The organism is Bradyrhizobium septentrionale, from assembly GCF_011516645.4.
GTDB classification, from domain to species: domain Bacteria; phylum Pseudomonadota; class Alphaproteobacteria; order Rhizobiales; family Xanthobacteraceae; genus Bradyrhizobium; species Bradyrhizobium septentrionale.
Genome location: NZ_CP088285.1, coordinates 9,620,300 through 9,675,721, shown reverse-complemented (window position 1 = coordinate 9,675,721; position 55,422 = coordinate 9,620,300). Strand labels below are relative to the sequence as shown.

Genomic DNA, 55,422 nt, shown 5'->3' with positions numbered 1-55,422 from the left:
AATTCCCGGACTTTGGGAATGGCGCCGCGCACGGTCAGCATCAACCAATAAGCGGCGGTGTGGAGAACGAGACGGACCTGGTTGGCGAGCGCCGAACGGCAACTGGTGCGATCGGAGGCGAGCTGCGTCTTATGCAGCTTGATCAGATTCTCGGCTTGGCCGCGCGCGCAATACAGGCTGTCGTAGATCCACTCGGCCGAGCCGACATCGAGGCTGGTGACGACGAAGCGGATGTCGAGGCCGAGCATCGTCGCCTCAATACGGGCGACGGTGCGCCGTTCGCGATCCCAGGACTTTGCCTTGTGGCGCGTCTCGGTATAGCCGCGCAGAACAGCTAGGTTCTCGATGGCGCGTCGGGTGCGGATATCGTCGGCGACCTCGTCGACGTTTCTGGCGAGCGGCTTGGTGCCGGACAGACCGAAGATGTAGTCGATGCCGTTGGTCTCGCACCACGCCATTGCCTCCGGCCGGGCATAGTGCCCGTCGCCACGGAACGTAATTCGCGTGTTGTGCCACCGCGTCCGGATATGCCGTATCAGGCGGCGCAGATGGGCACGCACCTCGACCCCGCCCGGCGTCTTGCCGGGCCGCAGCACGACCGCCACGGGCCGGCTCTTCTCCGTGTCGTAGACGTGGATCGGCAGGAAGCAGCGTTCGTCATAATGAGCGTTGAACAGCGAGAGCTGCTGATGGCCGTGGACGACATCGCAGGTATCATCGATGTCGAGCGTGACGGATGCCGGCTCGCGCGGGTAGCTATCCATCCATGCGTCGACCAAAGTGTAGGTCAGTCGGATCACGTCGCGCAGGCGCGGAGCATTCTCCAGCCGCGACAGCGTCGGTTGGGAACACAGATCGCGACCCGTGTCCGGCAGCCGTCCGCAGGCCAGCTTGAATGCGGGATCGGACCGCAGATGATCGAGGTCGTCGGCGTCCTCGTAGCCGCAGCAGATCGCGAACATGCGCGCGCGGAACATATCGACAAGGCTGTGCACGACCCGCGTCGGATCGCGCCGATCCGGGAACACCCGGGCCAAATTGTCGGCCAAGCCGAGACGCCGCTCGGCCATCGCCAGAAGCATCACGCCCCCGTTCGAGGTCAGCCGACCGCCATCGAAGGCAGCTGTGACTTTCTTGGCGTGAACGGCTGGAAACGAGAAGGGCAGAATCGTATCATCGGTCATGGCGGGCCTGGCGTTCGCGGTTGAGGTGATGGGGTTGGCTTTGCAACCGAATCCTACGCCGCATCAGCGCTTTACACCACGCTCGCCAGCCTCTCAGGCGCCCTCTCGCGAATAAGACGGGTTAGCAACGCGCAAATAACGGTGAGGATTCCACCGCCGACGAGCGCAGCGACGATTTGACTGACGGTGGCACCCAGTGAGACGCTGCTGTCGGAACCTGCAAGGTTGGCAAGCGTCGTATGAAGCGAGTAGCTTACCACGACGCCGCCAAGGAGACCGACAATTGTGTCTGCCGCCTTGCCGAGACTTATGCTCTTCAACATTCCACTGGTTATCCATCCGCCGATGGCACCAGCTATCGCTCCGATTAAGAGAACAAATGACGTGTCCATGGTGCATCCTCCTTAACGCGTTTAACGCGGAAAAGTGGGCGTCGCCGCGCGGCCTTGTCCGCGCGCTTACGACGGGCCGGAGCTTGGCAGGCTCAAGACAGTCCTTCTTGCTCATTGTTGTGCTGGGCCAGTTCACCCAGCCGCCCTAATTGTACCATGTTTTCACTTGGGCGGCGCCGGCTGCATCTCGCACCTCTACCGCAGCATTGCTGCGCGTGGTCCCGGCACGATCTCGAAGGTCGGGCTACGCACCTTTGTCGATCCGCGGCTCGAAGGCGGCAAGCTCAACGAGAAGACCACCGAGGACCTGGTCGAGCTGATGACCATCGATGGCGAGGAATGGCTGCGCTACAAGGCGTTCCCGATCAACGTCGCAATCCTGCGGGGGACCACCGCCGATCCCGCCGGCAACATCACGATGGAGCGTGAGGCGCTGACGCTCGACAATCTCGCAATGGCGATGGCGGCCAAGAATTCGCGTGGGTTTGTCATCGTGCAGGTCGAACGCATCGCCGCCGGCAATTCACTCAATCCGCGCGAGGTCCAGATTCCAGGAATTCTGGTCGACTGCGTCGTGGTCGCCGATCCGGAGAACCATCCGCAGACCTACGGAACCACCTACAGCCACGCCTTCTCTGGCCGCCAGCGGGTGCCGATGGATCGCGTGCGGCCGCTCGAGCTCGACGAGCGCAAGATCATCGCGCGCCGCTGTGCGTTCGAGCTGCCGCCGGGCGGCGTTGTCAATCTCGGCATCGGCATGCCGGAAGGCGTTGCGGCGGTCGCCGCTGAGGAGCACGTGCTGAAGTACCTGACGCTGACGGCGGAGCCCGGCGTCATCGGCGGCATGCCGCAGGGCGGCCTCAATTTTGGCACCGCGCTCAACCCGGACGCCGTCATCCACCAGAATCAGCAGTTCGATTTCTATGACGGTGGCGGGCTCGATCTCGCCTGCCTCGGCATGGCGCAGGTCGATAGCGCTGGCAACGTCAATGTCAGCCGGTTCTCGTCGCGGCTGGCCGGTGCGGGTGGCTTCATCAACATATCCCAGAGCGCCAAGAAGATCGTCTTTGCCGGCACCTTCACCAGCGGCGGGCTCAAGCTCGCGGTCGAGGACGAAGCGCTCCACATCCTGCGCGAAGGCACGATGCGGAAATTCATTGCCGAGGTCGAGCAGATCACCTTCAGTGGCGACTACGCGGCTGAAACCGGCCAGTCGGTGTTTTACGTGACCGAGCGTTGCGTTCTGCAGCGGACACCTGCAGGGCTCGAACTGATCGAGGTGGCGCCGGGCATCGATATCGAACGCGACATCCTCGGCCAGATGGATTTCAAGCCGCTGATCCGCAACGTGCGTCCGATGGACGCGCGGATCTTCCGCAACCAGCCGATGGGGCTGGACCACATGCTGCTCGGCCGCAACCTCGCCGATCGCATCAGCTACGATGCGGAACGCAATGCGCTGTTTGTCAATTTCGAGGGTTTCGAGGTCCGCACCGTCGAGGACGTCGATCTGGTCCGGCGCGAGGTCGAGAACGCCTGTCGTACGGTCGGCAAGCCGGTCGCGCTGATTGCCAACTACGATGGCTTCCATCTCGAGCCGCAGGTCAGCGACACCTATTTCTCGATGATCGCCTATCTCGAGAAGCGCTACTACAGTTCGGCGTCCCGTTACACCACGAGTGCGTTCATGCGGATGAAGCTCGGGGAGGGGCTCGCCGAGCGGCATGTTGCGCCGCATATTTTCGAGACGCAGGCGGAAGCCCAGCGCTTCGCGCATTTTCAGGCAGGCGGCGATGCATCGGGCAGATAGATCGTGATGATGGGTCGTCATTGAGGGGGCTCGCGGATGGGCGACCGCCGTCGCTTGTCGGGAGAGACGGGATGTTTGACGGAGAATACCAGGTGACAGGGAGGGCTTCGGGCGGGACATCCGAAGGCCCGCAGCCGGATCGCGCGGGTCGGCTGCTTGGCCTTTCGCCGTCGGGCTTTCACGAGATTGCGTACGTCGATTGGGGGCCAGTCGACGATATCAGGCCGGTGATCTGTGTCCACGGCGTGACGCGGCAGGCACGGGATTTTGACCATCTCGCCGCTGATCTCGCGGCGAGCGGCCGGCGGGTGATCTGTCCCGATTTGCCGGGTCGCGGCCGAAGCGGGCGGATCAGCAATCCCGACGACTATTCGCTGCCGCAATATTGCTCCGATATGAATGCGCTGGTCGCACGCCTCGGCGTGAAGGAGGTCGATTGGGTTGGAACATCGCTCGGTGGCTTGATCGGGATCGTGATGGCCGGCTTTTCCGGAAGCATTGTCCGCAAGCTCGTGATCAATGATATCGGCCCGTTCGTGTCCGCGACCGGGTTGCGGCGGATCGGCGGTTACATCGCGGACATGCCGACGGCGTTCGCGACCATCGAGGACGGCGAGAAATACTTCCGCACAGTGCTCGCGCCCTATGGCTATCTCGCCGACGAGCATTGGCGGCATCTTGCGATCCACAGTCTGCGCTGGGAAGAAGCCAACGGGCATTACGCGGCGCTTTGCGATCCGGCGATCGCCAAGGCGTTCAAAACGCCCTGGTTCTACGCACCACTCGATCTCTGGAAGTACTGGGAAGCAATCAAGGTGCCGATGCTGGTGCTGCACGGCGCCAAATCGGACCTGCTGTCGATCGATCTGACGAATGAGATGAGACGCCGGAATCGGCGCGCCGATATTTTCCGGTTCGATGATCGTGGCCATGTGCCACCGCTGGTGACGCCGGACCAGATCAAGGTCGTAACGGATTTCCTGAAGGCCCCGCCACGTGATTTCTCGGAGGTTGGTTGATGACGACGAGCTTGGACAAGTCCGCAGAGCAGGTTTATCCGGTGTCGGCCGATTGGGCCAAGCGCGCCTATGTCAACGACGCCAAGTATCGCGAGATGTACGCGCACTCGGTCAAGGACCCCAACGGCTTCTGGGCCGAGCACGGCAAGCGGATCGACTGGATCAAGCCCTTCAGCAAGGTCGAGAACGTCTCCTTTGCGCCCGGCAACATCTCGATCAAATGGTTCGAGGACGGCGTGTTGAACGTCGCCTGGAATTGCATCGACCGGCATCTGGAGAAGCGCGGCGACCAGACCGCGATCATCTGGGAGGGCGACGATCCCTCCGAATCCAAGCACATCACCTACCGCCAGCTGCACGACGAAGTCTGCAAGATGGCCAACATCCTGCGCACCCGCAACGTCAGGAAGGGCGATCGCGTCACGATCTATCAGCCGATGATTCCTGAAGCCGCCTACGCCATGCTGGCCTGCGCGCGGATCGGCGCCATCCACTCGGTGGTGTTCGGCGGCTTCTCGCCTGACAGCCTCGCCCAGCGCATCAAGGACTGCGACTCGAAGGTCGTCATCACCGCGGACGAAGGCCTGCGCGGCGGCAAGAAGGTGCCGCTGAAGGCCAATGTCGATGCCGCCATCGCCAAAACCGGCGGCGTCGACTGGGTCGTGGTGGTGAAGCGCACCGGTGGCAAGATCGACATGAACCCGACCCGCGACCTCTGGTATCACGAGGCCGCCGAGATGGTGACGACGGAATGCCCGGCCGAGCACATGCACGCCGAGGACCCGCTGTTCATCCTCTACACCTCAGGCTCGACCGGCACGCCGAAGGGCGTGCTGCACACTTCCGGCGGCTATCTCGTGTTCGCCTCGATGACGCATCAATATGTGTTCGACTATCACGACGGCGACATCTACTGGTGCACCGCCGACGTCGGCTGGGTCACTGGTCACAGCTACATCCTCTATGGACCGCTCTGTAACGGCGCGACCACGCTGATGTTCGAGGGCGTGCCGAACTACCCGGACAATTCGCGCTTCTGGAACGTGGTCGACAAGCACAAGGTCAACATCTTCTACACCGCGCCGACCGCGATCCGCGCGCTGATGCAGGGCGGCGACGAGCCGGTGAAGAAGACCTCGCGCCAATCGCTGCGCCTGCTCGGCTCGGTCGGCGAGCCGATCAATCCGGAAGCCTGGGAATGGTATTACCGCGTGGTCGGCGACGAGCGCTGCCCGATCGTCGACACCTGGTGGCAGACCGAGACCGGCGGCATCTTGATCACGCCGCTGCCGGGCGCCACCAAGCTGAAGCCGGGATCGGCGACGCGGCCGTTCTTCGGCGTGGTGCCGGAGATCGTCGACGCCGACGGCAAGACCTTGGAGGGAGAGACCTCGGGCAATCTCTGCCTGACCAAGTCATGGCCCGGCCAGATGCGCACGGTCTATGGCGATCATGCCCGGTTCGAGCAGACCTATTTCTCGACCTACAAGAACAAGTATTTCACCGGCGACGGCTGCCGGCGCGATGCCGACGGCTATTACTGGATCACCGGCCGTGTCGACGACGTCATCAACGTCTCCGGCCACCGCATGGGCACCGCCGAGGTCGAGAGCTCGCTGGTCGCGCATGAGGCGGTGTCGGAAGCCGCGGTGGTCGGCTATCCGCACGACATCAAGGGCCAGGGCATCTACGCCTATGTCACGCTGATGAAGGGCACCGAGCCGACGGAAGCGCTGCGCAAGGAGCTGGTCGCCTGGGTCCGCAAGGATATCGGCCCGATCGCCTCGCCGGATCTGATCCAGTTCGCGCCCGGCCTGCCGAAGACGCGCTCCGGCAAGATCATGCGCCGCATCCTGCGCAAGATCGCCGAGGACGAGCCGTCGAGCCTCGGCGACACCTCGACCTTGGCCGATCCCGCCGTGGTCGACGACCTCGTCGAGAACCGGCAGAATAAGCGATAGGCGTGAGCATCCCATGAACATCGATGCGATTGCAATCGGCCACACGCCACCCGACGACGTCAATGTCGTCGTCGAGGTGCCGCTCGGCGGCGAACCGATCAAATACGAGATGGACAAGGCGTCCGGCACGCTCTTTGTCGATCGCTTCCTGTACACGCCGATGCGCTATCCCGGAAATTACGGCTTCGTGCCGCGGACGCTCTCCGACGACGGCGATCCGATCGATGTGCTGGTCGCCAATACACGCCCGATCATTGCGGGCGCCGTCATCAACGTGCGGCCGATCGGCGTTCTGAAGATGGAGGATGACGGTGGCGGCGATGAGAAGATCATCGCGGTGCCATCGTCACGGCTGACGCAGCGCTATCAGCACGTGCAGACCTACACAGACCTGCCCGAGATCACCTGGAAGCAGATCGAGCACTTTTTCCTTCATTACAAGGATCTCGAACCCGGCAAGTGGGTGCGGCTTGCAGGATGGGGACATGCCGACGAGGCGCGCACGCTGATTGAAACCGCGATAGGCCGCGCCGCCGTGCGCAAGCCTGGCTGACGGAGAAGCGATATGAGACTTGTGCTTTTGGGACCGCCGGGCGCCGGGAAGGGTACGCAGGCATTCAGATTGTCCCAGATTCTCGCGATTCCGCAGCTGTCGACCGGCGACATGCTTCGGTCGGCCGCGTCGGCGGGAACGACGGTCGGGATGAAAGCAGCCGATATCATGAAGCGGGGCGAACTCGTTCCCGACGACCTGGTGGCGAGGGTGATCATCGAGCGGATCGCGCAGCCCGATGCGGCGAGAGGCTTCATCCTCGACGGGTTTCCGCGCACCGTGTCGCAGGCCGAAATTCTTGACGGGCTTCTGGTCGCCGACGGGCACGAGCTCAATTGCGTCCTCGAACTCAAGGTCAATGAAGCGAAGTTGCTCGACCGGATCTTAGGACGTGCCATCCAGGCTCGCGCCAGCGGTGAAGCCGTGCGGGCGGACGACAACGAGGAAGCGCTCAGCGTACGTCTAACGGCTTATACAAACCAAACGAGCCCACTTACTCACTACTATTCCGCCAAGGGACTACTCAGGAGCGTTGACGCATCACAGCCGATCGACTGCGTAACAGCGGCTCTGATCGAAGCGATCGAGTGAAAGGGTCGAGCAACATCAAGCGACCAATTGGAGGAGATATCGCCGGTCTGCCTTTCGCTCGTCCGAGACGCTGGACCGGGTTGCTTTTGCAGATTGCGGGTTGCTTTTCGCATATAGGTCATTCCGCCGGTTGCGGAAACGACGAAAGTCATTCTCCGAGGGACCGTCGATCCGCAGCGAGTTATCGGCCTAGGTTGCTAAGCCTTCCATCGACTTGAGCCTCCGACATTCCTGCGATCAGGCGCGAGCGGGACGTTGGCACGCGCAAATGTCGACGTTTCCTAAGGTTTCCTACGACCTCCGTTGTTTGGCGGGAGGCTAGACCAAATTTGAGCAATGGGTCGGACCTGAACCCCGCTTCCGATCGGGAATGATGCTCTGGGTCGCACGCCGGTACGCACCTTTCCCAGCTCTGCAGCGCCGCCTCATTCCGCGATCGTTTTTGCATCATGCGTCGGAGCATGCCCGCGATTGCGGGCAGACTTTCGTCGACGCTTTGCTCCATCACTGTTCAGCGTCGGCTTCAGTCTGAAGAAAGTCGCGCCGGGCTCGCCATCACTGCGCTGACAGCCCGCCTTGATCGGTTGGAGCGACGTGTAAGGCGCTGGGCGAGGGGCAGGCGCGCGCCGAAGGACGGTTGACAGGGCGGCCGGCCCATCTTAATCACTCCGCCAACTAATTAATCAATTAATTAAGACAGAAACCCTAGGGAAAGAATCCGCCTGATGCTGGCCGGCCATAGATATCCGAAGCTGCTTGCCCCGTTCGGTGGCGGCTTCGCTCGGCTGGAACACCACGCGCTCACGGATTCCGTGCAGGCCGGCCTCGAACAGGCCGGGACGGTGTTGTCTGGCAGGTCGCATTCCTTGCCGAGCCTGCGCGGCACCGCGTCGGCACGATCGACACGGGCGCCATTCCGCCGAATGCCACCGGCGACCACGTCAAACCGTCGATCCCGGAACAAGCCGACCGGCATCGCTGGGACACCGATGCGGCGTCCGCCGATCCTTGCCGTCAGATCCTGCATGCTTGTCCGCTCGCGCGTGGGCCGCGCCACGTTGCGCGCCCGGCAGGGACATCTCGGATCGGCGCCCTCTGCCCGAATCAGCGTGGCTTTGTTCACCCGTACGAAAATGAGGATTGAGGCGTAAACGATGGGACGTCGATCTGAAGTACTGATGGCGCAAGAGACGGCCGGCACGGACAACCGACGCGTGATACAGGTGGTATCACGCGCATTCGACATCGTGCGTTGCTTCGAGGGTCGAAGCATGCGGCTCGGCAATCGCGAAATCGCCGATCGCTGCGGGCTTCCGCGATCGACGGTCTCTCGTCTCACATTGACCCTCACCCAGATCGGCCAATTGATCTACCTGCCGCACGAGCAGAAATATGCTCTGGCTCCCGACGCCAATGCGGCCGGCGCTCCGTTGCTCGCGGCGAGTTGCAACGTGCCGGTCTGTGCCGAAGAGCAGGAACTCGATGAGGCACAAGCGTCCATGCGGCGAGGGACGAGCTCGCGCTTCGAGTACTTCGAAGACCAGCGCAACGCGGTTGCCGAGCCGCTTGCGGTGACACCACCTTACCGCTGACGCCTCGGCCTGTTCCGAGGCAGAATGATCGCGACCATCGCCACGAGCTCACAGTCACGAAACATCTGAAACGAAGGGGAAACGCATGTCTGAAGCATACATCATCGACGCCGTTCGCACGCCGCGGGGCATCGGCAAGCCAGGCAAGGGTGCGCTGTCGCACCTGCACCCGCAGCAACTGGCGGCAACAGTGCTCGGCGCGCTCAAGGAGCGCAACAAGCTCGATACGTCGACCGTCGACGACATCATCTGGTCGACATCGACCCAGGAAGGCAAGCAGGGCGGCGATCTCGGACGCATGTCGGCGCTCGCGGCCGGATACGACATCAACGCCAGCGGCACGACGCTGGATCGCTTCTGCGGCGGCGGCATCACGTCGGTGAACCTCGCGGCAGCTTCGGTGATGTCGGGAATGGAGGATTGCGTCATCGCGGGTGGCACCGAGATGATGAGCTATCAGCAGACCCTCGCAGCCGAGCGCTCCAAGGCCGGACAGCCGGCGCGGATGATGGGTTCGGGCAATCCGGCGCTTGACGACATTCACCCGCAGTCTCACCAGGGCGTGTGCGGCGACGCCATTGCGACCCGCGAGAGGATCAGCCGCGAGGCCTGCGATGCGCTGGCCCTGGTCAGCCAGCAACGCGCCAAGCGGGCGATCGATGAAGGCCGCTTCGCCAAGTCGGTGATCCCCGTGCTCAACGACGACGGCAGCGTCGCGCTCAATCGTGAAGAATTCCCGCGCCCCGAGACCACGGCCGAAGGACTTGCGTCGCTGAAGCCGAGCTTCGAGCAGCTCGCCGATTTCGATCTCGGCAACGGGGTGACATTCAAGAAGCAGATTCAGCGCCGGTATCCGGACCTCGACTGGAAGGGCGTGCATCATGCCGGCAACAGCTCGGGCGTGGTGGACGGCGCCGCCGCGGTGCTGATCACCTCGAAGGAATATGCCGAGAAGCACGGCCTCAAGCCGCGCGGCCGCATCGTGGCCTATGCCAATCAGGGTGACGACCCGACGCTGATGCTCAACGCGCCCGTTCCGGCGGCCAAGAAGGTTCTCGCCAAGGCCGGCCTGACCAAGGACGACATCGACGTCTGGGAGATCAACGAGGCCTTCGCGGTCGTCGCTGAAAAATTCATCCGCGACCTCAAGCTGGATCGCGAGAAGGTCAACATCAATGGCGGCTCGATCGCGCTCGGTCACCCGATTGGCGCGACCGGATCGATCCTGATCGGCACGGCGCTCGATGAGCTCGAGCGGAGCGGCGGACGTTACGGTCTCGTCACCATGTGTGCCGCCGGCGGAATGGCGCCGGCCATCATCATCGAACGCATCTGAGCTCGAAAGGAACCTGCAATGAAACTCGATTCATCGGTCGCCGCCGTCGTCACCGGCGGCGCCTCCGGCCTCGGCGCAGCCACCTCGCGGGCGCTGGCTGCGCAAGGCGTGAAAGTCGCGATCTTCGACTTCAACGAAGAGAACGGTGAAGCCATCGCCAGGGAAATCGGCGGCGTGTTCTGCAAGGTCGATGTCACCTCCGACGAGCAGGTCGATGCGGGCTTCGCCAAGGCCCGCGCGGCACACGGCCAGGAGCGCATCCTGGTGAACTGCGCGGGCACCGGCAACGCGGTGAAGACCGCCGGCCGGGACAAGAAGACCGGCGAACCCACTCACTTTCCGATCGACGCCTTCAACCGCATCATCCAGATCAACCTCGTCGGCACCTTCCGCTGCATCGCCAAGTCGGCGCAGGGCATGCTGTCGCTGACGCCGCTGGAGCACGGCGAGCGCGGTGCGGTCGTCAACACCGCTTCGGTTGCGGCCGAGGACGGCCAGATGGGGCAGGCCGCCTATTCGGCCTCGAAGGCCGGCGTCGTCGGCATGACGCTGCCGATCGCGCGCGACCTGATGGCCGAGGGCATCCGCGTCAACACCATTCTGCCGGGCATCTTCAATACGCCCCTGCTGCAGGGCGCCCCGGAGAACGTCAAGGCCGCGCTCAGCGCGTCGGTGCCGTTCCCGAAGCGTCTCGGCATGCCGGAGGAGTATGCGCAGCTGGCGCTGACCATGATCACCAACGGCTACTTCAACGGTGAAGACGTCCGCCTCGATGGCGCCATCCGCATGGCCCCGCGTTAAGCAACTGCGCACGGCAACAGGAGACGAAAGCGATGTCCGAAGAAGCGCCGGTCCTCACTGAAGTCCGCGGACCGATACTGATCATCACCCTGAACCGGCCGGAGGCCAAGAACGCGGCTAATCTCGCACTCTCCAAGGGCGTGGCTGCGGCGATCGACCGGCTCGACGCCGACGATGCCCTTGGCGTCGGCATCATCACCGGCGCCGGTGGCACGTTCTGCTCGGGCATGGACCTCAAGGGGTTCCTCAAAGGCGAGCGGCCGTCGATCCCCGGCCGCGGCTTCGCCGGCCTCACCGAGGCGCCGCCGAAGAAGCCGCTGATTGCGGCCGTCGACGGCTACGCACTCGCCGGCGGGATGGAGATCGCGCTGTCGTGCGACATGATCGTCGCCAACCGCAACGCCAAGTTCGGGATCCCCGAGGTTAAGCGCGGGCTGGCCGCCGCGGCGGGCGGGTTGATCCGCATGCCGCGCCAGATGCCCATTCGCGTGGCGATGGAGTTTGCGCTGACCGGCGAGTTCTTCGGCGCGGCGCGCGCCTACGAACTCGGCATCATCAACCGCCTGACCGATGGCCCCGCGCTCGATGCCGCGCTTGAGCTTGCGGCAGCGATCGGCGCCAATGGCCCGCTCGCGGTGAAGGCATCCAAGCAGGTGATCGTCGAATCCCGGCTCTGGCCGGAAGACCAGATGTGGAAGAAGCAGCAGGAGATCGTCGGTCCTGTCTTCGTCTCCGAGGATGCCCGTGAGGGCGCGGCGGCCTTTGCAGAAAAGCGCGCGCCGAACTGGAAGGGCAAGTAAGGCGTCGACTGTTTCGACAATGGAGCGCCGGTTTTGATTGGATCAGTACCGGCGCTCCTAATTTTTTTGCGGGCCAGTATTCCACGTCGCTTGAAACGCTAGCTTCTTATTTTGACGCGTTTTCTTCACGCGAACCGGTGCCCACTTCGCTCAAAAACGCTCTATTGGGGGAATGATGCGCAACTTTACCGAAGATCAGGTCATTTTCCGCGACTCCTACCGCAAGTTCCTCGCCAGCGAGATCGCGCCCCATATGGAGGAGTGGCGGGAGGCCGGCATCGTCGACCGCAACGCGTTCAAGAAGGCCGGCGACCTCGGCTTCCTGATGATCTGGCCCGAGGAAAAATACGGCGGCATGGGCGACATGGACTTCCGCTATGAGCAGATCATCATCGAGGAGACTGCGCGCTCCGGCTGCAAGGGCTGGTACAACACGCTGCACAGCCGCCTGGTCGGCTCTTATTTCAAGCGCTTCGGCACCGAGGAGCAGCGCGACCGTTTCCTGCCCAAATGCGTCAGCGGCGAGACGATCCTGGCCATCGCGATGACCGAGCCCGGCGCGGGCTCAGACCTCGCGGGCATGCGGACGACGGCGGAGGACAAGGGCGATCATTTCCTGCTCAACGGCTCGAAGACCTACATCTCCAACGGCATCAATTCCGACGTGGTGATCGTGGCCGCCAGGCTCGCAGGTGCCGAGAAGAAGCATGCCATGGTGCTGCTGATCGTCGAGCGAGGCATGGAAGGCTTCGAGCGCGGCCGCAATCTCAAGAAGATGGGCATGCCGGCGCAGGACACCGCCGAACTCTTCTTCCACAATGTGAAGGTGCCCAAGGCCAACGTGCTGGGAGAACCCGGCAGGGGCTTCTACTACCTCATGGAAGGCCTTGCCGAGGAGCGGCTGATCTCCGCGGTCGGATCGATCGCCAATGGCCGCAAGGCGTTCGACATCACGCGCGCTTACGTGATGGAGCGCAAGCTGTTCGGCAAGCCTCTCGCCGAGCAGCAGAATACCCAGTTCCGCATGGCGGAGATGGATGCCGAAATCGATCTCGTGCAGGTCTATGTCGATCACTGCGTGGCCGAGCACAATGCGGGACGCCTGACCAGCAATATGGGCGCCAAGGCCAAGATGATGTCCTCGGAAGTCGAGTGGAAGATGCTTGACCTCGGCGTACAGCTGCACGGCGGTGCAGGCTACATGGATGAATATCCGATCAGCCGCATGTTCACCGACGCGCGCGTCAATCGGATCCTGGCGGGAAGCTCCGAAGTGATGCGGCTGATCATCGGCCGCGATGTCTTCTCGGAGAATTACAAGAGCATTCTGGATTAACCGGCCATCGCGGCCGGCCTTCTAACTCGCGCCGCGTCAGCCGCGCGCCTGGCGCAGCGGCTCGCGCACGTGTTCCTTCGAGCGCAGCAGCGCATCGACGAAGATCGGCTCCCAGGAGCGGATGTGGTTGCGCAGCAGGGTCGGCAGCGCCTCGGTCTCGCCGGCGAGCGCGAGTTCGATCAGCCGGTAATGCTCGGGCACCGACGCCAGCTGCCGCTCGTGGCCCGCGCGGGAGCTGATGCCGTAGAGCCGCATCTTGTCGCGCAGGCCCATCACCATGTCGGTCAAGAGCTCGTTGCCGGCTGCTGCGATGAACTCACGATGATAGTTGCGGTCGGCTTCCAGATAGAGCTGGACGTTGTCGGTCTCGACGGCCTTGGCGATCTGGTCGGCCCAGCCGCGCACCGCCGGAAGATCCCGCGGCGGATTGGCGGCGACCAGCACCGCGGCGTGCAGCTCCAGCACCTCGCGCATGTCGAACAGATTGCGCAGCTCGGTCAGCGTCGGCTCCACGACCTTGAAGCCGCGGTTGCGCATCGGCTCGACCAGGCCGCCGCGGCTGAGCTCGAGCAGCGCCTCCCGCACCGGCGTCGAGGAGACGCCGAGGCTCGCCGCCAAACTCGGCACCGAATACATCGTGCCCGGGAGGCTCTGGCCGGAAATGATCTCGGCGCGCACCCGCTGCAGTACCTGTTCGCGCAAATTCTGGTCCATGGGTGGTCGTGGTCGCCTCTCGCTCCGAACTCCGATTCGTCCCTGATTATTACTTAGCCTTGACGGGGGCGGTAGCGTATGACGTAAATGTGTAACGCGTTACTAAGATGCGCCACTATGGGTGACTGATCGTGAGATGGCGGTGAAACAGCGGCTACCCGGCTATTGCACGCTCTGTCGCTCGCGCTGCGGTGCCGTCACCGTGGTCGAGGACGGACGTCTCGTCGGTGTAGAGGTATTAAACAACCACCCGACCGGCGGCGCCCTCTGCGCCAAGGGCCGCGCAGCTCCCGAAATCGTCGCCAGCCCTCGTCGCCTGACCGTGCCGCTGAAGAGGACCCGGCCGCGCGATGCCGCCGATCCGGGCTGGGTCGAGGTGTCTTGGGACGAGGCGCTAACCGAAATCGCCGACCGGCTGGGCACGATCCGCGCCGAGAGCGGTGCCGAGGCGGTGGCGTTCGGCGTCACCACGCCGAGCGGCACGCCGATGGTCGACAGCTTTGAATGGGTCGAGCGCTTCATCCGCGGCTTCGGCAGCCCGAACCTGATCTATGCGGTCGAAATCTGCGGCTGGCACAAGGACTATGCGCATGCGCTGACCTTCGGCCGCGGCATCGGCTTTCCCGACTACGACAATGCCGATGCGATCATCCTGTGGGGCCACAATCCGGCCCGCACCTGGCTCGCCCAGGCAACGCGGATCGCCGATGCACGGCGGCGCGGCGCCAAGGTCGTGGTGGTCGATCCCAAGCCGAACGGCTCGGGTCAGCAGGCCGATCTCTGGCTGCGCATCCGCCCGGGCGCCGATGGCGCGCTCGCGATGGGTGCGATCCGTCATCTCATCGCGACCGGCAGCTTCGATGCGGCCTTCGTCAACGCATGGACCAATGGATCGCTGCTGGTCGATCGCGCGACCGGGCGCTTCCTGCGCGCCGATGCGTTGTGGGCGGATGGCGCGGCGGAGGCTTTCGTGCGTCTCGACGCGTCGGGCGCACCAGTGCCTTGCGACACGCGCTCCGCACCGGAGAGCGGCGGCCAGCTGCGCGGCGCGCTGTCGATCCGTGCGCGCGCTGGCCGGATGATATCGGCGGCGACCGCGTTCGAATTGCTCGCCGAGCGCGTTGCGCCTTACACACCGGCGCGCGTTGCGGAATTGACCTGGCTACGTATCGAGGACGTCGACGCGCTCAACGCGCTGCTCGCCGGTCGGCCGCGGCTCGCCTATCATTCCTGGACCGGCGTCGGCCAGCACACCAATGCGACCGCGGTCGAGCGCGCGATCGCAACGCTGTACGCGCTGACCGGCGCCTGCGATCGGCCCGGCGGCAATCGTTGGCCGGTGCCGCCGCCGACGCGTGCCCTCAACGACTACAACATCCTGCCGCCGGAGCAACAGGCGAAAGCGCTCGGCATTGCCGAGCTGCCGCTCGGACCGCCGGCGAAGGGATGGATCACGGCGCGCGATTTCAGCCGCGCCGTGCTCGAGGGCAAACCCTACCGGGTCCGCGCGCTGGTCGCCTTCGGCACCAACTTCGTCGTCTCGCAGGGCCATTCCGAGCGCAACCGCGCGGCGCTGAACGCGCTGGAATTCCAGGTTCATATCGACATGTTCATGAACCCGACGGCGGAGAGCGCCGATTTCGTGCTGCCCGCCAGCACGCCGTGGGAACGCGACGCGCTCAAGATCGGGTTCGAGATCACGCAGGAAGCTGTCGAGACCGTGCAATTTCGGCCGCGCATGCTCGAGCCGGTGGGCGCGGTGAAGGCCGATTACGAGATCGCCGCGGCGCTCGCGCTGAAGCTCGGCATGGGCGAGCTGTTCTTCGGCGGCGACATCAAGGCCGGCTGGAATTATCAGCTGGCGCCGCTCGGCGTCGGTGTCGATGAGCTGCGCGCGCATCCCGAGGGACGCCGCTTCCCGCAGGTCTTCCGCGATAAAAAATACGCCGTCACGCGCGACGACGGAACCGTGGCGGGGTTTGCGACGCCGACGCGCCGCGTCGAGATATACTCGGAGCTGATGCTGGGGCACGGGTACGATCCCTTGCCCGATCATGTCGAGCCGGTCGGAAGCCCGCTCGCCAGTGCCGCGGATGAGCGCTTTCCGCTGGTGCTCTCGACCGCCAAGAGCGGCTGGTTCGTCCACTCCTCCTATCGGCATGTGGCCTCGCTGCGGCGTAAGTCACCGGATCCGGCCGTCGAGATCAGCCCGCAACTCGCCGAGCGGCGCGGGCTGGTGGAAGGCGACTGGGCCGTGGTGGAGACCCAGGGCGGTGCCGTAGGCCTGAAGGTGCGTCTCAATGCGGCGCTCGACGATCGCGTCGTCGTCGCCGAATTCGGCTGGTGGGAGGATTGTCCGCCGCTCGGCCGCGATCGCTCCACGACGGCAGGCATCCGCACGCGCAACATCAACGCGGTGCTACACGACGATGCGCGCGATCCCGTCAGCGGCTCCGTGCCGCTGCGCGCGATCGTCTGCAATATCAGGCGCGACGCCGATGCAAGCCGCGGCGTCTGGAGCGGCCGGCGGCGCTTCGCGGTTGGCGAGCGCCGGGCCGAGGCCGACAACGTGGTCGCGCTCAGCCTGCGGCCGCTTGACAGTGGCCCGCTGCCCGACTTCCTGCCGGGCCAACACGTGATGATCTCGTTGCCTGGTGCGGCGGAGGCGCGGGCCTATTCGCTGACCGGATCGGGCGAACTGCCGCAAGCGCTGTCGATTGCGGTGAAGGGGCGCTTCTTCGACGAAGCACGGCGCGGCGAGACGCCGTTCTTCATGCCGGATCGTCTGCACGGTCTCGCGGTCGGAGATGAGGTTCTGCTGGAGCCGCCGGGCGGCATCTTCACGCCGCCATTGAAGGGGCCGCGGCCGCTGATCTTCCTCGCCGCCGGCATCGGCATCACGCCATTCATCAGCCATCTCGAGACGCTGCAACACATTGCGCCAGATGATCGTGTCGCCGAAATCCTGCTGCTGCACGGCTGCCGCAGCAGCCGCGAGCACCCGTTCGCGCGGCGGCTTGCGGAGCTGGAAGCCAGTACGCCAGAGTTGACACGGGTGACGTTCTATTCGGCACCGCCCGCGCAGGACCCGGTCGGTTCGCATTCGCTACGCAAGGGGCGGCTTGATCTCGAACAGGTCAAGCTGCTGTCGGCGCGCCGGCCGCTGGTCTACATCTGCGGCTCGCCCGATTTCGTCGCGGCGCAGATCGAGGCCGTGACGGCGCTCGGTATCCCGCGGTTCGACATCTTCGCCGAAAGCTTCGTGTCGCCGCCGGTGGTGCCGAGCAACCTTGCGCCACGTACCATCCGGCTTGCCGGCAGCAAGCAGAGCTTCTTTTGGAGACCGGAGCACGGGACGCTGCTCGATGCGGCGAGTGCGGCGGGCGTCGCGCTGCCGAGCGGCTGCCGTGTCGGGCAATGCGAAAGCTGTGCGGTCGAGGTCGTCGATGGCGAGTTCACACATCTCGCGCCCGTCGATGCAAGCGAGGGACAATGCCTTGCCTGCCAGGCGGTCCCTCTGACCGACCTCACGCTCGCGCTTTGATAACCAAATCACACTGAAGGCTGTCACCGCATCACCGAAGGGGGATCAGATTGATGACGAATGCGACGCATGATCAAACCGTGAGCCTGCGAAAACCTGTCGCTGACAACATCATCGCGCGATTTTCGCAGGCCCTGGTGGCGTTCGCGGAGCGCTGGTTTCCGGATGCCTATGTCTTCGTCCTGATCGCGGTGATTGCGGTTGCCGTCGGTGCGATCCTGCATGGCGGCTCGCCGCTCGCCGTCAGTCGCGCGTTCGGTGACGGGTTCTGGAACTTGATTCCTTTCACGATGCAGATGGCGCTGGTCGCGATCGGCGGCTATGTCGTGGCGATGTCGCCGCCGGTAGCGGCCGTGCTCGCGCGGCTGGCGAGCGTGCCGAAGACCGGGCGCGGCGCGGTGGTCTTTGTCGGCGTGCTCAGCATCTTCCTCTCGCTGCTGAACTGGGGCCTCAGCCTGATCTTCTCCGGCCTGCTGGTGCGGGAGATTGCGCGGCGCACCGACATCCGGCTCGACTATCGGGCGGCCGGCGCGGCCGGCTATCTCGGGCTCGGCTGCGGCTTCACGCTCGGCATCACGTCTTCCGCCGCACAGCTCCAGGCCAATGCCGGCAGCATTCCAGCGTCGCTGCTGCCGATCACCGGCGTGATCGGCTTCTCGGAAACCATTTTGACCTGGCAGAACATGGTCACCGTTGTGATGGTGACTGTCGTTTCCGCCGCGATCTGCTATTTCACGACGCCGGCGCCCGAGCAGGCCAGGACGGCGGAAGACCTCGGCGTTGCGCTCGGCGATGACCGGATCGAGGCCCCGAAGCCGGCCCGTCCGGGCGACTGGCTCGAGTTCAGTCCGCTGCTGACGATCCTGATCGCGCTGCTTGCCGCCGGCTGGCTGTGGCAGACGTTCCAGTCGGGCAATCCGCTGATCACGCTGTCGGGGCTCAACACCTACAATTTCGTCTTCCTCATTCTCGGGATCGTGCTGCACTGGCGCCCGCGGAGCCTGATCGAATCCTTCTCCAAGGCAATGCCGAGCGTCTCCGGCGTGCTGCTGCAGTTTCCGTTCTATGCCGGCATCGCGCAGATCCTGACCAAGGTGCCGAACGGCAGCGGCACCACGCTGTCGGACACGATCGCGCACTGGTTCGTCGGCGCCTCCAGCAACTCCACCGTGTTCTCGTTCCTGGTCGGAATCTATTCGGCGCTGCTCGGCTTCTTCGTGCCGTCGGCGGGCGGAAAATGGATCATCGAGGCACCCTACATCATGAAGGCAGCCAACGATATCGGCGCGCATCTGGGCTGGACGGTGATGGTCTACAACATCGCCGAGACCCTGCCGAACTTTATCAACCCGTTCTGGATGCTGCCGCTGCTTGGCATTCTCGGCCTGAAGTCGAAGGATTTGATCGGCTACACTTCGGTGCAGTTCTTCATCCATTTCCCGATCGTGATGCTGCTGGCGGCGATCCTGATGGCGACCTTCAGCTATCACCCGCCGATCCTGCCTTGAGGAATCACGGCCGGGCACCATAGCGCTCGGTGCCCGCGTTGCTTTGCCAATTCAGCGGTCCGCAACCGTCATCACCAAATCTGTGCTGTTTTTCCGCCCGCCGCGAATGGATGCATCGCGCCGGGCGGTCAATTTTGGACGGCCATTTCATTGACCGCCGCGCGCTTCGGCTGGATATTGATGCGCGTTATCCCGCGATGTTCAAGGTCACCGCAATGAGACATGACGACCGCAGCCTGATGTGCGACATGCGAAGCCGCATGCAGCATCGCTGCGTCTCGGCGGCGACCGGCGTCTGTTGTTGATCGCTTCGACAAATCCAGAGTCAGCGACAATCAGACAGGAGCGCCGTCATCCGGCGATTGAGTACGCATGTCCCAAGCCCAGATATCCCAAGCTTACGTCATCGAAGTATCGGATCGCACAGCAGGAATCGTTGTCAGCGACAAGAGCGGCTTCTGCTTCTTCTCCTCCGATCGCGCCTTTGATGGCCTCGACGGTGGCTATTTCGGCTCTGCCCGCGCCGCCGAGCGTGCGGTGAGGGCGCTGTTGCAGCAGCGCCGCCAGTCCCGGCGCCAGCCATCGACCCCCAGCAATATCTGAAAGGACAATCATGAATACGAGACGCACCATCCTTGCGGCGGTGCTGGGGTTGTCGGCACTCGCGGTCGCGCCGGCGCAAGCCGAAAACAAGCCGGCGGAGATCCGCATCGGCACGCAGAAGGGTGGCTTGTTTCCTGCCGTCCGCCAGCGGCATACGGTCGAGGACGCGTTCAAGCCGCTCGGCATTGAGGTCAAGTGGATCGACTTCCAGTTCGGGCCGCCGCTGCTCGAGGCGATCAATGTCGGCAGTGTCGATTTCGGCTTTGTCGGCGATACGCCGCCGATCTTCGCGCAGGCCGGCGCAGCCAACATCCGATACGTCGCGGCGGTGACCTCGGACGGCAACAATCAGGCGATCATCGTGCCGGCGGACTCTCCCGTCAAAACGCTGGCCGACCTCAAGGGCAAGCGCGTTGCGTTCGGCAAGGGGTCGAGCGCACATAACCTGCTGGTCGCGGCGCTCGAGAAAGCGGGCCTCACCTGGAACGACATCACGCCGACGCCGCTCGCGCCCGCGGACGCGACCGTCGCCTTCTCCAGAGGCATCGTCGACGCGTGGTCGATTTGGGATCCGTACCTGGCGTTGGCCGAGATCAAGGACAATGTGCGCGTCATCGCCTTCGACAAGGACGTGCACAAGCCGAACGCATTCTACATCGCGGGATCGGACTTTGTTGCGAAGTATCCGTCCGTCGTTGCGAAGCTCAACGCGATCTTCGCCGCGGAAGGAAAATGGGCTGCCGGCCACCGCGAGGAGGTGGCCCGTGCGCAAGCCGAGGCGACCGGCGTCGACATCGAAGCAATCAGGCGCTTCGTGGCTCGTTCGAACTACCAGGTGGTGCCGGTCGATCCCGAGATCGTCAGGAGCCAGCAGGCGATTGCCGATCGGTTCAAAGGGATCGGGCTCATTCCGAAATCGATCAACGTATCGAATATCGTCTGGAAGTGGACGCCCGGCTCGTGAACCGTCTCGGCTGGCCGGCCGTTGCGGCCCGCGGATTGGCGCGAGCCGGCTGGTCGCGCATTCCGCACGATGCGCAGTTGGGCTCGGTGCTCAGGAGACGGCGGCGAGCGGCGGCGAGACCACCTGCGGCGCCTCGGACGTCTGCGTGGCAGTCGTCGCCAGCTGGAAACGGATGCCGTGCAGGGAAACGGTCAGCGGGATGCCGCGGAAATCGTCGTGGAAGGCCCGGATCCGACGCGCCAGCTCGCCGGCGCTGATGCCGGCGGGGAGTTCGCACATCTCCCGGTACATCCGCCGCGTGCTCTTGATGCCGCACCAGGCGATGTCCAATTCCTTCAGCGGCGAGGGATCGCAGGCGAGGTCGCGCGACATCCGCCAGAACAGATGGGCAAGCCGCACATAGGCAATCTGCTCGAGCCCGCGCACGCTGATCTTGTCGGGAATGATGAAGGACTCGACGCCGACGATCGGCCCGGCATCGACGGGCGCGGCCATCACATGGGCCGTCGCGCCGAAGGTGCGGGCACCGTCATAGAGCGCGAAATGCGCCGGCGCCCAGCCCGGATATTGCGGCGGGCCGGGGTGGAAATTGTAGGCGCCATGGCCGAACGCGGCCAGCATGCTTTCAGGCACGATCACGCTGGTGGTGAACGCCAACAGCCGGGCGTCGCGCAGGACCTCCGGCTCAATCGCGGCGAGGTCGTCAGCCGTCACCGAGCAGCGGAACGACAGCGAGGGATTGTGCGCCTTCAACAGCTCGGTGAGTGCGAATTGCTGGCTGGCGACGCCGGTGAGAAGGATGATGGTCTTCATGATGCGGATGTCCTTCCCTTGTTCAGCCCTTCAGCCGATATCAGCCGCGCTGACCGGCCATGACGACGACACTGCCGGCATCGCGGGATTGACCCACGGTGCGGAACAGATCGGCCGGCAGTGTCTGCCAGGGCGCAATCTCGATGATCCGGTTGTTCGCGCTCTTCGCTGCCGATTTCGCCGCGCGGATATCGTCCTGCCAGGGGCAGAGCGCGAGCTCGAGCCGGCCGAACCCGCCACAGTCGGCGGCGAACGCGCCGGTCACCGCCTCGATGCTGGCGGCCATCTCGCGCGCGTCGCTGGTCGCGATATCGCGCATGATCACGGTGATCGCGGCATTCGAAGCTGCCTGCGAGTTGATTACGATCATGGCGTCGCGGCCGCCGCTGCGGCAGGCGCGCCGCGCGGGGCGGATCGCAACGCCGAATTCGGCGTCGGGTCCATGATCGCTGTTATCGGTCGGTAGATTGTGAACGACCGTGGTGTGGCGGGGCGTGCCGACGTCCTCAGCGGGCGCGTGGTACGAGCGCGGCAGCCAGGCGGTGTCGAGCGCCATCTGCGACGACGTCAGGCTCCAAGCCTGGTCGAGCAGATAGCCCTCCCAGACCGCGGGATAGGCGGTCGCGATGTGATGCCAGTTGCGCAGCAGCGCTTCGGCGGCAGGCGACCGGCCGAAATAGAGCGTGCGCGCCGACATCTCCCATCGGTTCCATTTGTGGAGCGCGACGTCGCAATCGAGATATGACGGCAGCAGCGGCGGCTCGCTGAGCGTTGCATCGGCTTCGATGAAGAGCAACGGCTCGCGATGCTCCTCCCACATCCGCAGCATGAAGGCGGATTTCTCAGATGCGCGCATCTGTTCGCCGTCCGCGGTGTCGATCGGCACGATGTCGTAGGCGATCTGAAACTCGGCGAGCTTCTCCCGGAGCGTGCCGGCATGATCGTCGCCGAGGGCGCGAGGATAGCAGGAGACCACGCGCAGCGATGCGTCGGATCGGGAGCCCTCCTCGGGCGCGATCGGGCGCCAATTGAGGCCGCCCCACCACATCTCGTGCGGACCGTCGGAGCTCGGCCCGATCGTGCCGAAGTCGGTGAGCTTGGATTTGAGGAAGTCGAATGCCGGATTCTCGCCGAAGGGGATAACGACCGCACAGTCGGCGCGAAGCGACCGGTAAAGCATCTCGGCGGCCGGGCCGCTCGGCGGCTCAACGAGGATGACGACGCCATGATCCCGCGCCGGAACTGAACCGGGCTGATGGACGGCCGCGCGTCCGAGCCGCGCGGACAGCCATGCGAGCCGCCGGCGCTGTGCCGCGTTGACCCGGATGCCGTTTGCCGACAGCAATTGGTCGAAATTCGTCTGCAAGCCGTCCGCTTGCGCCGTGTCAGCCGATGTCATGCCCGCGCTACCCCTCGTTAACCTTCTACGAGCGGGGCGGTCAGATCAGGCGGACAAATCACTTGCCGTTGGTTGCCTGCGTGCGATTGGCGCCGCGCCAGGTCAGCGTGGCCGAGGGGGCCTCGTTGCCGTCGCGGTCCCCGAGCGCAAGGATGCGGTCATGGTCGAGCGCGGTCAGCGCGACCGTGTAGATCGCAACATCGTCTTCGAAGCCGTCGACCGGGATCAGCAGCATGCCGTCGTCACCGGCGGCACGGAAGTGGCGGCCGCTCCTCTCGATGCCGGCATCGGTGAGCCGTCCCTCGGCGATCGTCTTCATGTTCGAATTGTCCGCGGCCTTTGCGGCGCTCTCGCCGTACTGCACCGTGATGCCGTGGAGCATCCCGTTGCTGGTGAGCTTTGCCAGCGGCAGCGCGATGGTCGCCACCGTCATGCGGCGTGACAGCGGAATCCGTAGGCGAAGATCGCCGAGCCCGGAGTGATAGACGTTGATGGCCTCGAGCGACGCCTGGCCGTCGTGGCGGAACAGGCCGACCTGCAGCGTCCCGCATTGAGCTTCGCCGAACACGTTCACGGACAGGCGGTTGGCGCCGAACAGCGTGTAGAGATAGGCATGCGCCGGTGACAGGGCGGCAAAACTGCCGGCCAGCCACATCGGAGGTGCCGGGGCGGTGCAGGCGGACACGAGCCCGCGGGCGACGATGCAGTCGTTGACGAAGCTGGCGTCGAGCAGGGGCGCCAGCGCCTGGGTGCCGAGATTGACGTCATGTTTGATGCCGCCGAGCAGCACGAGCTCGTCGTCGTCTGGCAGCAGCAGCAGGCGTCCAAGCACAGCGGCGGCCCAGCGTGCCGCGACAGCGGGGTCCGCATAAGGCTGCAGCGCGTAGCGCGGTGCCAGCTCCCGGGCGCGCGCGGTATAGGCCAGCACGCCCGATTGCACCTCGGTCGCCAGCGCCAGCTGCGCGGCCGGACGCTGATCACCCTCGCGCAACACCTCGCTGCCACGATAGTCGCGCGCCGATCCTTCCGCAGAACAGCATAGCTGCTCCAATAGCGCGACGTTGCGGATCAGCATGCGCTTGACGTGCGGCGTGACGACCCGATCGGAAATCAGCCCCTCTGCGGAGTCGCCATCGGCGATGTCGTCGAAGGCATCGTCAAGCGTCAGCAGATAGGCGCCGTGCAGGCGGGTGCGAATGCCCTCGCGATCGAAGATCCGGCGCAGCGACTTCTGCACGCTGGCGGAATAGCCGAGATCGACGAGGATCAAGTCGGTGCAGTTGTCAAAATCCCGGATATGCACGCGCAGATAGGCGAGCAGCCGCGCGCGGACCCCGGCGGCGATATCGGTGATCTCGCGCGGATCCATCAGATCGGGCAGAGCGTCGGCGAGTTCGCGGCCGCTCGCGATACCATTGGGGTATTGCGCGAAGAAATTCATCACCGCGGGCGGCTGCACCTTGACGATATCGACAAAGGTCGCCGCATCGATCTTGATAATCCGGCTCAGGAGCTCGCAGAGCGGTTCGAGCGTATCGGCGGATCCGACCAGACTGACGCGGCGATTGATCTCGACATAGGCGCCGGTCTCGCCATGGTCTGCCTGCCAGACACGATGCGGCAGCAGGCCGTCCCGGCCGAGGAATCCGATCGCAACCCGCGCGCCCTCGCGGGCGAGCGCGGAGCGCCGCGCTTCGATGAACGCGTCGAACGCCGCCATCACCGGGCCGAGCACGGTGACGCCGAGATGGAAGGCGGGAGAATGCTCCGCGCTCTGCGCCGTCACCGCGCGCCGCAGCGTGCGGGCGCCACAATCGAGCCGCGACGGCTGATCGGGACACAGTAATTCGTAGATCGACGTCTCGCGCTGAAACTTGGAGGCCAATGCCGCGCTGGCCTGCGGATAATAGCGCGGGCGGATGCCATGACGGCGGGCACCCTTGATATCGGCGTTGTGGTTGTCGCCGATATGGAACGAGCTTGCCGCATCGATACCTTGCTCGGCGAGATAGGCCTCGAACAATGCTTCGCTCTTGCCGGAGCCGTGATCGCAGGATGCGTAGAGGAAATCCCAGGTCAGGCCGGGGCTGCAGCTGCGCAACAGCCGCGCGAGCTGGTCGGTGCTCCAGTAGGTGTCGGAAATGAAGCCAGTGCGAAAGCCGCCGCGCTTCATGTCCAGATATTGCTCGATCATTTCCGGATTGACGCGACACAGCTCGAGCTCGGCCGCGAACTCGATCTGCGCGAGATCGCGCAGCGCATCGCGGCTCAGGTCGAACAGCCTGAACGGAAAGTACTTATAGATGTCGGCGATGTGCACTTCAGTGGAGCCGCTGCGCTCCAGCGCAACCTTGCGCGCGCGCGCTTCGGCCTGGATTCGATGCTGAACGAAACTGACAGACATATTCGGAAATTTTTCAGCAATGCGCGAAAGCTGAAAAACCCTTTCAAATACGCCATCCGGCGTCGTGCACGCACGCAACAGAAATGTATCGAAAACATCGAATGAACATGCAGAAACATTCTGCGATCGACGCGTCGCGTCGACCGTCATGATCGTCATGCGCAAAATTCCCGCCAGTCCTCATGCGTTGAACGCGTGCGTGAGACAAATCAGGCGCGCTGATCCAAAAAAGTTGATGCGCGATTCAAAAACGCGCGCTTCGCGACTGACAGATTCAAAAAATCCGATAACGTCGAAAAGGTGATTCGGAAAAAATTGCCTAGTCGCAATCGTCGAATGCAAGATGGCGACCACCGGCGACGGATCACTCGCATGCTCCGCGCATGCATGTGTTCGCGTGGCGTTAGTTGGTGTGACAACAGCGTTTTCCGGCGCGACGATCTTTTCCCGCGGGCATGCAAAGCGATGCTGAACGACTGCTCCAGATCCCGTCGAACTTTTCCCTGCGCGCTGGCGCAGCGGCAGCTTTTGCCGGGCAGTCGGCAAAAATATCCAGCTAAGGATTTGAAAAATAACGAAAAAAGTGCGCCTGGTTTGTCCAGCCCCTCCGTTCAACGCTCAGAAGCCGCATGGGATGTGTGCCAGCGGCGCTGGTTGGAGAGCGGGGCATGAGTTACGCGCTTGATATGACGGCAGCGGCCGAGATCGAGGCCACGACGGCCGCGGTCGCGCCGATCGAGGCGGCTGCGCCGTGGAGCGACGTTCCCACGGTTGCCGATGCGGGCCCGCTCGACACCGTCGAGATCCAGGACGAAGACAAGGAATTGCTTGACCGCCTCGCCGCCGGCGACGAGGCGGCGTTTCGTGCTCTGGTCGAACGCCATGTCGATCGCGCCTACGCGATCGCGCTGCGCATCGTCGGCAACGCCGCCGACGCCGAAGACGTGGTGCAGGACACGATGCTGAAAGTGTGGACGCATCGCGGCCGCTGGCAGCACGGCCGCGCCAAGTTCTCGACCTGGCTGTATCGCGTCGTCAGCAACCGCTGCATCGATCTGCGCCGCAAGCCGCGCACCGAGAATGTCGACGTCGTGCCCGAAGTCGCCGATACCCAGCTCGATGCCTCGACCGTCATCGAGCGCAACGAAATCGGCAATCTTCTGGAGGTGGCGATGCAGCGGCTGCCCGAGCAGCAGCGCGTCGCGGTGATCCTCTCCTATCATGAGAGCATGAGCAACGGCGAGATCGCCGAGGTCATGGATACGACCGTGGCCGCGGTGGAGTCGCTGTTGAAGCGCGGACGGCAACAGCTGCGCGAAATGCTGAAGCGGCACGAGCGCGACCTGCGCGGCGCGTTTACCGACTGCTAACCATAAATTCCGGCTTCTGAAGATTTTGCGCCTGACCACCGGCGGCCGACCCGTTTGATCGGGCGGACGGGGGCTGGATCCGCGTCACCTCTCTTTTTCACGATGCGGCATGCCATGCCCCATCACCACAGGAGCTACTCATGCCGGCAATTTCCACCAACACCGCCGCCAACTCCGCGGTCCGTTACCTCAACATCAACTCGCAGCAGGAAACCAGCGCGCTGTCGAAGCTGTCGAGCGGCTCGCGCATCACCTCGGCCTCCGACGACGCGGCCGGTCTCGCGATCTCGACCCGCATCTCCTCCGACATCACGACGCTGCAGCAGGCCGCCACCAACGCGGCGCAGGCGACCTCGATCCTGCAGACCGCCGACGGCGGCGCGTCCAACATCTCGGACATCCTGGCCCGCATGAAGTCGCTGGCCTCTGAATCCGCCTCCGGCACCGTAGCCGACTCCAGCCGCGCCTACATCAACTCGGAATTCACGCAGCTCAAGGGCGAAATCGACTCCATCGCCTCCGGCACCCGTTACAGCAGCCAGAGCTTGCTCGACGGTTCGAGCGTGTTCTCCTCGGGCGTCTCGGTGCTGGTCGGCTCGACCTCAGCCGACACCATCTCGATCAAGCTGACCAGCCTGACGGCATCTTCGCTCGGCGTGACCTCGCTCGACGTCTCCAGCCTGTCGAGCGCCACCAGCGCGATGTCGGCCCTCGACAGGGCGATCGACACCGTGTCGTCCGCCCGCGCCGAGATCGGTGCCCAGGAGTCGCGCTTCAACTTCAGCGCCGACTCGATCTCGACCCAGACCCAGAACCTGCAGTCCGCCAATTCGGCGATCAAGGACGTCGACATCGCTGCCGAGCAGGCGACGCTGTCCTCGGCCGAAGTGAAGACCCAGGCCGCGGTTTCGGCGGAAACGGCGGCGAACCAGATGCCGCAGTACCTGCTCAAGCTGCTCGGCTAAATCGAAGGATAGATCGGGCCGGCATGATGCCGGCCCGATTCCCATTGCGGCGGAAGTGTCGACATGACGGTTAGCAGCGCCACTTCGAGTACATCCGGCACGACGTCGTCGAGTTCTGCCAGCTCTGCCAGCACGGTGACCACGACCGGCACGACCAATTCGACCAGCATCGACTGGGACGCCCTGATCGAAGCCGAGGTCGACGCCAAGCTCGCGGCGGCAACCTCGATCACCACGACGATCACCGCGAACCAGGCCAAGGTCACGGCCTACCAGTCGCTGCAGACCGAGCTGTCGACTTTGGCAACCGGGTTGTCGTCGCTCAGCTCGTCGATCATCAATTCGATCGCCACCAACGCCTTCGCCACGCGCACGGCGACGATTTCCTCCACCGGCGACGTCAGTGCCTCCTCGGCGCTCAACATGAGCGTGAACAGCGGCTCGGCGACCGGCGATCACACGCTCCAGATCACCCAGCTCGCCACCGCGCAGAAGGTGATCGGCTCCTCGCAGTCGAGCTCGTCGACGGCGCTGGGTCTCGCCGGCACGTTTTCGCTGGGGCTCGCGGGCGGCAGCAGCACGGCGATCTCGATCACCAGCGGGATGACGATGCAGGATGTCGTCGACACCATCAACGCCCAGACCTCGAGCACCAATGTCCAGGCCTCGATCGTCCAGGTGTCGAGCGGGTCCTATGAGATGGTGCTGACCGGGACCGAGGACGCCGCCGACATCACCTATTCCTCGACCTCCGGCGACGACATCCTGAACAAGCTCGGCGTCACCGACACGTCGGGTGCCTTCACCGACGTGCTGCAGAAGTCGCAGTCCGCGGAATTCACCCTCGACGGCATCGGGCTCACCCGCAACACAAACGACATTTCCGACGTTCTCTCCGGCGTCACCTTCGACCTGCTGCAGCCGACGCCGAGCGGCACCAGCCTGAACATCAGCATCCAGACCGACACCAGCCAGATCACCTCCGCGCTGCAGACCTTCGTCACCAATTACAACGCATTCCGCGATCAGGTCATCGCGCAGTCCGCGCAGAATTCCGACGGTACGGCCTCATCGAGCGCGGTGCTGTTCGGCGACAGCACGATGCGCGATATCATGACCCAGCTGCAGCAGGTGCTCAGTGGCTCCGTGGGCGGCATGACGATGGCCGACCTCGGCCTGTCCTTCAACGAGAACAACGAGCTGCAACTCGATACCGGTACGCTGTCGACCGTGCTGACGCAAAATCTCGCCGGCGTCACCCAGCTGCTGTCGGCGCAGACGACTACCTCGTCCAGCCAGCTCAACGTCGTCAACACCGGCACATCGCCGCAATCGTTCACGCTCGACGTGACGGTGGATTCGACCGGCACGCTGAGCGGCGCTTCGGTCGGCGGCGACAGTTCCGGCTTTTCGGTGGTCGGCAACTCCATCATCGGCAATGCGGGCACGATCTATGCCGGCATGGCATTCACCTATACCGGGTCGACCTCGCAATCGATCAGCGTGACGTCGACGTCCGGCCTCGCATCGCAGCTCTATCAGCTCGCGCATACCAGCTCCGGGACCAGCGGTCAGTTGCAGACCATGATCACCAATCTGCAGTCGCGCGATACCGATCTGCAGTCCCAGGTCAGCGACATTCAGAGCAATGCGGCGACGTTCAAGGCGCAGCTGCAGGTCCAATACGCCAATTATCAGGCCGCCATCGAAAGCGCGAACAACACGCTGGGCTACCTGAAAGCACTCCTGGATTCAGCATCGAGTAACTGATGACACAGAACGCTACTGCCTACCTCGCCAACAATGCCTACCGATCCGCCGCTGTGGCGGTGCCGCCGCTGAAGGCGGTGGTGATGCTGTGCGACGGCGCGATCACGCTGTTGCAGAAGGCGCTGGACGCGCACGAGGCGAAGCGCTTCGAGGAAGGCCACACCTATCTGACGCGGGCGACCGCGATCCTGCGCGGACTGAGCCACAATCTCGACTTCACCCGTGGCGGTGCTTTGGCCGATCGTCTCTACAAGACCTACAACGCCCTGATTATGGCGTGCCTGCGTTCCTATGGCCGGCCGCAGGCCAGGGACAATTTCCGGCGCATCATCGCCAGCCTGACGGAACTCCGCGACGCCTGGAAGTACGTCGAGGCCACCGCCGGCAAGGCCGCCAAGGCCAAAACGCTCGAATCAGCCGCCGGCCGCTAGCCGCGGCTGAGGCACGAATCGCCCGGCGAGACCGCTTCGCCGGCGGTGCAGGACGCCCGGGGGAAGGCGTCCTGGTGGGGAAAATAGCCTCCGGACGGACACCATGCTGGACCTGGCGCCACGCCGGCGGAAATTGATTTCCGCCGTCCCGCGAATGCTTTATGACAGCCTTGGCGACGAGGCTGGATCTGCGCGCGCGATGGACGTTGCGACATTCGAAGACCTGATCGACCGGCTGGGGGAGGATCTGTCCCGCTGGCCCGACGATCAACGTCTTGCCGCCGTCCAACTCCTCGCATCCTCGGCCGAGGCGCGGACGCTCTATGAAGAGGCGAGCGCGGTACGCCGGGCGCTTGCCGCGCCGCCGGTTCGCGCGCCCAAGGGGCTTGTCGACCGCATCGTGACCGCCGCGGCGAAACTGCCCCAAGAGACAGCACAAGAGACGGCCTCCGAGCCGGCCGCGCCGGCGGATCAGCCGAACGATGCGCAAGCTCCGGGTGATGCGGCACAGCAGGGCAAGGTGTTGCCCGCGCTGTTGCTGGCCCTCTGCCTGTTGCCCGCATTGGCGCCGCCGGCATTGATGCTCGGCGAGTCGGATCTGCCGATCAGCCTCTCGCTCTAGGCTCTCCACATTTCTCTTGCGCCCGCGGCCCGGTGTCCGCGGCAGGTCGCTTGCGCGCGCTCGGCGCGCCGTGAAGCCGCAGCCGACGCGGCAAATTCTGCCGATTAATCAAGTGATTCCGCGCGGATGAATCCGCGCCTGAAATCGGCGCGTCGTCCGTTTTATCTGCGAACGACTTCACGATCCCAATGTTCCAACGCGTTCCGCCGCCTTAGCCCGCGGCGAAGAGAGCCTTGTCATGACCGTTTCCTCGGCAACCTCTGCTGCAGCCTCCGCCGCCTCGAGTTCGTCGAGTTCATCGTCGAGCGCATCGATGGGGATGAGCTCGACCGATTTTCTCAACCTGCTCGTCAGCGAGCTGCAGAACCAGGATCCGCTGAACGCCACCAGCACGACCGACTTCATCAACCAGCTCACCTCCTACGCCAACTTCACCGAGCAGCAGTCGACCAACGCCAGCATGACGTCGCTGGCGAGTTCATTCTCGAGTCTCGTGACGCTGAACTCGGTCAACTATATTGGCCACACCGTCGAGGCGAAGACGAGCACGGCGGAATTGACCAATGGTTCGGCGACCTTCGGTTACTCGCTCACCTCGGCCGCTTCCAACGTGGCGATCACGATCCAGGACTCTTCGGGCAACACGGTGTGGAGCGGCAAGGGGACCGGAAACGCCGGCTCAAACAGCTTCACCTGGAATGGTCAGACCACGAGCGGCACCCAGCTCAGCGATGGCGGCCAGTACACGATCCAGGTGACCGCGACCGACGCCGCCGGAAACTCGCTGCTCAGCTACACCACGATGACCGGAACGGTGACCGGGATCGATGCCTCCGGCTCGACGCCCTCGTTGCTTGTGAACGGCGTCCCCGTCAGCGCCGCCAACATCATCGGCGTCACGTCCTGATTGCTTCCGGAGTATTATCATGAGTCTCACTGGTGCACTTTCCTCGGCGATCTCGGCGCTCAATGCGCAGAGCCAGTCGCTGGCAATGATTTCCGACAACATCTCCAACGCCGATACCACGGGTTACAAGACCACCTCGGCGATGTTCGAAGATCTGGTGACGGCGTCGAACAGCGCCACCTCATATACGTCCGGCGGCGTCACGGTGTCCGGCCGCGCCAACATCACCCAGCAGGGATTGCTGGCCGCGACCACCAACGCCACCGACGTTGCGATCCAGGGCAGCGGCTTCTTCGTCACCACCAACGCGACGTCGGGCGGCACCACCTCCTATACGCGCAACGGCGCGTTCACCACCGACAACGCCGGCTATCTCGTCAACAACGGCAATTACCTCGAGGGTTGGCGCACCGACGCTGACGGCAACATCGTTGGCAATGCCTCGGCCGCGAGCCTCGGGCCGATCAACACCCAGGTGGCATCGACCAGCGGCAGCGCCACCACCAAGACCACAGTCGCGGCGAATCTGCCGGCCGATGCGGCCATCAACGCGACCTTCAACAGCTCGATGACGGTCTACGATTCGCTCGGCACGGCGAGCACGATCCAGATCGACTGGAAGAAGACCGCCGACAATACCTGGCAGGCCAGCTTCGAGCAGCCGAAGCTTGCGTCGGACTCCAGTACGGCCAGTGCCAACGCGATCACCGACACGGTGGATATCACCTTCAACAGCGACGGTTCGCTCGCCTCGACGGTGCCGAGTCCGCCAACAATCTCGGTGACCGGCTGGAAGGATGGTGCGGCCGACAGTTCCGGCACCACTGCCATCGCGCTCAATCTCGGTACGGCCGGCAAGACCGATGGCCTCACGCAATATTCGTCGGGCGAGACCACGCCAGCGGTCGATCTCACGAGCATCACGTCGGACGGCCTGCCTTATGGCAAGCTCAGCAGTATCTCGATCGGAAAGGGCGGCGTGGTCGACGCGACCTATTCCAACGGGCAGACGATCGCGATCTACAAGATTGCGGTCGCGACCTTCAGCGATCCCAACGGATTGAGCGCGGCCAGCGACGGCATGTACTCCGCGACGGCAGCCTCCGGCAACGCCACGCTGCAGACTTCGGGGAGCAACGGTGCCGGAACCATCTACGGCAGCGAGCTGGAATCCAGCACCACCGACACCAGCGGCCAGTTCTCCAACATGATCTCAGCGCAGCAGGCCTATTCGGCGGCATCGCAAGTGATCACCACCGTCGACAAGATGTTCGATACGCTGATCTCGGCGGTGTCGCGATGATGACCGCAAAGAATGACCGCTTGCTGGTCCGGCTTCGGCGGCTAAAGGCGAGGGCCGCTTCGGTTCGGCCGAACGACCGGGCGCAGCTCACTGCGCTGCTCGACGATGTGGAGACATTGCGCGGCGAGCTGATGCGCGAATGCGCGCGGCTCGACCAGGAACTCAACCGGGCCACGGTCCGGGTAACGGCGATCACCGCGTACGGGCGCAGCGCACAATCGGTCCGCGCCCTGCGTCGCGGACACTAGCTTGAACGGGAGCGATGACATGACACCGGAACGCAACATCAAGATCAATCCCGCGGGCAATGACGAGCGCGCGAGGTCGTTGATCGCGCTGATCGACAATCTGATCGCGATCGTCAACGAGGAGAACGTCGAGCTCGCCAAGGGCCTGCCGGCCTCGCGCCTGAAGCAGGTCGACGAGAAGAACCGGCTTGCCACTTTGTTCGAGCAGTGCGTGGCAGAGGCCGTCGGCAAGACCGCAAACCTCAACGTCCAGGATCGCGTGCTGCGCGAGCAGCTGATGGACCGGATCCTGAAGCTCCGCGGGGCGATGGACGAGAACGTGATGCGGCTGCGCGCGGCGATCGATGCCAGCAACCGCCGGATCGAGGCGATCATGCAGGCGATCCGCGAGCAGATCGCCAATGTGTCGCCCTACGGGGCCGGCGGCCGTCGCGTCACGCCCGCGATGTCCTATGGCACCAACGTGCGGGCCTGATCTGGTCCGCGCCGGAGGGAGTTAGCCGTGTCGTCGCTCGATATTGCACGAAGCATTGCATTCAGCGGGCTGTCGGCCACGCAGGTGCAGATCAGCGTGACCTCGGCAAATATCTCGAATGCCGACACCAAGGGCTACACCGAGAAGACCGCCAACCAGAGCGCCAGCGTCACCGGCGGCGTCGGTACCGGCGTCACGATCACGGGGATCACCAGCGCCGTTGACAAGCTGCTGCTGAAGTCGTTAGTCGGGGCCGATTCCGATCTCGGCGCCGCCGACACCACCAACAGCTTTCTGACCGAGCTCCAGCAGCTCTATGGCAGCACCTCGAGCGGGGACAGCTCCACCACGGGCACCTCGCTTGCCAACACGCTCGCCGCCTTCGAATCGGCATTGTCGTCGCTGGCGAGCACGCCGAGCAGCGCGTCGCTGCAGTCGAACGCGGTCAGCGCGCTTGCCGCGGTCACGACACAGCTGCAGCAGACCTCGAGCGGCATCCAGACGCTGCGCTCCAATGCCGACCAGGATATCGCGTCGTCGGTCACCGACATCAATTCCGATCTGCAGCAGATTTCCGACCTCAACAAGCAGATCAAGCAGCAGGCCGCAGCGGGGCAGTCGACCGCCGATCTGGAGGACCAGCGCAACAGCGCGCTGCAGGACCTCGCGTCGATGATGAATGTGAGCTATTTCACCACGTCGACCGGTGATCTGCAGGTTTACACCGGTTCGGGGCAGGCGCTGGTCGACAGCACGGCGCATCCGTTGAGCTATACGGCGCTGCCCAGCGTCACGGCTTCTACGACCTACAGCGCAGGATCGTCGAGTGGCTTCAGCGGTATCACCGTCAACGGCGTCGACATCACCTCGCAGATCTCTTCCGGCAAGGTCAGCGCGCTGATCACCTTGCGCGACCAGACGCTGCCGGCCGCACAGTCGCAGCTCGATCAGCTCGCCCAGCAGCTTGCCGCGAGTGTCAACACCGTGTCGAACCAGGGCACGTCGGTGCCGCCGCCGTCCAGCCTGACCGGCACCGCCACCGTGAGCAGCGCGACGCCGCTGTCGGCGACCGGCACGGTGCGCGTCGCGGTTGCTGACAAGAGCGGTAATCTCGTGTCCTACAAGGACCTTGATCTGTCGTCCTACGCGACGGTCGGCGATCTTGTCACCGCGATCAACGGCATCTCGGGCCTGTCGGCGTCGGTCGATGCCAACGGGCATTTGTCGATCTCGGCGACCGGGTCCGGCAACGGCGTCGCCATCAACGAGATGACGAGCTCGGTCGGCAGTTCCGGTGATGGGTTTTCGGATTATTTCGGGCTCAATGACCTGATCACGGGGACTGGCGCGTCGGATATCGCGGTCCGCAGCGACATCCTCAACGGCACGGCGGCGCTGCCGACGGCGACGCTCGATGCGTCGTCCACGCTGACGGTCGGAAGTTCGGTGCTGTCGCCGGGCTCCGCGACGGTGGTGAACGCGCTCTCGAGCGCGTTGACGGGGTCGACCAATTTCGCCATGGCGGGCGGGCTCGGCGCCACCACCGGCTCGTTCACCGATTATGCGGCCGCGATCGTCGCCAACGTCGCAAGCAAGGCGACCCAGGCGTCGGCGACCTATACCGCCAAGCAGACCGCGCAGTCGACCTATGCGAGCTCGCTGTCGTCGCAGTCCGGCGTCAACCTCGACCAGGAAAGCGCGAATCTGAGCTCGTTGCAGAACAAATACGCTGCCGCGTCCCAGATCATCACGACCATCAACGCCATGTTCTCGGCGCTGATGACTGCGATGAGCGCAAGCTGAGTGTGAGGGCGTTATCATGATGATGCGTGTTGCTACCTTTGCGCAGTCGGAACAGATGATCACCAGTGCGCTGCGGGTGCAGGCGGTGATGGCCAACGAGCAGGTGCAGGAATCCTCGGGGCTGCAATCCGAGGATTTCGGCGGTTACGGCTCCGGCGCCGGGCGTGTCATCAATCTGCAGGTCTCGGTGACGCGTGCCCAGTCCTATATCGATGCCAGCAATCTCGCCGACAACAAGGTGCAGGCGATGTATTCGGCGGTCGGCTCGGTGACCGATATCATCACGCAGCTTCGGACCCAGCTCAGTGCGGCGACCACCGGCAGCAGCACGGCGACGGCGTCGGTGATCAACTATGCCCAGCAGGCGATCTCGCAGATGCAGGGATTGCTCAACACGCAATATGACGGCGAATATGTCTTCAGCGGCGCCCGCACCGACACCGCCCCTGCGGATCTGTCGACCTTCGACACCGGCACCGCCTCGCTGACGACATCAGACGCCAGCTACTACAAGGGCGACAGCGAGATCGCGTCGGTGCGCGTCTCCGACAGCCAGTCGATTTCCTACGGCGTCACGGCTGACAACCCGGCCTTCGAGCAGGTGATGCGGCTTCTGAAGTACGTCGGCAACAGCACGACGCTGTCGTCGAGCGATATCTCGCAGGCGCTCGACCGTGCCAGCGATGCGCTGGATGCGACGTCAACGGTGCAGGCGAAGCTTTCGACAGCGGCGTCGCAGATCGAGACCGCCAGCACCAACCAGAGCGACTACCAGAATTTCGCAAAGACCCTGTCGACCAACCTCACCAGCGTCGACGTCGCGGCAGTGACGGCGCAGCTTTCGACCTATCAGGCGCAGCTGACGGCGTCCTATTCGGCGATCGCCAAGATTCAGGGCCTGAACCTGGCGAGCTATCTGCGATAGCAGGCCACAGATCGCATCAGCGGTTCAGGATCTTCAGCCAGACATCGCCGAGGATGATCGGTTCGCGCGGGGCGAGCCAGGTGAGGCCGGCCGCCTGGCCAAGCTCGGCGATGCTGCCCTTGCTTTGCATATCCTCAAGCACCTTGTTGACGGCATCCAGCAGCGCCTTGTCGGTTTCGAGCGCAACGTAGCCGCGGTTGGCGCCGATCGGATAGTAGTAGCCGGAGGCCGTGATCACGGTGTCGGGATGCTCGGCGCGATAGGCGTCGAACCGGCGCAGGTCGAGCAACGTGGCGTCGAATTCGCCGCGCTCGAGCTCGCCCAGCAGGTCGCTGCGCCCCGGAACGAGGTGGGTGATGTCGTCGATCAGCTTGCCCTTGTCGAAGGTCATCAGGATGGCATCGCCGAGCGTGCCGCTTTCGATCGTGAGGCGAAGCCCGGCGAGATCGCCGATATCGGTGATCTTGCGGTCCTTGAGCTTGTCCTTGGCCTTGGGACCGAGCACGACGGTCATCGGCGAGTAGATGTAGGGCCGGCTCGGCACCAGCACGCCGATCGGGATCCGCCGGCGCCGATCCTCGCGGGTGGCGCCGTCGAAGTCCGGCAGCTTGGCCGTCGTGACGCCGGGCACCCTCAGCGAGTCCGTGGTGAGGGCGTAGCCACCGACCAGCGAGCAGCGTCCGTCCGACAGCAGCGCGTTGGCTTCGAGTGCGGGACTCGAATCCTCGTCGAGCTTGCTCTCGAACCACTGGATCTTGAGCGGCCGTCCGAGCCGCTCGGCAATGGCCTGCGCGAGCGCCACGTCGAAGCCGGCGTCCGGCTTGCCGCGATGATGCGCCGACAGCGGCGGCAGATCCTCGTCGAGACATACCTTGAGCGGGTCGCCGGCGGCATGCGCCACCGGCATCGCGGCGAGCAGTAGAGCCGCCGCCGCGCCCGCAAGCAGAGCCCTCATGGCGTCCTCCGGCTCGACACGAAGGCCCAGACGTCGGCGATCTCCTGTTCGTTCAGGATGTCGACCCAGGGCGGCATCTTGCCGTTCTTGCCTTGCTTGACGGTCGTCACGAAGCGCGTCTTGTCGTCGGGGAAGGCGCGCAGGTCCGGCGTGATGGTGCCGGAGTTGACCATGTTGGGGCCATGGCAATGCGAGCAGTTCTTGGCGTAGGTGACCTTGCCCTGATCGGCCTGACCGGAAAGATCGATTGCACTGGTTTGCTGTGCGGCAGCCGGGATCAGCATGATCAAGGCCGCCGCGACGGCGGCGAAGATCGCCGCCGTCAACAGGGTTACTCTTTCAGTCACGTGCGCTCCGCGCTCAGTTCTTGACCGCGAAGACCCACAGCGACCCGCCGGGCGGCACTTTCGCCAGCCGCTCGTCGCCGGAGAACAGTGCGTAGACGCCGCCATAGCCCGAGGTCACAGCGACATACTGCACGCCGTCCTGCTGCCAGGTGACGGGCTGCCCTTCGATGCCGGAGCCGGTCTGGAACTGCCAGAGCTTCTTGCCGGTGTCGGCGTCGAACGCCTCGAACTCGCCGGTCAGCTGACCGGAGAACACCACACCGCCGGCGGTGGAGAGCACGCCGGAGAAGCGCGGAATGTCGCTCGGCGCTTCCCACTTGGCCTTGCCGGTCATCGGATCGATCGCCTTGAGATGGCCGCGCGGTCCGGTGCCCCATTCCCAGGGATCAGTGAGGTCCATGCCGAGATACCACTCGCCCTGCTTGAACGTCACCGGCTCGGCCTTGTACTTGCCGCCGAACGCCAGCGTGTTGGCGTAGGCGAGGCCGGTCTGCGGATTGTACGACATCGGCTCCCAGTTCTTGCCGCCGAGGATCGACGGATAGACGGTGACCTTCTTGCCGTCACGCGCATCCTTGCTGACGTCGGTCTCGATCGGGCGTCCGGTCTTCATGTCGATGCCGGTGGCCCAATTGACCTTCACATAGGGATTGGCCGCGAGCAGCTTGCCGTTGGTGCGATCGAGCACGTAGAAGAAGCCGTTGCGGTTGGCATCCATCAGTACCTTGGTCGGCTTGCCCTCGACATTCATATCGGCCAGCACCATCTCGGCCACCGAGTCATAGTCGAACGGATTGTTCGGCGAGAACTGGTAGTGCCACTTGATCTTGCCGGTCTTCGGGTCGAGCGCCAGCACCGAGCAGGTGTAGAGGTTGTCGCCCGGACGCACCGCCGAATTGAACGGGCCGGGATTGCCGATGCCCCAATACACAGTGTTCAATTCGGCATCATAGGAGCCGGTGATCCAGGTCGATCCGCCGCCGAGCTTCCAGGTATCGCCCTTCCAGGTGTCGCCGCCGGGCTCGTCCGGCGTCGGGATCGAATAGGTACGCCAGAGCTTCTTGCCGGTCGCGGGGTCCCAGCCGTCGATGAAGCCGCGGGTGCCGAATTCGGCGCCCGAGATGCCGGTGATGACAACGCCGTCGGCGACCAGCGGCGCCACCGTCATCGAGTAGCCTTCCTTGATGTCGGCGGCCTTCTCGCGCCACAGCTCCTTGCCGGTCTTGGCATCGAGCGCGATCACGTTGGCGTCGAGGGTGGTGCGAAACACCTTGCCGTCATAGAGCGCCGCGCCGCGATTGATGATGCCGCAGCAGACGATACGCGGCGTCTCGGCGGGATACTCGACCTTGGTCTTCCAGATCTGCTTGCCGGTCTTGGCGTCGACCGCGATCGTGGCGCTGTGGGTGGTGACGTAAAGGACGCCCTGGTAGACGAGCGGCTGCGATTCCTCGCTGCGATCGTCGTTCAAACTGTAATTCCAGACCGGCACCAGATTCTTGACGGTGTCCTTGTTGATCTGGTTCAGCGGCGAGAAGCGCTGAAGATTGTAGCCCATTCCATAATTGAGAACGTTCGATGTATCAGTCGCCCCCTTGACCAACTGTTCGTTGGTCTGCGCGCTTGCACCATACGATGCAAGAATCACGAGGCTTGCGGCCAGCGCAATGCGTCTCATCATATCTCCTCCCAATGAACCTTTTTGCTGCACGCCTATTCCCTGACGTTGCGGATGCAACCATCGGCCTGAAAGCAAAACGGGTCAATACGAAAACGTGAACGAACCCCAGCGAACGCCCCGGGGGCGGCCGAAGCGTCAGGTTTTTCGCAGATGCGTCCGTAGCTTACCGCGGCGTGGAATACACAACACCACGCGTGGCCCGCGGTTATGTCGCAGCGCGGACGGTTCGATCAGCTTGACGGCGAATGGGGACAGGCACTCGGGCGCGACTTCGTACCCCGCTTGTCCGGCGGCACATTGCAATTGTCGATGCGCTGCTCGTCGGTCCATTTGCGGCCGAGCCGCTCCTTGCCGGTGAGCGTGCGTTGCTGGACCGCCTCCACGGATCGGGCAGGGGCTCTATTCTGTGCCGACACCGGCGCGATCAGGCCAAGCACGACAAGGCAGCCCAACGCATTCCTGCAAATGCCGCTCATGGATGACCTCGTTCATTCGGGTGCGATGCGTCAGGACTCCAGAAATGACCGGTGGGAAGGTCTCGTTCCACCCGAAACCCGACGAGGGCTTACCGGCTGCGCAAACTGTACGACGCGTCTCCAAAGCTGTTATGCTTTGTCTCGATTTGCAGCGCGCGCTTCGTCACTTCGCCGGAGCGGCACGCAAGGGAGACGAATGATGATTTCGCGCCGATCGCTTGTTTTGACTTTGGCCATGGCCGCCCTCGCGGGCCCCGCTTTGGCGGCATCCGGCCGCGGCAGCGTGCTCAAGATGCTCGATCCCGACAATGACGGGACGGTCGACCTTGCCGAAGCCAAGAAGGCGGCCGCCGTCCTGTTCGCAAAGCTGGATCCTGACCATGACGGCACGCTCGACGTGCGCGAATTGCGTGGACGGCTGACCGCGAAAGAGCTGGCGATGGCGGATCCGGATCACGACGGCACCCTGACGCTCGACGAATATCTCGCGGTCGTCGAGCAGCGCTTCAAGGCCGCCGATCCCGACAATGACGGAACGCTGGATGCGAAAGAGCTGAAGTCGCGCGCCGGCCGGGCACTGCTGCGCCTGCTCAAATAGCTTCCAGCAGCACCCTCCACGGGGCCGATTCCGGTCATTGACGCTGGAATCCGCCGCATAACAAAAAAAGTTGCGATTTCGCTCTTGGGCAAGACTCGGCCGCCGTGATCGGGGCTCCTTATCCGTGCGTCGCTGCCGGGCAGCCGGAAAATGCCTGACAGAACAGTGTCGGAATTTCCCAGCCGTTCCTAAGCCAGGCAGGAGTCAGCGAGCCGTCGTCCGTTCCGGCATGTCCAGCAGCGAAGTCGGGTCCTTAACCCCCCAGCTTGCGCCCTGGAAAAGCCAGCCCTAGCTTGCCGCGCGGCGCGAAGCTAGCGCCAACTTATACTTGGGAGAAGGAAATGGCCTGGAAAACACCGAAGATCGTCGAAGTGCCGGTGGGCATGGAAATCAACATGTACGCCTGCGCAGCGCGCAAGTAACGTGAGACAGCCTGCCCGGCTGGTGCAGCTTGCTGCATCGGGCCGTGGCAGGCGTCTTTCCCGCAAAGTACTTTCGCGGCTCTGACGCAGTCGCTCGAACAGCTTCCCTCACATCCTTCCCACAGGACCTTGAGATCGACATCGCCCGCGCGATTGGCGGGCCGTACTGCTTTGTCCTACAGTGCGGTTCAAGGTGGTGCTACGGGACGATGAATCTCGCAATCAAGATCGGGCGTCGGGTAGGCGTGGTGTGCGCGGTGGTTGCCGGCGTCGCCGCGGTGTTGCCGCTCGGCGCCTATGCCGAGGGTTTTGATACCGAGCACATCTTCGGCTTCATGATCGGCTCCGATGTGGGCGAGGTCGGCGAGCGCGAGTTTCAGACTCAGGCCACCGGGCGCTTCGCGAAGGACGGCGGCCGGTATCGCACGCTCAATCAGGAATTGGAGCTCGAGCTCGTTCCGGCGCCGAATTTTCGTGTCGAGCTCGGAGCGTCGTTCTCGGCCTACGACATCAGCCGCGTCCCGGGCTTTGACGATCGCCGCCAATTGTCGTGGCAGGGCGTCTCGGCCGATTTTCGCTATCGCTTTCTCGATCGCGAGACGGCGCCATTCGGCATGACGGTCGCGTTGGAGACACGTGCCGACCGCGTCGACGAAGTGACGGCCGCGGCCGTCCGCAGCTACGGCACCGAGCTCACGCTGGCGTTCGACCGCGAAGTGATCCCGAACTTTGTGGTGGCGGCCATGAACGTCAGCTATGAGCCGGAATGGACGCGGATGCCGCGCACCGGCACAGCAGAGCAGGACGCCACGGTCGGCGTCGCGTTCGGGCTGATGGCCAAGGTGAAGCCGGATATCCTGCTCGGCGCTGAAGCGCGCTATTTCCGGAAGTATGAGGGGATCGGCCTCGATGAATTGTCCGGGCAGGCGCTGTTCATCGGGCCGACGGCCTATTTCCAGCTCTCCGAGCGCTCACGCCTGACCGCGACCTGGAGCGTCCAGGCCTGGGGACAGCACGCCGGGAGCAGCGGCGCCCTCGATCTGGTCAATTTTGAACGCCATCAGGCGCGGCTGGTGTACGGTCTCAACTTCTAGGTTCCCGCGTCCTCTCACGGGGCTGTGAAACTCTGTCCTGGCTGATTACGTATTCCGTCGTGTTATCTACTTCATGAGCACGCTTAGGGATCGCGCATGAACCCGATTGATCTGATCGTCACTGTATGTGCCGTGCTGTCGCCCGCCACGTGCGAGGAGCAGCATCTGGTGTTCAACTGGAGCGGCTCGCTGCAGCAATGCGCCATGGCCGCGCCGCCTTACATCGCGCAATGGGTCGGCGAGCATCCGAAATGGACCGCGGTGCGATGGCGCTGCGAATATCCGCACAGCAATGACCGCGCTGGCATCGGCGGCAAGCCGCCGACCGGCTAGGCACTCTACTTGTTGCAATCCTTCAGGTCCTTGTCGGAGACCGAAAACACGGCGTCGGCCTTGATCTCGATGTCGCGGACGAAGCACTGTTTGGCGCCGCTGTAGCCGACCTTGGCGTCGTAGCGGCCGGGCTCGACGCCGGTGATGCGCAGGCGCTCATCGTGATCAACTTCCTTGTCCTTGTCGTTGAGCGTCTGGTTGGGACCCCACTCGTTCTTGCCCGCCGGCGACAGCTCGAAGCTCGAAATCGTGGCGCTGGTCAGATTCCACAGCCGGATGCCCTTGCCCTTGCTTTGGGCCAGCACCGCGCCCGGCAGCACAAGCAACGCAACCCCAGCCGCAATCAACGCGCGCGACATCCAATTTCTCCCTTACGCTTTGTCCAAGGATGACGGCGTCTCACATATTTGCAAGGTCCAACTGTGAGAGCTGCCGCTTGATTTCGCCGATCTGGGCTTCATCGCGCGACGCGCGCGGCGCGGTGATGGTCTCGACGTGAAGGATACGTGCCGGCCGCGGCGACAGGAAGAACAGGCGGTCGCCGAGGCGGACCGCGTCGTCGAGATCGTGGGTGACCAGGAGCGTCATCATCTTCCGGCTTGCCACCAGGGTCGCGACCTGATCGCGCAGCCGCCCCGCGAGTGCATTGTCGAGCGAGGCCAGCGGCTCATCGAGGATCAGAAAATCCGGCTCGATGGCGAACGCGCGGGCGAGCGCGACGCGGCGGGCGAGGCCGAGCGACAACTCGCCGGGGAAATGGTTGCGGTGCACGGTCAGTTCGAGCACCTCGAACAGCGCCGAGAGTGTACTGTCGTCGACATGCGGTGTGGCCAGCCGCACATTCTCCTCGACGGTGCGCCAGGGCAGCAGCCGTGGCTCCTGGAACACCATGCCGAGGCGCATGCCGGGCGAGCACGCGACGTGGCCCTGGTAGTTGCCGTCGAGCCCGGCGAGGATCCTGAGCAGGGTGCTCTTGCCGCAGCCCGACGGGCCGAACAGCACACCAACCTCGCCGGCGTTCAATGTGAAGGTGACGTTGTCGAGCACATCGTGCCGCTTCCCGGCCGCGCTCGCAAAACTCTTGCCTGTGATATTGACCTCAAGCTGCACGGAGCCGCCACCGCGTTAGCTTGGTTTCAAACGGCTGCACCAGCAGGGTCTCGATGACCAGCACGACACCGGCAAAGCTCAGCGAGTAGGCGAGCAGCAAGGGGATATCGAACAGCTGGAAGGCGACGCCGATCTCGAAGCCGACGCCGTTCGGCCGGCCCAGATATTCAGCAACCAGAACGATCTTCCACACCAGCGAGAGCCCGGAGCGCGCGGCGGCCGCAATGTAGGGCGCAAGCTGCGGCAGGATCACATGCCGGAAGGCGCGGCCGCGCGGCAAGGCAAATGCCGTTGCCATCTCGTCGAGCGCGGGATCTAGTGCGCGGGCGCCCTCACGTAGCGTGACGACGGCGGTCGGCAGTTTGTTGATGGCGATCGCCGCGATCGCGGCGACCTCGGTCAGCCCGGCCCAGATATAGGCGAGCACGATGACGACGAGTGCCGGCAAATTGAGCAGCAGGATCAGCCAGGGGTCGCCAAGGCGGTTGGCCAGCGAGACGCGGCCCATCAAATAGCCGATCGCCGAGCCGAGCGCCATCGCGAGCGTGAAGGCCAACGCGACGCGCGCCAGCGTGGCGCCGAGATTGACGAACAGCGCCCCGGATCTGGCTTCGGCGATCAGCACCGCCAGCACCACCGGCGGCGCCGGCAGCTTTGCATCGCCGATCAGCAGCGAGGCAATCCACCAGGTCGCGATGAACAGCGCGAATGACAGGAGACGCAGCACCGCTAGTCTCCCGGGATCGCTTGATAGAACGTGCCCGGATCGAGCTCGGTTGCCGTGCCGACCAGCTCGCGGCCGCCGAGCTGCGCCAGCACCCGGTAGAGTATGCGCGCATCCGCTTCTTCATCCGCGATCGAACGACGCGGAATGCCTTCGCGGTAGCGGTCGCGATAGGCATGCAGGGTTGCTGCATCCTGCGCACCGGTGAGCGGCGCAATCGCATCCCATTCGGCGTCCGAAGTCGCCAGGATCTGCTTTGCGGCGCGCGTCACCGCGATGAAGCGGGCCACCAGATCCCTGTTGGCGTTGGCCCAGGCTTCGTCGAACACGTAGCCGATCATTGCGATGCGGCCCTTGCTGCCGAGCTTTTGCAGGATTTCTTCCATGCCGGCGAGACGGCGGAAGCCCTTGGCTTCAAGCGCGGCGCAGAAATTCCAGTAGTTGAGCGTCGCGTCCATCTCGCCGTCGAGCGTCTTGGCGGTAAGCAGCGGCGGCGCGCCATAGACGATGGTCGATTGCGACTTCAGGTCGACGCCGTCCTGCTTCAATGCGGCCTGCAGCAGCAGCCAGTTCTTGTCGATCGCGCCGCCGGCGACGGCGAGCTTGCGTCCCTTGAGATCCGCGAGCGTCTTGAGCGGCGAGGAGGCCGGGATCATCACGGCCCCTAGTGCGCTCGAATAGGGATAAAACTGCAGCTTGGCGCCGAGCGAGCGCTCGCGCGAGACCCAGGGCCAGTCGGATACCATCACGTCGGCGGAGCCGGCGCGTAGCGCGATCTTGCCGGCCTCGGGGCTGGCGAGCTCGGTGACGTCGATCGTCAGATTGGCCTTCTTGTCGAGGCCATGGGAGCGAATGACGGCCAGTTCCCAGGCCAGCGTTCCGGTCTTCTGCGCTGCAATGCGGATGGTCTGCGCATTGCACGAGGTGCCGAACTGCACGACCGCCAGAACTGCCGCAGCCAACACCGTGCGTACAGAGATGATCATCGTTTCTTGAGCCACTTCCCCGAATGTTTTCTTTTCTGATCAACATCCATAGCATAGCTTGCGGGAAGAGAAGAGGAAGCAGGACCATGGCAGGAGCTGGCATGCTACGACCGATTGTCGCCGTCCTAGTGCTCGCCGGGACGGCCATCAGCGTGCGGGCCCAGGAAGTCAATGACTATCCGACCTCGGCGCGGGCCGAATATGTGTTCGGCTGCATGAAGGCCAATGGCGAGAGCCGGCAGGCGATCGAGCAATGTTCCTGCTCGATCGACGTCGTCGCCTCGCTGGTACCCTACGATCGCTATGTCACGGCCGAAACCGTGTTGAGCCTGTCGCAGGTGCGCGGCGATCTGGGTAGCCCGTTCCGCACGTCCGAGCAGGCCGCCAACGCGCTCAATGACCTCAGGCGCGCCCAGGCCGAAGCCGAGGTCAGGTGCTTCTAGCGTCTGTCGTGGACGGATGGCGCGTCAGGTCCCGGGATTGTCGACCTTCCATTCGTGCTCGAAGATGTGTCCGTCGGTGTCCTTGGCTTCGGCACGGAAACGCTTTGCGCCGTTCGAGACGTAGGTGAAGCGGATATTGGGATCCTCGGAAATCGAGATTCCTCCCTCCATCGCCAGCACCGGACTGTCATCCTGCCAGATGTGCAGTTCGTTGACGAAGAAGGCCGGGACATAGAGCTGCGTGACCTGGTCCATCTGCAGGCCTGAATTGTTCGGATGTCCGATCATGATCTGGGCTTCCCGCGTGCTGCTCGCGGGCCCCTGTTCGGGCCTTGCGAATTGCCGGTAGCGCATCTGGCCGAGCCGGTTGTTCGCTTCCTCGGCGTTCTTGGCCGCCGGCGCCGAGCAGCCGCCGGAGGCCTTGACATAGACCTTGCTGACATAGAGCTTGCCGTCGCTGAGTTCCGCAACCGCGTGCACATTGGTGTAGTTGTTGACGCGGACGCGGGTGGCGATCTCGGTGACGTTGGCGCTCGGCCCCAGCGTGAATTTCGCGGCCATCGGCGCCGGGTTCTCGTCGATGACAAGCGTGATCGCGACGACGCGGCGGCTGTCGCTGGGCGGCAGTTTAGTGCGCAGCGTCACCGGAACGATCGCGGCGTCTTCCGCGCGCGCCGGCATCTCGATGCCGATGACGTCGCCGCCATCGTTCATCGGGCGGTTGCTGAAGATGTCCTGGACCAGGCCCGGCCAGGGATCATAGGGCTCTGCGGCGGGCGCGCTCGGTGAGCCAAGCGCGATCGTAAAGAGGCTGGCGATGCAGAGCAGGCGGGCGCGATGTCGAGGCATGTTCGCGAGATCCTATCCAAGCCGCGCCAGTATAGGACGAACCGCTACTCCCATTCAATTTCCGAGAATGCTGCAGTTGCGTTGCGGGCGTTGTAGTCGTCGAACAATTGCCAGCGTGGCCGCTCGGCTGCGGCGGCATGCTCCGCTGCGGCCGTGATCGGCTTGCCGCCTGCGACGAGCGCGCGCACATCCGCGGCCAGCGTCTGGAGATAACGCCGCTCGTCGGCGAGCGCTGCGGGCCATGCGCTCACGGGTCCGTGACCGGGAACCACGCGCTCGGCGGGAATCGCCGCGAGGTCGTCGAGTGCACGCAGCCAGCCCTTCAGGCTGCCGTCGACCACGGGAATATGCTCAAGAAACACCATATCGCCGGCGAACAGCGTCCTCGTGCGCTCATCGAAGACGGTCAGGTCGTTGTCGCTGTGGGCGGGTGGCCAAGCCTTCAGGGTGAGGGTTCGTCCGCCGAGGTCGAGCTTCAGCGTGTCCTCGACCAGCACGGTCGGGGGAACGATGCGGACTTCGTCGATCAGCGCATCGCCCATCGTGCGGCGAAAGCCGTCGAGATAGAATTGCCCGCGGGCCGCCAGCGCGCGCGGCAGGCTCTTGTGGCCGACGAAGCTGGTGCCGTCGCCGACGAACGCCGCGTTGCCGAAGCTGTGATCGGGATGCGCGTGGGTGTTGATGACGTAGCGGATCGGCCTGTCGGTGCGGCTGCGAACCGCCGCGAGCAACTGCCGCCCTTCGCGAACGCTGCCGCCGGTGTCAATCACGGCGACCGCGCTATCTCCGATCACGAATCCCACATTGGCGATGGCGCCTGCGTTGTCGCGCGTCATCAATGCGGTGAGCCCGGTGTGCACGAATATTCCGGGAGCGACTTCGCTCACAGGCAATTCCGCCTGTTGCGCCCGCGCTATGGTCGGCGCCCAAAGCATCAGGAGCAGCGTAAGCACCGAACCGCCATGAGCCATGTTTCTGCCTCAGTTTCTCCGGAACGCGCGATCGATATAGCCACGCACCAGTTTGCGCTGCAGCAAGCAACGCGGCGCCGTCACGATCATTATTCCTGTTGCACGTCATGGTGCGACGGGCAATTGGTGGGCCCATCCGATCAAGAGGAGACCGCGTGATGAGAATTGCCGGATGCCGTCCTGTACTGTTCGCGCTTGTCGGCTTGATCGCCTGCTTCGGCGGCCGCGACATCGCGCGCGCGCAGGTCAACGATCAGGGCGAACTCTCCATCGAACTCGTCGATGCCAGGGTGCTACGCATCTGCGCCGATCCGCGCAATCTGCCGTTCTCGAACGACAAGGGCGAGGGGTTCGAGAACAAGATCGGCGAGCTGCTCGCCGAGAAGCTGCAGAAGAAGCTCGACTACATGTACTTTCCGCAAGCGACCGGCTTCGTGCGGATGACGCTCGCGGCGCATCGCTGCGACGTCATCATGGGATTTCCGCAAGGCGACGACCTCGCGCAAGGCACCAATCCGTATTACCGTACGGCCTATGCGATCGTCGCCAAGGCCGGCAGCGGCCTCGACGAGGTCACGACGCTGGAGGACGCGCGGTTGAAGGGCAAGCACATTGGCATCGTCGCGGGAACGCCGCCGGCGACCAACATGGCCATCAACGGCCTGATGACCAACGCAAAGCCCTATCCGCTGATGATCGACACGCGCTACGATTCGTCGGCCGAGGCGATGATGACCGATCTCGCCAAGGGTGAGATCGACGCCGGCATCCTGTGGGGGCCGATGGCGGGCTTTTATGCCAAGAAGGCGAACCCGCCGCTGCATATCACGCCGCTGGTCAAGGAGACCACGGGACCGAAGCTCGTCTATCGCATCGGCATGGGCGTGCGTGGGTCTGATCAGAACTGGAAGCGGCAGCTCAATCGCCTGATCCAGGAGAACCAGCCGGCGATCAACAAGATCCTGCTCGACTACGGCGTTCCGCTGCTCGACGAGAACGACCGTCCGATCGGGCCGGAGACCGCGACCAAATCGCCATGAACAGGCGCGCGGCCATGCTTGCGGTGATGTTGGTCGCCGCTTCGCCTGTCCGCGCGCAGGACCATCCCGCAGAACCCGAGGGCTATCGCACCGAGGACTATCGCGCGCCGGTGCCGACAACGCTTGCCGGCGCACAGGTGCTCACGACCGCGGAAGCGGAAGCGATCTGGCGCGAGAAATCCGGCGCCTTCGTCGACGTGCTGCCGCGCGCGCCGAAGCCAAATCTGCCCGCCGGCACGGTGTGGCGCGAGCGGCCGCATCAGAATATTCCGGGCAGCATCTGGCTGCCCGACACCGGCTACGGCAGGCTCGCCGCGCCGACGGAGGAGTATCTGCGACGCGGACTGGCCCGCGCCTCCGGCGACGACAAGGCGGGGCTGCTGGTGATCTACTGCCAGGAGAATTGCTGGATGTCGTGGAATGCGGCCAGACGCGTGCTGTCCTACGGCTACCGCAACGTGGCGTGGTATCCGGATGGAACCGACGGGTGGGGGCGCGCCAAACTGCCGCTGGCGGAAGCGGAGCCCGAGCCGCGCGAAGGCGAGCAATAAGCCCGCGCTCACGCGCGCTTTGCGAGCTACTTCTGCTTGTCGAGCTTGCTGATCGTCTTGCCGCCGTCGCCGTCCGCGGTGGTGAACGTCACCTTGTCACCGGCGTGAAGCTCCTCCAGCGACTGTCCCTTGGGCACCTTGTATTCCTGAACCGCGCCGCCGGCCGCGCCGACCGTGCCGCTTTGTGTCTGCTGGATCGAGATGGTTCCGCTCAATCGGTCAATCTTGGTGACCATTCCCGACATGGGTTGCTGGGCCAAAGCCGCTGACGTGACCAGGCTCGCGGCCGCAAGGCCGGTCATGACGATCTTGGCTGCTCTCATCGAGGCCTCCCAACTTCAGATATAGTTGGAGACAACGAGCGGAGCGCGCAGTTTGTTCCGGATCGGCGCCGCCCAAGAGAACACATTGGGAGGCATGTTCATGATCGCCGGGTCGATTGGTCGCAGGCCTCAATCCAGCTCCTGCTGGATGGCCCGGCCGAGCGCGAACAGGCGCTGGTCGATGGTGGTCGGCACCTCGCAGACGAATCGCACCACGCGTCCGCGGTCCTCGAAAATCCGCGTCTCCCAGACCAGCTGATTGCCGAGCTCATCGACCTTGGCCTGGTCCGGCGGTGTGGCGTCCTGCAGCGCCTGCAGCGCAAGCGTATCGGCGCGGATCTTTTCCGCGGCCTCGCGCTGCTTGCGCATCACGCGTTCGAGCCCGTTCATCACCGAGGCCCGCTGCCCGTTGAGCGTATTGAACAGGCCTGCGAACAGCAGCTTTCCCGCATTGGCCTTGTCGGCCGCGGCAGCCGACAGGAACTCGGTGATCTCCTTCTGCGCGTCCTCCAGCGGAATGCGGCGTGCCGCGAGCTTGGCCGCCAGCGCGCTGATCTTCGGATCGTCCTTCCATTTGGTCTCGGCATCGCCGAGCGGCGGCCCGGCCCAGACGGCGGCAAGCGAGATCTCGGGCACCTTGGCCTGTGCGCAGGGCCAGTCAGGATAGCGCGGGTCCGCGGCGGACGCGACCTGGTTCGACAGAACCATCGCGCACAGCGCGCCAAGTGCTGTTAGCCAAGGTCCGATTCGTAGACCTCTCATGCCTCGCCTCCGCCGGGTCCGCGGCGCACAAGGCCGCGCGAGGGATCGTAAGCCAGGATCGCGCCGATCATGAACACCACCGTGCAGCCGCCGACCACCGCGAGCGAAACCCAGTTCATCTTACCATACAGCGCAAACCGGATCAGCTCCACCGCATGGGTGAACGGATTGCACTGGCAGACATAATACAGCATCGGGCTGCCTTCCTGCACGCGCCAGAGCGGATAGAGCGCCGACGATGCAAAGAACATCGGGAAGATCACAAAGTTCATCACACCGGCGAAATTTTCCAGCTGCTTGATGCTGGCCGAGATCAACATGCCCAGCGCGCCGAGCATGAGGCCCGACAGCACCAGCGCCGGAAGCACGGTGAGATAACCGATCGTCGGCGGCGCGATATCCCAGAACCACGCGATGACGAGGAAAGCGTAGACCTGCAGCAGCGAGACCGCGGTGCCGGCGAGCAGCTTGCAGAACAGGAGATAGCCGCGCGGCAGCGGGCTGACCAGCAGCGTGCGCATGTTGCCCATCTCGCGGTCATAGACCATCGACAGCGAGGATTGCATCCCGTTGAAGAGCTGGATCATCGCCATCAAGCCGGGCGCGATATAGACCTCGTACAGGATATAGGTCTCATAGGGCGGGATGATCGAGATGCCGAGCACCTGACGGAAGCCGGCGGCGAAGATGAACAGCCAGACCAGCGGCCTGACCAGGGCCGAGACGAAGCGCTCGCGCTGATGTAGGAAGCGCAGCGCCTCGCGCCACACGATGCCGTTCAGGCAGACGATGTATTCGGACAGCGAGAAGCCGCTTCGCTCGGGCGTCACCGTCGTGCTGCTCATGACGGCGGTCTCCCCGAAAGTGTGGCCGTTCCGGTCAGGCGCATGAAGGCGGTGTTGACGTCCTGTGCACCGGCCTCCGCGACCACGCGCGCGACCGGGCCGTGTGCCAGCATCCTGCCCTGATGCAGTACGACAAGGTCGTCGTTTGGCATGATCTCGTCGAACAGATGCGTCGCCCAGAGCACGCCGATGCCCTGTTCAGTGACGAGCTGCCGGACATGGTCGAGAATGTCGGCGCGCGCCTTGACGTCGAGCCCGACGGTGGCCTCGTCGAGCAGCAACAGCCTGGGGCGGTGCAGCAGCGCGCGGGCGATCTCGAGCCGCCGCATCTGGCCGCCCGAGAGATCGCGCACCTTGCTGCCGGCGCGGTCGGCCAAGCCGATGCGGCCGAGCACCTCGGCGCTGCGCGCCCGTGCCTCGCGCCGCGAGATGCCGTGCAGCGCGGCGTGATAGAGCAGGTTTTGCGTCAGCGAGAGATCGAGATCGAGCGTACGGGACTGGAACACCACGCCCATCAGCCGCAGCGCTTCACCGGGCGTCCGGCTGATATCGTGGCCGAAGATCTTGATCTGGCCGTGCTGGATGCCGAACAGCCGCGTCACCAGCGAGAACAGCGTGCTCTTGCCCGCGCCATTGAGGCCCAGCAGCGCGGTGAAGCTTGCCGGCGCGACGGTGAAACTGACGTCGATCAGGGCGCGCCGCGGCCCGTAGCTGTGGCTGACATTGCCGATCGACAGTGCCGGCTGCACCGCCGCTTCTGTTCCGGGAGCTGAGTCCGGCGAGGGCTGGCTCGCGATATGGGCGTCGGTTGCGGTCATGGCTGCGCGATCGTGATCCCCCAGGGCAGTTCGCCGACCTGAATGGTCTTGATCACTTTCTGGGCCGCGACGTCGATCACCGAGACATCGTTCGAGACGCCGTTGGTGACCAGCAGATATTTTTCGTCGGGGGTGAAGTCCATGTGCCAGACCCGTTGGCCGACCAGGAGATATTTGATCACCTTGTGGCTGCTGGCATCGACCACCGCGACGCGGTTGGCCGGGCCAAGTGCGATGAACGCGGTCTTGTCATCCTTGGTCATGCCGATGCCGACCGGCTGGATCGCCTCGCTCCGCAGGCCCGGAATCTCGAAATTGATCTTGCCCGTCACCTCGTGCTTGACGGGATCGATGATCGACACCGTCCCGCCGATTTCGGACGATACCCACAATTCAGAGCTGTTGTGCTTGAACTGGGCAAAGCGCGGCCGCGAATCGACCAGCACATTGGCGACAATCTGGCGCGTCGCGGTGTCGATGAAATGCGCCATGTTGGTGGTTTCGGAGGTGTTGATCAGGATCTTGCCGTCCGGGCTGATCGTCATGCCCTCGGGCTCGACGCCGACCTGGATGTCGCCGATCCGGGCGCGCTTTTCGAGATCGATCACGGTGACCGTGTTGTCGTTCTCGTTGGCGACATACATGGTCTTGCCGGCGGCATCCTGGGCGAACAGTTCAGGGTCGGGGCCGGAGGGCAGGGTGTCGACGATCTCCTGGGTCTTGGTGTCGATCACCTGGATCGTGTCGTCATCGCCGACTGCTACCATCACGAACCTGCCGTCGCGCGAAAACTCGATGCCGCGCGGCCGCTGGCCGACCTTGATGGTTTTTGTCACCGTCCAGCTGTTGGTGTCGATCACCGTGACCGTGTTGCCCTTTTCGTTGGAGACATAGGCAACGAAAGCGGACGCCGGCGCCGCGGCAAGCCAAATCAGCATCCCGGTCAACAGACAGCGGCGCCACATGCGTTCATTCTCCCTCACTGCAGCTTGCACTTCGTTTCGGGCCGGTCAACACCGAGCGTGTCGAGTTCGGAGACCTGATGCAGGAAACCTTCCTGCGGCGAGACCGAGACCACCATACGACCATCGGCCAGCAGGATCGGCTGGCGCAGCTGCAGATTCCAGTTGCGCAGGGTCAATCGCGTGCCCTTGAAGGCGGCGATCGAGAAGTCCGGGCCCTTGAGGAAGGCGATGACCTTCTTGGGATCCCCCGAATTGGTGCGCGACGTGGCCTCCCCGATTATGCGCGCGGCGGTCCATGCCTGCATGTCGATCGCCGTCATGCGGCGCATGTTCAGCTTGATGAAGCGGTTCTGAATCTGGACGGCGCCCCATTGGTCATGCGCCGCGTCCCAGCTGGTCGGCACCAGGCCGGCCGAGCCCGCCACCGGCCGCGGGTCCCAGGTCCGGTATGGCAGATAGTTCGCGAACACCTCGCTCTCGTCGGCCGCGACCAGCACGTCGTAAGCCGGCGCCTGCTGCGTGAACACCGGCATCTGGCGCTGGATCAGCGTGACGCCAGAGTCGGTGCGGCGTGCGCCGCCGGTATCCTCGAATGTCCGTTCCTGGACGATCTTGGCGCCAAAACGCGTGGCCGCGCGGCGCAGCGCGTCGGCATAGAGCTTGTCCTGATCGTGCGAGCCCACCACCAGGAACCAGCGCTTCCATTGCTTCCAGACCAGGTACTGGCCAAGCGCGTCGGCCAGCATCGAGCGGGTCGGTGCCACGTGGATGACGTTGCCGCGGCAGTCCTGCTCGCGCAGCCGATCGTCGATCGCGCCTGCATTCAGCAGCACGGTGCCGCGGTCGCGCAGCGCATCGGCGACCTTGAGCAGGGCATCGGCGGGCAGGTCCGTGATGATGTAGTCGTTGCGGCTGGCGAGATCGGTCGCGACCTTGGCGACGTCGTCGCTGTCCTTGACCTTTACCTCGTCGAGCATGAAGCGCTGGTTGAGGAATTTCCCGGTCGTATTGTTGTCCTCGATAGCAAGCCGCGCGCCGGCGATGCCGTCATTGTCGGCCGGCTGGTCGAGCAGCGAGAGCGTCGATTTGACGCCGGCATGGCCGAGATAGCCGATATGGACCTCGACGGGATCAGCCGCCAGCGCTCCGGTCGTCATCATGCTGAGCGCGATCGTGCCGATCAGCCATCGGAACATAACTCCTCCCGCAGTCTTTCTTCACCGGGCATGGCGTTGTCGGACCATGCGTTGATGTGCAAGATGACCGAATTGGCCTAGCTTGCAACCCCGCTTTTTGTCGTTGCGAGGTTACAAATTCGATTGGTTCACAATCATGAGATCAACGTTCGCCTTCGTCGTCTCATTGCTGGTGATGTCTGCGGCGGCCGCGCGCGCCGAGCCGCCCAGGCTCGCGGTGTTCGACCTCGAGATGATCGACACCAGCCTGCAAGGCGAGGTCAACGGGCAGCCGACTGACGAGCAGGCGCGGCTGCTCCGGGCCGGCGATCAGGTACGCAAGGAGCTCGCGGAATCAGGCAGGTTCCGCGTGCTCGACATCGCGCCTGTCAATGCTGCGGCACACGGCAGCAATCTTCAGGCCTGCGGCGGGTGCGATGTGAAGCTGGCCGGCGAGCTGGGCGCCGATCTCGTGATGACAGGCGTGGTGCAGAAGGTCTCCAACCTGATCCTCAACATCAATCTCTATCTGCGCGACGTGCATAGCGGGCAATTGCTGGCCGCGGCGAGCGCCGACATGCGCGGCAATACCGACGAATCCTGGTCGCGCGCCACCAACTACCTCGTGCGCAACCGCCTGCTCGCGCCGAATTACGGCGCGCCGCAGGCGCGGTAGCTCGCGCACACGGATTTTTCCCCGTCATCCTGAGGAGCGCGCGTCTCGAAGGATCGACGGCCACCAGCCGGGCCGTGCATCCTTCGAGACGCGCTGCGCGCTCCTCCAGCGACAACGGCAAAGCCGTTGCGCGGGGATGACGGGACGGACTGGATCACGCCTTCAGCCGCGCGGCGTGCCAGCGCAGGTGATCGGCCATGAAGGTCGAGATGAAGTAGTAGCTGTGGTCGTAGCCTGGCTGACGCCGCAAAGTGAGGGGAATGTTGGCCTTCTCGCAGGCCGCCTTCAGGAGCTCGGGCCGCAGCTGCTCGGTGAGAAAGCCGTCTGCATCGCCATAGTCGACCAGCAGATCGGAGAAGCGGGCGCCGTCCTCGATCAGCGCCACCGCATCGTGCTTCCGCCACGCCTGCTTGTTGTTGCCGAGATAGCCGCCGAGCGCCTTGTTGCCCCATGACACCTGCGACGGCGCCACGATCGGCGCAAACGCGCTTGCCGCGCGATAACGATCGGGATGGTGCAGCGCCACCGTCAGCGCGCCATGGCCGCCCATGGAATGGCCAAGGATCGATTGCCGCGTCGTGTCGACCGGGAAGTGCTCGGCGATCAGCTTTGGCAATTCCTCGGTGACGTAGCTCCACATCCGGTAATTGGTCGCGAACGGCTGTTCCGTCGCATCGACATAGAAGCCCGCGCCGAGGCCGAAATCGTAAGCATTGGCGGGATCGCCGGGGACGCCTTCGCCGCGCGGGCTGGTGTCGGGCGCAACGAAGATCAGGCCGAGTTCGGCGCATGCCTGGCGGAATTCACCCTTCTCGGTGACGTTGGCGTGCGTGCAGGTCAGGCCCGACAGATAGGTGACGACGGGCAATTTGGCGCCGGCCGTGTGCGCCGGGACAAACACCGAGAAGGTCATATCGGTCCTGGTCTCGCGGCTTGGATGCCGGTACACGCCCTGCGTGCCGCCATGCGACTTGTTCTGGGAAACCGTCTGCATTGTCGTATTCCTCTGGGTTGGAGTGCTGCGTCAGCCGACGCCGCTCTCGATCGCGAGGCGCACGAGCTCTGCTGAGGTGCGCACGCCAAGCTTCTGACGCATGATCGATGACGTGTTCGCGACCGTCTTGTATGACGAATG

At 64.1% G+C, this 55,422-nt stretch carries 58 protein-coding genes and 1 pseudogene (2 of these 59 only partly in view); 34 read left to right on the top strand and 25 right to left on the bottom strand.

The genetic code is table 11. The annotated features are described in order from the left end of the window. Together HAP48_RS48540 and HAP48_RS48535 are read right to left on the bottom strand one after the other, a co-directional pair. Nucleotides 1-1,184, bottom strand: partial view of an IS1380 family transposase gene (locus HAP48_RS48540; protein WP_166208111.1) — the 5' portion only. The gene continues 160 nt to the left of window position 1, outside the view; 1,184 of the gene's 1,344 nt are visible here — the first part of the coding sequence; its start codon is at nt 1,182-1,184; the stop codon falls past the left edge of the window. Nucleotides 1,185-1,255: 71 nt separating this feature from the next. After that, nucleotides 1,256-1,576, bottom strand: coding sequence for a hypothetical protein (locus HAP48_RS48535; RefSeq protein WP_166208108.1), 321 nt, complete (start codon nt 1,574-1,576; stop codon nt 1,256-1,258). A gap of 166 nt (nt 1,577-1,742) precedes the next feature. On the opposite strand from HAP48_RS48535, the gene HAP48_RS48530 reads away from it, so the two are divergent. From HAP48_RS48530 to HAP48_RS48485, 10 genes and pseudogenes are all read left to right on the top strand, one after another. Beyond that, on the top strand, nt 1,743-3,386 hold the full coding sequence (locus HAP48_RS48530; RefSeq protein WP_210292782.1) for an acyl CoA:acetate/3-ketoacid CoA transferase: 1,644 nt from the start codon (nt 1,743-1,745) through the stop codon (nt 3,384-3,386). 71 nt (nt 3,387-3,457) lie between these two features. Beyond that, a complete protein-coding gene (locus HAP48_RS48525) occupies nt 3,458-4,405 on the top strand; it encodes an alpha/beta fold hydrolase (RefSeq protein WP_166208102.1) in 948 nt (315 codons plus the stop codon). Further along, entirely contained in the window at nt 4,405-6,366 is a 1,962-nt protein-coding gene (gene acs, locus HAP48_RS48520; protein ID WP_166208099.1) for an acetate--CoA ligase, read from the top strand. Before HAP48_RS48525 ends, acs begins: the two co-directional genes overlap by 1 nt. Before the next feature lie 13 nt (nt 6,367-6,379). Beyond that, nucleotides 6,380-6,919 carry an inorganic diphosphatase gene (gene ppa, locus HAP48_RS48515; RefSeq protein WP_166208094.1) on the top strand — a complete coding sequence of 180 codons (540 nt, stop codon included), beginning with the start codon at nt 6,380-6,382 and terminating at the stop codon, nt 6,917-6,919. Between the two features lie 12 nt (nt 6,920-6,931). Then, entirely contained in the window at nt 6,932-7,510 is a 579-nt protein-coding gene (locus tag HAP48_RS48510) for an adenylate kinase (RefSeq protein ID WP_166208091.1), read from the top strand. 1,154 nt (nt 7,511-8,664) lie between these two features. Next, a pseudogene (locus HAP48_RS48505) lies at nt 8,665-8,928 on the top strand (helix-turn-helix domain-containing protein); the annotation flags it as partial. 259 nt (nt 8,929-9,187) lie between these two features. Further along, complete coding sequence (locus HAP48_RS48500; protein WP_166208083.1) at nt 9,188-10,438, top strand: acetyl-CoA C-acetyltransferase; 1,251 nt, start codon at nt 9,188-9,190, stop codon at nt 10,436-10,438. Nucleotides 10,439-10,456: 18 nt separating this feature from the next. Next, nucleotides 10,457-11,239, top strand: coding sequence for an SDR family NAD(P)-dependent oxidoreductase (locus HAP48_RS48495; protein WP_166208080.1), 783 nt, complete (start codon nt 10,457-10,459; stop codon nt 11,237-11,239). Between the two features lie 32 nt (nt 11,240-11,271). Further along, on the top strand, nt 11,272-12,039 hold the full coding sequence (locus HAP48_RS48490) for a crotonase/enoyl-CoA hydratase family protein (RefSeq protein ID WP_166208077.1): 768 nt from the start codon (nt 11,272-11,274) through the stop codon (nt 12,037-12,039). A 175-nt stretch (nt 12,040-12,214) separates the two neighbouring features. Continuing rightward, on the top strand, nt 12,215-13,375 hold the full coding sequence (locus HAP48_RS48485; protein ID WP_166208072.1) for an acyl-CoA dehydrogenase family protein: 1,161 nt from the start codon (nt 12,215-12,217) through the stop codon (nt 13,373-13,375). Between the two features lie 36 nt (nt 13,376-13,411). Here HAP48_RS48485 and HAP48_RS48480 read toward each other — a convergent pair whose 3' ends face one another. Further along, a complete protein-coding gene (locus HAP48_RS48480) occupies nt 13,412-14,089 on the bottom strand; it encodes a GntR family transcriptional regulator (protein WP_166208069.1) in 678 nt (225 codons plus the stop codon). A gap of 136 nt (nt 14,090-14,225) precedes the next feature. On the opposite strand from HAP48_RS48480, the gene HAP48_RS48475 reads away from it, so the two are divergent. The 5 genes from HAP48_RS48475 (at nt 14,226) to HAP48_RS48455 (ending at nt 20,708) form a co-directional block, all read left to right on the top strand. Further along, the gene (locus HAP48_RS48475; RefSeq protein WP_166208066.1) at nt 14,226-17,633 is read left to right on the top strand and encodes a molybdopterin-dependent oxidoreductase; all 3,408 of its coding nucleotides are present in this window, start codon (nt 14,226-14,228) and stop codon (nt 17,631-17,633) included. A gap of 53 nt (nt 17,634-17,686) precedes the next feature. Continuing rightward, nucleotides 17,687-19,141 carry a short-chain fatty acid transporter gene (locus HAP48_RS48470; protein ID WP_166208064.1) on the top strand — a complete coding sequence of 485 codons (1,455 nt, stop codon included), beginning with the start codon at nt 17,687-17,689 and terminating at the stop codon, nt 19,139-19,141. Between the two features lie 29 nt (nt 19,142-19,170). Further along, nucleotides 19,171-19,446 (top strand): hypothetical protein, encoded by a 276-nt coding sequence (locus tag HAP48_RS48465; protein ID WP_166208061.1) that lies wholly within the window; start codon nt 19,171-19,173, stop codon nt 19,444-19,446. A gap of 67 nt (nt 19,447-19,513) precedes the next feature. Next, a complete protein-coding gene (locus tag HAP48_RS48460) occupies nt 19,514-19,744 on the top strand; it encodes a hypothetical protein (protein ID WP_166208058.1) in 231 nt (76 codons plus the stop codon). A 10-nt stretch (nt 19,745-19,754) separates the two neighbouring features. Next, entirely contained in the window at nt 19,755-20,708 is a 954-nt protein-coding gene (locus HAP48_RS48455; RefSeq protein WP_166208055.1) for an aliphatic sulfonate ABC transporter substrate-binding protein, read from the top strand. Between the two features lie 90 nt (nt 20,709-20,798). On the opposite strand, the gene HAP48_RS48450 is transcribed toward HAP48_RS48455, so the two are convergent. The 4 genes from HAP48_RS48450 to HAP48_RS48435 are packed head-to-tail and all read right to left on the bottom strand — an operon-like array spanning nt 20,799 to nt 25,939. Continuing rightward, on the bottom strand, nt 20,799-21,524 hold the full coding sequence (locus HAP48_RS48450; protein ID WP_166215883.1) for a formyltransferase family protein: 726 nt from the start codon (nt 21,522-21,524) through the stop codon (nt 20,799-20,801). Nucleotides 21,525-21,561: 37 nt separating this feature from the next. Then, the gene (locus HAP48_RS48445) at nt 21,562-22,920 is read right to left on the bottom strand and encodes a hypothetical protein (RefSeq protein ID WP_166208052.1); all 1,359 of its coding nucleotides are present in this window, start codon (nt 22,918-22,920) and stop codon (nt 21,562-21,564) included. Between the two features lie 58 nt (nt 22,921-22,978). Continuing rightward, nucleotides 22,979-25,483, bottom strand: a complete 2,505-nt coding sequence (locus HAP48_RS48440; protein WP_166208049.1) for an HAD family hydrolase — start codon at nt 25,481-25,483, stop codon at nt 22,979-22,981. Nucleotides 25,484-25,504: 21 nt separating this feature from the next. Then, a complete protein-coding gene (locus tag HAP48_RS48435; protein WP_166208046.1) occupies nt 25,505-25,939 on the bottom strand; it encodes a hypothetical protein in 435 nt (144 codons plus the stop codon). A gap of 53 nt (nt 25,940-25,992) precedes the next feature. On the opposite strand from HAP48_RS48435, the gene HAP48_RS48430 reads away from it, so the two are divergent. From HAP48_RS48430 to HAP48_RS48380, 11 genes are all read left to right on the top strand, one after another. Further along, nucleotides 25,993-26,694: an RNA polymerase sigma factor gene (locus HAP48_RS48430; protein ID WP_166208043.1), complete on the top strand. Its 702-nt coding sequence runs from the start codon at nt 25,993-25,995 to the stop codon at nt 26,692-26,694. A gap of 140 nt (nt 26,695-26,834) precedes the next feature. Beyond that, nucleotides 26,835-27,659 (top strand): flagellin, encoded by an 825-nt coding sequence (locus HAP48_RS48425; RefSeq protein WP_166208040.1) that lies wholly within the window; start codon nt 26,835-26,837, stop codon nt 27,657-27,659. Between the two features lie 63 nt (nt 27,660-27,722). Further along, nucleotides 27,723-29,429, top strand: coding sequence for a flagellar filament capping protein FliD (gene fliD / locus HAP48_RS48420; RefSeq protein ID WP_166208037.1), 1,707 nt, complete (start codon nt 27,723-27,725; stop codon nt 29,427-29,429). After that, the gene (locus tag HAP48_RS48415; RefSeq protein WP_166208034.1) at nt 29,429-29,860 is read left to right on the top strand and encodes a flagellar export chaperone FliS; all 432 of its coding nucleotides are present in this window, start codon (nt 29,429-29,431) and stop codon (nt 29,858-29,860) included. The genes fliD and HAP48_RS48415 overlap by 1 nt, the downstream gene beginning before the upstream one ends. Nucleotides 29,861-29,963: 103 nt before the next feature. Then, complete coding sequence (locus HAP48_RS50570; protein ID WP_338028972.1) at nt 29,964-30,482, top strand: hypothetical protein; 519 nt, start codon at nt 29,964-29,966, stop codon at nt 30,480-30,482. Nucleotides 30,483-30,720: 238 nt separating this feature from the next. Further along, the gene (locus HAP48_RS48405) at nt 30,721-31,389 is read left to right on the top strand and encodes a flagellar hook assembly protein FlgD (RefSeq protein ID WP_035976580.1); all 669 of its coding nucleotides are present in this window, start codon (nt 30,721-30,723) and stop codon (nt 31,387-31,389) included. Between the two features lie 19 nt (nt 31,390-31,408). Continuing rightward, nucleotides 31,409-32,692 carry a flagellar hook protein FlgE gene (gene flgE, locus HAP48_RS48400; protein ID WP_166208030.1) on the top strand — a complete coding sequence of 428 codons (1,284 nt, stop codon included), beginning with the start codon at nt 31,409-31,411 and terminating at the stop codon, nt 32,690-32,692. Continuing rightward, the gene (locus tag HAP48_RS48395; RefSeq protein WP_166208026.1) at nt 32,689-32,940 is read left to right on the top strand and encodes a hypothetical protein; all 252 of its coding nucleotides are present in this window, start codon (nt 32,689-32,691) and stop codon (nt 32,938-32,940) included. The genes flgE and HAP48_RS48395 overlap by 4 nt, the downstream gene beginning before the upstream one ends. 19 nt (nt 32,941-32,959) lie before the next feature. Then, entirely contained in the window at nt 32,960-33,415 is a 456-nt protein-coding gene (locus HAP48_RS48390) for a hypothetical protein (RefSeq protein ID WP_029080079.1), read from the top strand. Between the two features lie 27 nt (nt 33,416-33,442). Further along, entirely contained in the window at nt 33,443-35,218 is a 1,776-nt protein-coding gene (flgK, locus tag HAP48_RS48385) for a flagellar hook-associated protein FlgK (protein WP_166208023.1), read from the top strand. Nucleotides 35,219-35,234: 16 nt separating this feature from the next. After that, the gene (locus HAP48_RS48380) at nt 35,235-36,143 is read left to right on the top strand and encodes a flagellin (protein ID WP_166208020.1); all 909 of its coding nucleotides are present in this window, start codon (nt 35,235-35,237) and stop codon (nt 36,141-36,143) included. A gap of 16 nt (nt 36,144-36,159) precedes the next feature. Here HAP48_RS48380 and HAP48_RS48375 read toward each other — a convergent pair whose 3' ends face one another. The 4 genes from HAP48_RS48375 to HAP48_RS48360 form a co-directional block, all read right to left on the bottom strand. Then, on the bottom strand, nt 36,160-37,098 hold the full coding sequence (locus tag HAP48_RS48375; protein ID WP_166208017.1) for a substrate-binding periplasmic protein: 939 nt from the start codon (nt 37,096-37,098) through the stop codon (nt 36,160-36,162). Further along, the gene (locus HAP48_RS48370) at nt 37,095-37,382 is read right to left on the bottom strand and encodes a c-type cytochrome (RefSeq protein ID WP_166215880.1); all 288 of its coding nucleotides are present in this window, start codon (nt 37,380-37,382) and stop codon (nt 37,095-37,097) included. Before HAP48_RS48370 ends, HAP48_RS48375 begins: the two co-directional genes overlap by 4 nt. Nucleotides 37,383-37,458: 76 nt before the next feature. Beyond that, nucleotides 37,459-39,123, bottom strand: coding sequence for a methanol/ethanol family PQQ-dependent dehydrogenase (locus HAP48_RS48365; protein WP_166208014.1), 1,665 nt, complete (start codon nt 39,121-39,123; stop codon nt 37,459-37,461). Between the two features lie 233 nt (nt 39,124-39,356). Continuing rightward, nucleotides 39,357-39,602, bottom strand: coding sequence for a hypothetical protein (locus HAP48_RS48360; RefSeq protein ID WP_224496871.1), 246 nt, complete (start codon nt 39,600-39,602; stop codon nt 39,357-39,359). Nucleotides 39,603-39,801: 199 nt separating this feature from the next. On the opposite strand from HAP48_RS48360, the gene HAP48_RS48355 reads away from it, so the two are divergent. The 4 genes from HAP48_RS48355 to HAP48_RS48340 all read left to right on the top strand — a co-directional run bounded on the left by HAP48_RS48355 (nt 39,802) and on the right by HAP48_RS48340 (nt 42,049). Then, nucleotides 39,802-40,200, top strand: a complete 399-nt coding sequence (locus tag HAP48_RS48355; RefSeq protein ID WP_166208011.1) for an EF-hand domain-containing protein — start codon at nt 39,802-39,804, stop codon at nt 40,198-40,200. A gap of 341 nt (nt 40,201-40,541) precedes the next feature. Further along, the gene (gene pqqA / locus HAP48_RS48350; RefSeq protein WP_009031067.1) at nt 40,542-40,622 is read left to right on the top strand and encodes a pyrroloquinoline quinone precursor peptide PqqA; all 81 of its coding nucleotides are present in this window, start codon (nt 40,542-40,544) and stop codon (nt 40,620-40,622) included. Between the two features lie 209 nt (nt 40,623-40,831). After that, the gene (locus HAP48_RS48345) at nt 40,832-41,716 is read left to right on the top strand and encodes a hypothetical protein (RefSeq protein ID WP_210292780.1); all 885 of its coding nucleotides are present in this window, start codon (nt 40,832-40,834) and stop codon (nt 41,714-41,716) included. A 96-nt stretch (nt 41,717-41,812) separates the two neighbouring features. After that, entirely contained in the window at nt 41,813-42,049 is a 237-nt protein-coding gene (locus HAP48_RS48340) for a hypothetical protein (RefSeq protein ID WP_166208008.1), read from the top strand. A gap of 5 nt (nt 42,050-42,054) precedes the next feature. On the opposite strand, the gene HAP48_RS48335 is transcribed toward HAP48_RS48340, so the two are convergent. The 4 genes from HAP48_RS48335 to HAP48_RS48320 are packed head-to-tail and all read right to left on the bottom strand — an operon-like array spanning nt 42,055 to nt 44,869. Next, on the bottom strand, nt 42,055-42,408 hold the full coding sequence (locus HAP48_RS48335; protein ID WP_166208005.1) for a hypothetical protein: 354 nt from the start codon (nt 42,406-42,408) through the stop codon (nt 42,055-42,057). Nucleotides 42,409-42,448: 40 nt separating this feature from the next. Further along, nucleotides 42,449-43,159 (bottom strand): ABC transporter ATP-binding protein, encoded by a 711-nt coding sequence (locus HAP48_RS48330; protein WP_166208002.1) that lies wholly within the window; start codon nt 43,157-43,159, stop codon nt 42,449-42,451. Further along, a complete protein-coding gene (locus tag HAP48_RS48325; protein WP_166207999.1) occupies nt 43,149-43,886 on the bottom strand; it encodes an ABC transporter permease in 738 nt (245 codons plus the stop codon). Before HAP48_RS48325 ends, HAP48_RS48330 begins: the two co-directional genes overlap by 11 nt. Before the next feature lie 2 nt (nt 43,887-43,888). Continuing rightward, entirely contained in the window at nt 43,889-44,869 is a 981-nt protein-coding gene (locus HAP48_RS48320; RefSeq protein WP_166207996.1) for an ABC transporter substrate-binding protein, read from the bottom strand. A 101-nt stretch (nt 44,870-44,970) separates the two neighbouring features. On the opposite strand from HAP48_RS48320, the gene HAP48_RS48315 reads away from it, so the two are divergent. Further along, entirely contained in the window at nt 44,971-45,312 is a 342-nt protein-coding gene (locus HAP48_RS48315) for a hypothetical protein (RefSeq protein WP_420869846.1), read from the top strand. A 24-nt stretch (nt 45,313-45,336) separates the two neighbouring features. Here the strand turns inward: HAP48_RS48315 and HAP48_RS48310 are convergent, their stop codons facing one another. Continuing rightward, entirely contained in the window at nt 45,337-46,161 is an 825-nt protein-coding gene (locus HAP48_RS48310; protein WP_166207990.1) for a quinoprotein dehydrogenase-associated SoxYZ-like carrier, read from the bottom strand. Between the two features lie 44 nt (nt 46,162-46,205). Continuing rightward, entirely contained in the window at nt 46,206-47,132 is a 927-nt protein-coding gene (locus HAP48_RS48305) for a quinoprotein relay system zinc metallohydrolase 2 (RefSeq protein WP_166207987.1), read from the bottom strand. Between the two features lie 158 nt (nt 47,133-47,290). Between HAP48_RS48305 and HAP48_RS48300 the strand changes: the two genes are divergently transcribed. Continuing rightward, on the top strand, nt 47,291-48,172 hold the full coding sequence (locus HAP48_RS48300; protein ID WP_166207984.1) for a substrate-binding domain-containing protein: 882 nt from the start codon (nt 47,291-47,293) through the stop codon (nt 48,170-48,172). Then, nucleotides 48,169-48,723, top strand: a complete 555-nt coding sequence (locus HAP48_RS48295) for a PQQ-dependent catabolism-associated CXXCW motif protein (protein WP_166207981.1) — start codon at nt 48,169-48,171, stop codon at nt 48,721-48,723. Before HAP48_RS48300 ends, HAP48_RS48295 begins: the two co-directional genes overlap by 4 nt. A 26-nt stretch (nt 48,724-48,749) precedes the next feature. Here HAP48_RS48295 and HAP48_RS48290 read toward each other — a convergent pair whose 3' ends face one another. The 6 genes from HAP48_RS48290 to HAP48_RS48265 form a co-directional block, all read right to left on the bottom strand. Continuing rightward, complete coding sequence (locus HAP48_RS48290) at nt 48,750-49,046, bottom strand: copper-binding protein (protein ID WP_166207978.1); 297 nt, start codon at nt 49,044-49,046, stop codon at nt 48,750-48,752. Nucleotides 49,047-49,175: 129 nt separating this feature from the next. Then, nucleotides 49,176-49,754 carry a hypothetical protein gene (locus HAP48_RS48285; RefSeq protein WP_166215869.1) on the bottom strand — a complete coding sequence of 193 codons (579 nt, stop codon included), beginning with the start codon at nt 49,752-49,754 and terminating at the stop codon, nt 49,176-49,178. A gap of 50 nt (nt 49,755-49,804) precedes the next feature. Further along, nucleotides 49,805-50,653, bottom strand: coding sequence for an ABC transporter permease (locus tag HAP48_RS48280; RefSeq protein WP_166207975.1), 849 nt, complete (start codon nt 50,651-50,653; stop codon nt 49,805-49,807). Beyond that, the gene (locus HAP48_RS48275) at nt 50,650-51,471 is read right to left on the bottom strand and encodes an ABC transporter ATP-binding protein (RefSeq protein ID WP_224496870.1); all 822 of its coding nucleotides are present in this window, start codon (nt 51,469-51,471) and stop codon (nt 50,650-50,652) included. Before HAP48_RS48275 ends, HAP48_RS48280 begins: the two co-directional genes overlap by 4 nt. After that, a complete protein-coding gene (locus HAP48_RS48270; protein ID WP_166207971.1) occupies nt 51,468-52,436 on the bottom strand; it encodes a YVTN family beta-propeller repeat protein in 969 nt (322 codons plus the stop codon). The genes HAP48_RS48275 and HAP48_RS48270 overlap by 4 nt, the downstream gene beginning before the upstream one ends. A gap of 14 nt (nt 52,437-52,450) precedes the next feature. Continuing rightward, a complete protein-coding gene (locus tag HAP48_RS48265; protein WP_166207968.1) occupies nt 52,451-53,632 on the bottom strand; it encodes an ABC transporter substrate-binding protein in 1,182 nt (393 codons plus the stop codon). A 175-nt stretch (nt 53,633-53,807) separates the two neighbouring features. On the opposite strand from HAP48_RS48265, the gene HAP48_RS48260 reads away from it, so the two are divergent. Further along, the gene (locus tag HAP48_RS48260) at nt 53,808-54,287 is read left to right on the top strand and encodes a DUF3280 domain-containing protein (protein ID WP_166215861.1); all 480 of its coding nucleotides are present in this window, start codon (nt 53,808-53,810) and stop codon (nt 54,285-54,287) included. Between the two features lie 154 nt (nt 54,288-54,441). On the opposite strand, the gene fghA is transcribed toward HAP48_RS48260, so the two are convergent. Both fghA and HAP48_RS48250 read right to left on the bottom strand, forming a co-directional pair. Then, nucleotides 54,442-55,281 carry an S-formylglutathione hydrolase gene (fghA, locus tag HAP48_RS48255; protein ID WP_166207965.1) on the bottom strand — a complete coding sequence of 280 codons (840 nt, stop codon included), beginning with the start codon at nt 55,279-55,281 and terminating at the stop codon, nt 54,442-54,444. Nucleotides 55,282-55,311: 30 nt separating this feature from the next. After that, nucleotides 55,312-55,422, bottom strand: partial view of a response regulator transcription factor gene (locus HAP48_RS48250; RefSeq protein WP_029080052.1) — the 3' end only. It continues 510 nt past the right edge of the window; only the last 111 of its 621 coding nucleotides appear in the window; its start codon lies beyond the right edge, outside the window; it ends in the stop codon at nt 55,312-55,314.

What these genes read in the sequence shown, in the direction of transcription:
- HAP48_RS48535 (WP_166208108.1), bottom strand. Translation starts at nt 1,576, where the DNA reads ATGGACACGTCATTTGTTCTCTTAATCGGAGCGATAGCTGGTGCCATC.
- HAP48_RS48525 (WP_166208102.1), top strand. Translation starts at nt 3,458, where the DNA reads ATGTTTGACGGAGAATACCAGGTGACAGGGAGGGCTTCGGGCGGGACA.
- acs (WP_166208099.1), top strand. Translation starts at nt 4,405, where the DNA reads ATGACGACGAGCTTGGACAAGTCCGCAGAGCAGGTTTATCCGGTGTCG.
- ppa (WP_166208094.1), top strand. Translation starts at nt 6,380, where the DNA reads ATGAACATCGATGCGATTGCAATCGGCCACACGCCACCCGACGACGTC.
- HAP48_RS48510 (WP_166208091.1), top strand. Translation starts at nt 6,932, where the DNA reads ATGAGACTTGTGCTTTTGGGACCGCCGGGCGCCGGGAAGGGTACGCAG.
- HAP48_RS48500 (WP_166208083.1), top strand. Translation starts at nt 9,188, where the DNA reads ATGTCTGAAGCATACATCATCGACGCCGTTCGCACGCCGCGGGGCATC.
- HAP48_RS48495 (WP_166208080.1), top strand. Translation starts at nt 10,457, where the DNA reads ATGAAACTCGATTCATCGGTCGCCGCCGTCGTCACCGGCGGCGCCTCC.
- HAP48_RS48490 (WP_166208077.1), top strand. Translation starts at nt 11,272, where the DNA reads ATGTCCGAAGAAGCGCCGGTCCTCACTGAAGTCCGCGGACCGATACTG.
- HAP48_RS48485 (WP_166208072.1), top strand. Translation starts at nt 12,215, where the DNA reads ATGCGCAACTTTACCGAAGATCAGGTCATTTTCCGCGACTCCTACCGC.
- HAP48_RS48480 (WP_166208069.1), bottom strand. Translation starts at nt 14,089, where the DNA reads ATGGACCAGAATTTGCGCGAACAGGTACTGCAGCGGGTGCGCGCCGAG.
- HAP48_RS48475 (WP_166208066.1), top strand. Translation starts at nt 14,226, where the DNA reads ATGGCGGTGAAACAGCGGCTACCCGGCTATTGCACGCTCTGTCGCTCG.
- HAP48_RS48470 (WP_166208064.1), top strand. Translation starts at nt 17,687, where the DNA reads ATGACGAATGCGACGCATGATCAAACCGTGAGCCTGCGAAAACCTGTC.
- HAP48_RS48460 (WP_166208058.1), top strand. Translation starts at nt 19,514, where the DNA reads ATGTCCCAAGCCCAGATATCCCAAGCTTACGTCATCGAAGTATCGGAT.
- HAP48_RS48455 (WP_166208055.1), top strand. Translation starts at nt 19,755, where the DNA reads ATGAATACGAGACGCACCATCCTTGCGGCGGTGCTGGGGTTGTCGGCA.
- HAP48_RS48445 (WP_166208052.1), bottom strand. Translation starts at nt 22,920, where the DNA reads ATGACATCGGCTGACACGGCGCAAGCGGACGGCTTGCAGACGAATTTC.
- HAP48_RS48440 (WP_166208049.1), bottom strand. Translation starts at nt 25,483, where the DNA reads ATGACGATCATGACGGTCGACGCGACGCGTCGATCGCAGAATGTTTCT.
- HAP48_RS48430 (WP_166208043.1), top strand. Translation starts at nt 25,993, where the DNA reads ATGAGTTACGCGCTTGATATGACGGCAGCGGCCGAGATCGAGGCCACG.
- HAP48_RS48425 (WP_166208040.1), top strand. Translation starts at nt 26,835, where the DNA reads ATGCCGGCAATTTCCACCAACACCGCCGCCAACTCCGCGGTCCGTTAC.
- fliD (WP_166208037.1), top strand. Translation starts at nt 27,723, where the DNA reads ATGACGGTTAGCAGCGCCACTTCGAGTACATCCGGCACGACGTCGTCG.
- HAP48_RS48415 (WP_166208034.1), top strand. Translation starts at nt 29,429, where the DNA reads ATGACACAGAACGCTACTGCCTACCTCGCCAACAATGCCTACCGATCC.
- HAP48_RS50570 (WP_338028972.1), top strand. Translation starts at nt 29,964, where the DNA reads ATGCTGGACCTGGCGCCACGCCGGCGGAAATTGATTTCCGCCGTCCCG.
- HAP48_RS48405 (WP_035976580.1), top strand. Translation starts at nt 30,721, where the DNA reads ATGACCGTTTCCTCGGCAACCTCTGCTGCAGCCTCCGCCGCCTCGAGT.
- flgE (WP_166208030.1), top strand. Translation starts at nt 31,409, where the DNA reads ATGAGTCTCACTGGTGCACTTTCCTCGGCGATCTCGGCGCTCAATGCG.
- HAP48_RS48395 (WP_166208026.1), top strand. Translation starts at nt 32,689, where the DNA reads ATGATGACCGCAAAGAATGACCGCTTGCTGGTCCGGCTTCGGCGGCTA.
- HAP48_RS48390 (WP_029080079.1), top strand. Translation starts at nt 32,960, where the DNA reads ATGACACCGGAACGCAACATCAAGATCAATCCCGCGGGCAATGACGAG.
- HAP48_RS48380 (WP_166208020.1), top strand. Translation starts at nt 35,235, where the DNA reads ATGATGATGCGTGTTGCTACCTTTGCGCAGTCGGAACAGATGATCACC.
- HAP48_RS48375 (WP_166208017.1), bottom strand. Translation starts at nt 37,098, where the DNA reads ATGAGGGCTCTGCTTGCGGGCGCGGCGGCGGCTCTACTGCTCGCCGCG.
- HAP48_RS48370 (WP_166215880.1), bottom strand. Translation starts at nt 37,382, where the DNA reads ATGCTGATCCCGGCTGCCGCACAGCAAACCAGTGCAATCGATCTTTCC.
- HAP48_RS48365 (WP_166208014.1), bottom strand. Translation starts at nt 39,123, where the DNA reads ATGAGACGCATTGCGCTGGCCGCAAGCCTCGTGATTCTTGCATCGTAT.
- HAP48_RS48360 (WP_224496871.1), bottom strand. Translation starts at nt 39,602, where the DNA reads ATGAGCGGCATTTGCAGGAATGCGTTGGGCTGCCTTGTCGTGCTTGGC.
- HAP48_RS48355 (WP_166208011.1), top strand. Translation starts at nt 39,802, where the DNA reads ATGATTTCGCGCCGATCGCTTGTTTTGACTTTGGCCATGGCCGCCCTC.
- pqqA (WP_009031067.1), top strand. Translation starts at nt 40,542, where the DNA reads ATGGCCTGGAAAACACCGAAGATCGTCGAAGTGCCGGTGGGCATGGAA.
- HAP48_RS48345 (WP_210292780.1), top strand. Translation starts at nt 40,832, where the DNA reads ATGAATCTCGCAATCAAGATCGGGCGTCGGGTAGGCGTGGTGTGCGCG.
- HAP48_RS48340 (WP_166208008.1), top strand. Translation starts at nt 41,813, where the DNA reads ATGAACCCGATTGATCTGATCGTCACTGTATGTGCCGTGCTGTCGCCC.
- HAP48_RS48335 (WP_166208005.1), bottom strand. Translation starts at nt 42,408, where the DNA reads ATGTCGCGCGCGTTGATTGCGGCTGGGGTTGCGTTGCTTGTGCTGCCG.
- HAP48_RS48320 (WP_166207996.1), bottom strand. Translation starts at nt 44,869, where the DNA reads ATGATCATCTCTGTACGCACGGTGTTGGCTGCGGCAGTTCTGGCGGTC.
- HAP48_RS48315 (WP_420869846.1), top strand. Translation starts at nt 44,971, where the DNA reads ATGCTACGACCGATTGTCGCCGTCCTAGTGCTCGCCGGGACGGCCATC.
- HAP48_RS48310 (WP_166207990.1), bottom strand. Translation starts at nt 46,161, where the DNA reads ATGCCTCGACATCGCGCCCGCCTGCTCTGCATCGCCAGCCTCTTTACG.
- HAP48_RS48305 (WP_166207987.1), bottom strand. Translation starts at nt 47,132, where the DNA reads ATGGCTCATGGCGGTTCGGTGCTTACGCTGCTCCTGATGCTTTGGGCG.
- HAP48_RS48300 (WP_166207984.1), top strand. Translation starts at nt 47,291, where the DNA reads ATGAGAATTGCCGGATGCCGTCCTGTACTGTTCGCGCTTGTCGGCTTG.
- HAP48_RS48295 (WP_166207981.1), top strand. Translation starts at nt 48,169, where the DNA reads ATGAACAGGCGCGCGGCCATGCTTGCGGTGATGTTGGTCGCCGCTTCG.
- HAP48_RS48290 (WP_166207978.1), bottom strand. Translation starts at nt 49,046, where the DNA reads ATGAGAGCAGCCAAGATCGTCATGACCGGCCTTGCGGCCGCGAGCCTG.
- HAP48_RS48285 (WP_166215869.1), bottom strand. Translation starts at nt 49,754, where the DNA reads ATGGTTCTGTCGAACCAGGTCGCGTCCGCCGCGGACCCGCGCTATCCT.
- HAP48_RS48280 (WP_166207975.1), bottom strand. Translation starts at nt 50,653, where the DNA reads ATGAGCAGCACGACGGTGACGCCCGAGCGAAGCGGCTTCTCGCTGTCC.
- HAP48_RS48275 (WP_224496870.1), bottom strand. Translation starts at nt 51,471, where the DNA reads ATGACCGCAACCGACGCCCATATCGCGAGCCAGCCCTCGCCGGACTCA.
- HAP48_RS48270 (WP_166207971.1), bottom strand. Translation starts at nt 52,436, where the DNA reads ATGTGGCGCCGCTGTCTGTTGACCGGGATGCTGATTTGGCTTGCCGCG.
- HAP48_RS48265 (WP_166207968.1), bottom strand. Translation starts at nt 53,632, where the DNA reads ATGTTCCGATGGCTGATCGGCACGATCGCGCTCAGCATGATGACGACC.
- HAP48_RS48260 (WP_166215861.1), top strand. Translation starts at nt 53,808, where the DNA reads ATGTCTGCGGCGGCCGCGCGCGCCGAGCCGCCCAGGCTCGCGGTGTTC.
- fghA (WP_166207965.1), bottom strand. Translation starts at nt 55,281, where the DNA reads ATGCAGACGGTTTCCCAGAACAAGTCGCATGGCGGCACGCAGGGCGTG.